The following is a 54,869-nucleotide window of genomic DNA, read 5'->3' as shown; positions in this document are numbered from 1 at the left end:
AGATTGCCACCGATCTGGCATGAACCTTCGGCACCCAGCGACAGCGGAAACAGACGACCGGCTTTTTCAGCAGCTTCCTGAAGGTTCTTCAGGATGACACCGGCTTCAAGCGTTACCAGATTGCCGACCGTATCGAGGTTACGGATACGGTTCATACGGCCGAGCGACAGAATGATGGCTGCGCCGCTTTCATCGGGCTGCTGGCCGCCGACGAGGCCCGTATTGCCACCCTGCGGCACCACCGGTGTTTTCGTCTCGCTGGCAAGCTTCATGATGGCCGCGACTTCTTCCGTCGAACCCGGACGCAGGACCAGCGGCGTGCGACCGTGATAGAGATCGCGTTGCTCGACGAGATAAGCGGCGAGATCTTCCGGCGCGGTGAGCGCATTCTTTTCGCCCACGATGGCGGAAAAACGTTCGATCAGAGCGGTGTCCAGCATAGTCTGTCTCTTACATAGGAGGATGTTAACGCGGGGCCGCCGCGCGTTTCAAACGGTCGTTGATGGCCTCGCCGAGACCTTCAAAGGGGATAGGCTCGACGGCGATGGTGGTGGCACCTGTCGCATCCAGCCTGCGCATGAAATCGAACAGATTGGCCGCGGCTTCGCGCAAATTGCCATCAGCGCTCAAGTTCATGATTGCCTTTGCCGTATCGGCCCCGGCTACGCGCTGCGGGCCAAAGGCAAGCAGGGTTTCGCCCGGCTGCACCGAGCCGACACCGAGCCGCATCGCAGCATCAGGCGCATAATGCGAGGCCATCATGCCCGGCGCCTGAATTGCCGATGTGTGGTCGGCGCGCACGAGCTTCTCACCAATCACGGCTTCGATTTCTTCCGCAGCCAGTCCGCCCGGCCGGAGCAGATGCACTTTATTACCGCCAACCTTGACGATAGTGGATTCAACCCCAACGCCGCAGGGACCGGCATCGAGGATCAGATCAAGCTTGTTGCCGAGATCGTCGGCAACAGCACGAGCGCTTGTTGGGCTGATGCGGCCTGACGTGTTGGCGCTTGGCGCTGCAACCGGACTATCAAGCTCCTCGATGATATCGCGCACACGGCCAAGCGGCATGCGGATGGCAAGGGTCGAAAGCCCGGCGGTTACAAGCGGATGGATCGGGCGATCCGTATCCTGCCTGTCCTTCAGCGGCAGCACGATGGTCAGCGGGCCGGGCCAGAACATCTCGGCAAGCTTGCGCGAAAGAGCGTCGAAAGTGACATAGCGCTCGGCCATCGCAATGCCGCTCACATGCGCGATCAGCGGATTGAACTGAGGCCGCCCCTTGGCCGCGAAAATACCCGCCACACCCTCGCCGTTCGCAGCGTCGGCGGCAAGGCCATAAACGGTTTCGGTCGGAATGGCGACGAGACCGCCGCGCCGCAGCACTTCTACCGCGCGCTGGACTGCCTCATCATCGAATTTGACTATATCGGACACTGGTTTTCCGCCTCTCGAGCGTCCCAAGTTGGAGCGCATCCCGAAAAGTGTGAAACGGTTTTCGGATAAGATGCGCGTCAAAACAGACAGTTAGAGCGCCGATCTGACTCTATCAGATCGAAATGCGCTCTAAGCCCGTTCTGCCTACACAAGCACAGGCTCCTGTGCAAGTGATGTACAAGCGATGTACAAGCAAGCTCGGACTCTATCCGGGCACAATCACGGGAAGACGATCATGATTGCGCATGAAAAATTGCGTTTTGTTAGGTTTTTCAGGGTATGATGATATTATTCATGCGTGAGGTGAATAATGTTATCGCGATTTATCGCTATTTCGCTGACGGCCATCGGACTGCCCGCGATTGCTTCCGCAAACGGAGGTGAGCGCGCGGCATTGACCTATCAGGTCGGCTCCATCGATTATATCGGCTATGACAAGATCGGTGCCAACGGCCTGCCGGTTTGCGGCACCTGTGCGCAAAAGCAGGCAGCCGAACTGGACGCACAGAAGGAAATCGAGGCCCGCCGCAAGCGCGCCCGTGCCTATATGGCGCGCATGCAGGGCCAGCCCGTTCCGGACGATCTGCTTGAGCCAGCCGCCGCACCAGCAGAAGACTTTGACCCCGCCAAGCCGGTGCGCGTCGTTGGCGATCCCTGGGCCGGGGCATCCGACGAAATCGATCTCAGTTCGCTCGAACTCAGACCCAGCCTGAAATAAACAAAAATGGCGCCCGAAAGCGCCATATTTTTTATCGTACTGCCAATAGTCAGCCCGCGATTTTCGAGAAATCCGCCACTTTTCCGGTAGCTGCACGAATCTGGTCGAGCAAGGCCAGACGATTGGCGCGGACATTCTCGTCCTCGTCGTTCACCAGCACCTTTTCGAAGAACGTATCGACCGGACCACGCAGCTTGGCGAGCGCCAGCATCGCACCGTTGAAATCTTCACGGGCAATGGCAGCCTCGGCATCTTGCGAAGCCAGAGCGACGGCTTCGAACAGCGCCTTTTCTTCCGCTTCGTGGAGAAGAGACGCGCTTACGCTGTCTGCAACCTTCGTACCCTTCTTCTCTTCGGCAGCGAGAATGTTGGCGGCGCGCTTGGTGCCAGCCAGAAGGTTCTTGCCGTCTTCTTCGTTGATGAAGACGATCAGCGCTTCCAGTCGACGCGCGACCAGCAGCAGATTGTCGGCTTCCGGCGACAACACGGCATCAATGGCGTCGTAGCGTGCACCTTCTTCTTTCAGATGCACCTTGAAACGGTCATGGAGGAAGGACAAGAGATCAGCCAGCACCGGCTCGGACGATGCTTCCGCCTCGGCGCGAACCTGCTTTTCATAGCTGGCCAATGCGTTGTCAGCGTCCTGTTCGCCGTCGATATCACCGGAGTTTTCCCCAGCAAGCTTGGTTTCAAACTCGCGCAACTTGCGCTGGACCTGACCTTCTTTCAGCGCGGCAAAGGCCGAGCGGAAGAGCGGCAGCAGCGGGAACTTCCATTCCTGCGACAGCAGGAGACGGATCACACCCAATGCCGCACGACGCAGAGCAAACGGGTCCTTCGAGCCGGTCGGCTTTTCATCGATCGCCCAGAATCCGACCAACGTGTCGAGCTTGTCGGCAAGCGCGACGGCAACCGAAACCGGGTTCTTCGGCACAACATCGGACGGGCCTTGCGGCTTGTAGTGTTCTTCAATCGCAGCAGCGACGGCTTCATCTTCGCCCTGAAGCAACGCATATTTGCGACCCATTGCGCCCTGAAGTTCAGGGAATTCGCCGACAACTTCCGTGGTGAGGTCAGCCTTTGCCAGAACTGCCGCGCGCGCAGCAAGCTTCGGATCGGCACCCACCAGCGGCGCAATCTGCGCAGCCAGTTCGCGAATGCGTTCAACGCGTGCGCCTTGCGTGCCAAGCTTGGCATGGAAGGTCACATTCAATGCATCCAGACGCGCCATGCGCTGATCGAGTGGCTTCTTCAGATCAAGACCGAACTTTTCCGCCGAAGCGACGAGCTTGTCGAGGTCGGGCAGATCATGCTGATCTGTGTGCCAGAAATAGAGTGCATCCGACAGGCGTGCGCGCACGACCTTGCCGTTACCGTAAGCGATTTCCGTGCCGCCGTCCCGGGCTGCAATGTTCGACACCAGAATGAACCGGTTGGAAAGCGCTTCGGCTTCGCCCTGCTTGCGGGTGACAAAGCACTTCTGGTTGGCGCGGATGGTGAGGCGAATGACTTCCGGCGGGATGGCCAGAAACTCTTCCTCGAATTCGCCCATCAGCACGACCGGCCATTCGACCAGACCGGACACTTCTTCCAGAAGCCCATCGTCTTCCACCAGTTCGAGGCCGGAAGCGAAGGCGAGATTATGCGCGTCCTGCGAAATGATTTCCTTGCGGCGCTCGGCGTCGAGAACCACGAAAGCCTTTTCGAGTTTTTCGACATAATCCTCGAAGCGACGTACCTTGATTGCCTGACCGTCGCTCAGGAAACGATGGCCATAGGTGACATTACCCGACTTGATGCCATCAACATCGAAATCGATGACCACGGTTTCCTCGGTTTCGGGACCGAAGGTGCAGAGGATCGACTGCAGCGGACGCACCCAACGAAGCGAACCCGGCCTGGCCGAAGCCGCACCCCAGCGCATGGATTTCGGCCATGGGAAATTGCGGATCGTCTGCGGCACCAGTTCGGCGACGATTTCTTCCGCTGCGCGGCCCGGCTTCGTCAGATGGGCGACATAGAAATCACCCTTCTTCGGATCGGAGTGGACATGGGCTTGGGCGACATCCGTCAGACCGGCCTTGCGCAGAAAACCCTGAATGGCCTGTTCCGGTGCTGTAACCGACGGGCCCTTAATGTCTTCGTGCACGTCCTTGGAACGCACGGTGAGGCCGCGAATATCGAGCGTCAGACGACGTGGCGTCCAATAAGGGGTCGCAGCTTCATAGGTAAGACCGGCTTCCACCAGACCATCGGTAATCATCTTTTTCAGATCACCGGCAGCCTTGCGCTGCATGCGAGCGGGGATTTCTTCGGAAAAGAGTTCGAGCAACAAATCAGGCATGTTCTTTACTCGCCCTCACGCTTGAAATTGAAACCACCGGCATCCGTCAAAAGGAATGCCTCGCCGCACTGACGCGCAAGATTGCGCACGCGCAGAATATAGCTCTGACGCTCGGTAACCGAGATCACGCCGCGCGCATCCATCAGATTGAACACGTGGGATGCCTTGATGCACTGGTCATAGGCCGGGAAGACACTCTTATGCATTTGATGATTGGCGTTCGGACCAGGCGCACCAGCCTTCAGAATGGCCTCGCACTCGCGCTCGGCATCGATGAAATGCTGATGCAAAGCCTCGGTATTGGCCATTTCAAAGTTGTAGCGGGAATATTCCTGCTCAGCCTGCAGGAACACCTCGCCATAGGTGACCTTTTCATCGCCTTCGAGACCGTTGAAGTTGAGGTCGTAAACATTGTCCACACCCTGCACATACATGGCGAGGCGTTCGAGACCATAGGTCAGCTCACCGGAAACCGGTGAGCATTCGATGCCACAGACCTGCTGGAAATAGGTGAACTGCGACACTTCCATGCCGTCGCACCAGCATTCCCAGCCGAGACCCCATGCGCCGAGCGTCGGGCTTTCCCAGTCATCTTCCACGAAGCGCACGTCATGCAGCGTCGGATCGAGACCGATGGCGCGCAGCGACCCGAGATAGAGATCCTGAAGGTTCGGCGGCGATGGCTTGATGATCACCTGATACTGGTAATAGTGCTGGAGACGGTTCGGGTTTTCACCGTAACGGCCATCCTTCGGACGACGCGATGGCTGCACATAGGCAGCCTTCCACGGCTTCGGCCCCAGCGAACGCAGCGTCGTTGCCGGGTGGAACGTACCCGCACCCACTTCCATGTCATAGGGCTGCAAGATAGCGCAACCGTGCTCCGCCCAATAGTTATGGAGCGTCAGGATCAGACCCTGAAAGGAACGGGTGGGATGCATATGTGCTGGCAACGTACTGGACACGGGGTCGGGCCTTGTAATTGAAATGATGGCCCGGTCTAATTTGTCCGTAACGCAGGGTCAAGCACAGGCTGCCAGTTTCGGTGTCACACCATCTTGAAACCGGCAGCCTGAAGCTCTTAGTCAGTTGCCGGTTTTTCTGGAGCCTTGCCGGACGGTGCGGCAGGCGCAGGCGATTGCGCAGGAACTTCCGGCTTCTGCTCGACAGGCTTTTTCTCATCGGGCTTTGCAGCATCGGCAGAAGATTGCCCCGGAATATCCGGCAAACCCTTCTTCAGCTTCGCCTCGATCTTCACCAGATCTTCCGGCTCGGGCTTGCCTGCAATGGCATGGTTCCACTGAAATGTCGCTTCCAGAAGACGCCCGACACGCCAGTAGGCATCGCCCATATGATCGTTGATCGTCGGGTCTTCCGGACGAAGCTTGACCGCCTTTTCCAGTTCGACCACCGCCTCGTCATACCGGCCCAGCATGTAATAAGCCCAGCCCAGCGAGTCGACGATATAACCGTCCTGCGGACGCAGCTCGACCGCCTTCTTGATCATGCCCAGCGCTTCATCGAGATTTTCACCCCGGTCAACCCAGGAATAGCCAAGATAGTTCAGCACCTGCGGCTGGTCGGGATAAAGCTCCAGCGCCTTGCGGAAATTGGGCTCCGCCTTGTCCCATTGCTTCAGGCGTTCATAGGCAATGCCGCGCTGGTAGAAGACCGGCCAGTCCTTGCGTTCCGGCGTCTTGATCTGTTCCACCGCAGCATCATAAATCTTCGCCGCATCGGCGAAATTCTTGTCCTGTGCATAGACACCACCGAGCGCCAGATAAGTGCGCATGTCGGTCTTGTCACGGTCGAGCAGAACTCTCAGCTGCTTGACAGCGTCGGCAGACTGGTCGTTTTCCGCCAGATTGAGTGCTCGCTGCATTTCCGCATCACGACGATAAGGCGACTTCTCCGGCACGCGACCATAGTAGTCGATGGCCTTTTCCGGCTGGCGCAACTTGGCGGAAATATCGCCCAGCTGATAAAGCGTTGCGTCATTGTCCGGACGCAGCGGCAACGACATCTGCAGATAAAGCTTTGCAAAGGCCTCCGCGCCGCTGCGATTGATCGCAGTGCCAAGCGTATAGAGCGCTTCGGCAGTCCCTTCCTGAGCGGTTTTGATAAGGCGGCCATATTTCTCGCCAGCCTCGATCTTTTCACGCATTTCGGTGATTGTCATGCGACCGTTCAAAAGCTCGGCTGCATCATTCAACGTCTTAATGGCACCTTCCTTGTCGCCCTGACGAAGCTTGAAGGAGGCATAGGCCATCACGATGCGTTCGTAAGTGTCAGGGGCAGCGCTCCCGCCCGGCCGGTCGTCGATGGCCTGCTGGTAGAAATCACGCGCTTCCTGCTTCTGGCCGGCGAGATCGGCTATCAGTGCGGAATTATAGGTGCGGAACAGACCATACCATTCCGGTCCCTGCATTTTCTGAATGTCGGCGAGCGCCTGTTTGGGGTTGCCCTGCCCGACCTTCACCCACGCGCTCATGAAGCCTGTCGCAAGGCGATCCATATCGGATTGCAGCGACAGCATCAGAAGCGGCCCGACCTTGCGATATTGCTTGCGGTCAATGGCGTCGATGGCCAGCGCCACGCGCGAAAAACGCTCAATATCAGGGATGTTCTTCAGTTCTTCCGCCAGAGGCAGCGCATCCTTGAAGCGGCCTTCGGTCAGCAGAACCAGCAGCAAATCCTGCTTGATCTGCGCATTGCCCGGATCGAACGCCATGGCCTGACGATAGAAATCGACGGCGGTAGCGAGATTATTGTCGGATTCGGCAGTGCGTCCGGCAAGATAGGCTCCGGCAAACGAACCGGCACGGACGGGAGGCGATGTGGGATCGGCTGTCGTCTTGGCCAAAGCGCCGCTTGTCGGGATCGCTATCCCCGCCAGAAGCGAGAGCAGCAAACCATAAAGCGGGCGGTATTTCGATCCTTGCCGCATAAAGCCCTATCCTCTTCTCAAATCCCTGTGACAGATACCGGCAAGCAAACCCCAACTGGCTCAAAAGCCGGGCACGCTGTCTCTTTGCCGGAAAAGGCACCCCAAGCATGGCCTTTTTGGGATGGCGGGGCAAGAAAAGCATCCGTGATGGGATGCTTTTCCCGTGTATCGCTGGCCCGCAAGAAATGCTGGCCGGAGTTTGTGGCTATTGCCGGTCAGTTCACGCGGCTGATGCAGAAATCGATGACTTCGATCAGCGCGTCCTTCTGAGGCGTCGCTTTCAAAGGTGCCAAAGCATCGCGGGCAATTTCGCCGAAATGCCGCGCGCGCTGCACCGTGTCGGCAATCGCGCCGTGCTTCGTCATCAGGCCGATGGCCTTTTCAAGCGAGGCGTCATCGCTCGCACCGTCCTCAATCGCGTGCTTCCAGAAAGCGCGTTCATCATCAGTGCCGCGACGATAGCTCAGAATCACCGGAAGCGTGATCTTGCCTTCGCGGAAATCGTCACCGGTATTCTTGCCGAGATCGGCTGCCGAGCCGCCATAATCAAGCGCATCATCGACAAGCTGGAAGGCAAGGCCGAGATTGAGGCCGTAATCGCGCAGCGCCGCACGATCCGAACGCTGTGCACCGGCAATGATCGGGCCGACTTCACCGGCAGCCGAGAACAGCGCCGCAGTCTTGGCCTTGATGACCGCCAGATATTCGTCTTCGGTGGTTTCCATGTTCTTGGCAGCGGCAAGCTGCATCACTTCGCCTTCGGCGATCACCGACGCCGAGGTCGCGAGAACGTCGAGCGCGTCGAGCGAACCGACATCGACCATCATCTTGAAGGCCTGCCCCAGAAGGAAGTCGCCGACGAGAACGCTGGCCTGATTGCCCCAGATCATGCGCGCCGTGCTTTTTCCGCGCCGCAGATCGCTTTCATCAACCACATCGTCATGCAGAAGCGTTGCAGTGTGCATGAACTCGACGGCCGTCGCCAGACGCACATGACCGTCGCCTTCGTAACCGAACATACGGGCTGCTGCGAGCGTCATCATGGGACGCAGGCGCTTGCCGCCTGAGGAAATCAGATGATTGGCGACTTCCGGTATCATTTCAACATCGGACCCGGCCCGGGAAAGGATCATCTCGTTCACCCGCGCCATATCGGCCTTTGTCAGATCGACAAGCGGTTGAACCGATCCTTCCTGTTTCTTTTTACCGTCCAGATTTAGAACCACACCCAATGCCATTTCTCCTAGCTGCCCGGCCACATTATTGAAACGGACCGGATTGCTCAAGACGCAACTGCCCCCAAAGCGCCCTCAAAGCGATACTATTCCAACGCCTGTTCACCATTGAAGGAAGCTGTTGTCAATGCGGTGCATTCGCTACAAACTGTTCAAATGATCGAACTTATCCGTACGAATGATTCCGTTCTGCTGTCCTTTGCCGAGGCCTTGATGAAAGAGGCCGGGATCGCCTATTTCATTGCCGACACGAATATGAGCATCATCGAAGGCTCTTTAGGTGTATTGCCGCGCCGCCTTCTGGTCAGCGAAGAGCAGCTTGAAGAAGCACGGCAGATTCTGATCGATGCCGAGATTGAACACGAACTGCGCGATCGATGACTTCGGAAGCAAGTTTTGAAACTGAAGATGAGGCTGGAGAAACGCTCGATGTGTTTCATCGTGGGGCGTTTCACCTCATCCAGCCCGCATTGAAAGGCCATCGTTCCGGTGTGGATGCGATGATTCTGGCAAGCTCCGTTCCAAACGGCTTTGCCGGGCGCGTTGCCGATCTTGGCAGCGGTGCGGGCGCGGCAGGGCTTGCTGTTGCGTCGCGCTGTCCTGACGCCAATATCACCCTCGTCGAACGTTCCGCTTTCATGGCGGGCTTTGCCCGCAGAAGTGTTGCACATCCGCTGAACGCCGCTCTGGCAGGCCGTATCAGTGTGATCGAAGCCGACGTCGGCCTGAGAGGCAAGGCGCGCATCGCCGCAGGACTTGTCGACAACAGTTTCAACTTCGTCATCATGAATCCGCCCTTCAACGAAGCGCGCGATCGCAGCACACCCGATCCGCTGAAGGCGGAAGCGCATGTCATGCCCGAAGGCATGTTCGAGCAATGGGTGCGCACTGCGGCAGCCATTGTGAAGCCTGGTGGAGGTATTGCCATTATTGCCCGACCCGGTTCGATTTCTTCCATCCTCGAAGCACTGTCGGGACGATTTGGCGGGCTGAAGATCATTCCCGTTCAGCCCCGCCCCGAAGCGGCGGCGATCCGTATTGTCGTGACAGGCACACGCGGGAGCCGCGCCGGTCTTTCGCTGATGCCAGCGCTTGTTCTCCACGGCAGCGACGGCCACGGCTTCACCCCACGCGCCAACGGCATCAACAATGGGCTCGACGCTCTCATTTAGAATCTAACTTCGGGGTTGTGCCAGCACGACCAGATTGCGGTCCGGGTCGTGCAATCTCAGAATCGTCGTATAGTCAGCTATCTCGACATTTCCGGGGCGAATCCCGTCGAATGAAAGACGCGCATGTTCGGCTCGTACGTCGCGGACGATGAGTGTCAGCGTGCCGTGCCCTGCTTCCGCCGGGTTCTGGTAAAGCTGGAAGCCCGCGCTCAAACCGTGATGCCATTCAGCCAGTCCCTGCATCGGTCGCGCATCGGGATTGCGATCGAAGATCGTGGCAAACCATTCCGTGCTGCGTTCGAGGTCGGAGCAATTGAGCTGGGCAAAAATAGCAGTGAGCACCATCGTGGTGTCCTCCCGGATCGGATAACACGGTAGCATTCCGGAAGTTCCGGTAGTCCAGACCTGTCGATTTCGGTCCGAGCGGGTGATTTTGGTTGAAACCCTATATTCGAGCCAATATTCCTAAAACCGCAATTTTCGTTCTGCGGCTCCCCGCCGCCCTTTTCCGAAAAAGCGCAAACAGCAAAACGACAAGAACAGGCAACGGGAACCAATGAACCATAGCCCAAATCAAAGCCGCCCCGTATCCATCATGCGGCGCTTTCTGGATAGCGAATCTGCAGGGGGTGTAAGCCTGATGGCGGCGGCAGCGCTCGCGCTGATCGTGGCGAATTCTCCGTTCTCGCAGGCCTATTTCGATATACTGCACACTCATATCGGTCCGCTGAGTCTGACGGACTGGATCAACGATGCCTTGATGGCGGTGTTCTTCCTGCTTGTGGGGCTGGAGATCAAACGCGAATTTCTCGACGGTCAACTGGCAAGCTGGCCAAACCGAATGCTGCCCGGTATCGCCGCTGCAGGCGGCGTCATCCTGCCAGCCATCATCTTCACCGCGTTGAACTGGCACGACCCTGCCAAGGTGCGCGGCTGGGCTGTGCCATCTGCCACCGACATCGCCTTCGCGCTCGGCGTTCTGTCGCTTCTGGGTTCACGGGTTCCTTCCAGCCTCAAGGTGTTTCTGGCGACACTTGCTATCCTGGACGATCTCGCAGCCGTCGTCATCATCGCCATTTTCTATACAGCTGAAATCTCCATGCCTTATCTCGGCGGGGCCGTCGCTGCCGCTATCGTTCTGTTCGTCATGAACCGGATGGGCGTGATGAAGCTCCTGCCCTACCTGATTGGCGGAGCCGCCCTCTGGTTCTTCGTCCTGAATTCCGGCGTTCATGCAACGGTTGCAGGCGTGGTGACAGCACTTATGATTCCGCTGAAGGCCGCGCCCGGCAGGCCTGACGACATGACCTCGCCGCTGCATGCGCTGGAACATGCGCTGGCCAAGCCTGTTGCCTTCATCATCGTGCCGATTTTCGGCTTCGCCAATGCGGGCATATCGTTTGCCGGTCTCGATGCCTCGGTGATGCGGGATACACTCACGCTTGGCATTATGCTTGGCCTCTTCATCGGCAAACAGCTCGGCGTTTTCGGAGCCGCCTGGCTCGCGATCAAGACAGGCCTCGCACAAAAGCCGCTCGGGGCCACGTGGATACAGCTCTACGGCGTGGCGGTCCTGTGCGGGATCGGCTTTACGATGAGCATCTTCATCGGCCTTCTCTCCTTCCCGTCCGATCTCATGCAGGCGGAAACGAAGATCGGCGTGCTGGCCGGTTCGGGCCTGTCGGCCATTTGCGGCTATATCCTGCTGCGGCTGGTCACAAAGCCGAAAAACACCTGACAGAAACGACATCACCGCCCGGAAAACAAAATTTCCGGGCGGTTTTCTTTGTGTTTCCCAAATGGCTTCCTACATTCCGGCTGAGAGCCTGAATGATTTCAGTTAGCAGGAGTTTGCCTTGCCCGGTTTATTGACGCGCCTTGTTCCACGCCGCTTCCGCCCGGTTTCCATCGAGATACCTGTCGTGCGGCTGCATGGTGCCATCATGTCCGGTGGATCTGCATTCCGTCCGATGCTTTCACTGGCGTCAACAGCAGCAGTCCTTGAAAAGGCGTTCACCGACAAGGAGACGCCCGCCGTCGCCATTTCGCTCAACTCGCCCGGCGGATCACCGGTTCAGTCCCGACTGATCTACCGGCGTATCCGCGACCTTGCCGCCGAACACCAGAAGAAGGTTTTTATCTTCGTCGAAGATGTTGCCGCCTCGGGTGGCTACATGATCGCGCTGGCTGGTGACGAAATCATCGCCGATCCGTCATCCATCGTGGGTTCTATCGGCGTGGTGTCGGCCTCGTTCGGCTTCCCCGAACTTCTGAAAAAGATCGGTGTGGAGCGCCGCGTCTATACGGCAGGCTCCAACAAGGTGACGCTCGACCCGTTCCAGCCGGAAAAGAAAGCCGACATCGAGCGGTTGAAATCACTGCAGCTCGAAATCCATGAGACCTTCATCGACATGGTGAAGGAACGGCGCGGTACGAAACTTGCAGAAGACAAGGACCTGTTTACCGGGCTGTTCTGGACCGGCATCAAGGGGCATGAGCTTGGCCTGATTGACGGGCTTGGCGATATGCGCAGCTTCCTGCGCAAAACCTACGGCGACAAGGTTAAGCTCAAGCTCGTGGAACAGAAACGCGGCCTTCTGGGGCGCAAGATGCCCGGCGTTGATATGGCCGTTGATATGGCACTCGGCAATCTTGAACCGGCTTCCATTGCCGCGCATCTCGGCGACGGGCTGCTTTCAGTAGCCGAAGAAAAAGCACTTTGGGGCCGTTATGGCCTGTAAAAACAAAGCGAAGTCGAAAATCGGCGTCGATTTTCGAACCAAAGCTTTGAATTCCCTCGTTTCACCATGATATGGTGTCAGAAAGCGGGGTGGGCCGCTTCCCGCCCCTTCATGAACATCCGGCATTTCGGCGTTGCGATCCAGCAATCCGAAATGCGACCCTTAAGGACTTGAGGCCATGCCCCAGCTCATCTTTCTGCTGCTGATCATCGCCGCCGCCTGGTACGGCTATCGCTCGTTCAAGCGTGAAGCCTCGCGCGTGTCCCAGCGTGTGCGTCAGGCAGAAAAGGAAGCGCAGAACCGGGCTCAAGGCACGTTGGTGCAGGACCCTAAAACCGGCGAATATTACGTCAAGAAGGACTGACCTGTCTTGTAAGAGAGGTTGCCAACGAAGTGGTGCGGTTGCCGCCGCAACCGGATGCCATGTTTTCTCAAGAGCGGTTCCAATTTTAACAATATCGTCGGAGCCGCTCCAACTATTTGTTTCATAGCATTTGCCTCACGCAAAACCGTTTCACACTTTTGCTGGAAATGCGCTATTCTCGGTCCGTAGCCAGAAATGACCCTTTTTCCGACAACCGAAACGCCCGCGAATGCCGGGTCCGCACATGCGGTGACGCGTCTGGCCCCGGCCAAGATCAATCTCGCACTGCATGTTACAGGGCGTCGTGACGATGGCTATCATCTACTCGATATGCTGGTGGTCTTTGCGCGCTATGGCGACATCATCCGCATCGAGCACGCCGAAAAGGATAGCTTCACGGTCAGCGGTCCTTTCGCAAAAGGCATACCGCTCGATGGTGGCAATCTGGTTCTCAAGGCACGCGAGGCCTTGCGTGATCATACGCAAAGGGCATTGCCGCCCGTCGCCGTTCATTTGGAAAAGAACCTTCCGATTGCGTCGGGTATAGGCGGCGGATCGAGCGATGCCGCGGCAACGCTGCTCGCACTTGATGAATTGTGGGGGCTTGATCTCGGTTTAGAGCAACTCACCGCGATGGGGCTTACCCTTGGCGCAGATCTGCCCATGTGCCTGCATGGCGCATCCAAGGGCACACCGCTTGCCGCGCGCGGCATCGGTGAAGACCTGAGCCCGGTTGTCGGATTTCCAGCCCTGCCGATGCTCCTCGTCAATGATGGAACCGCTGTTGCAACGCCGGATGTCTTTCGCGCACTCGACAAACGCGACCATCCAGCGCTGAACCTTGGCTCCCATGCAGATATCGCCCCCCTTTGCGCCTATCTGCAGACAACCCGCAATGATCTTCTGCCTCCGGCCCTAAAACTTGCCCCCCAGATCGGTGACAAACTTGACCTGCTTCGCGCAAGCGGATCGCTTTACGCACAGATGTCAGGCTCAGGTGCAACCTGTTACGCGATCTACGAAGATATGGCCGCCACAGAGCGGGCAGCAGCACTTCTCTTGGCCGAACGACCCGACTGGTTCGTCATCGCAACCCAAACGGCTCCCTCCCAAAAGTAGTTTCTGAGCGGCCTCCCAACCGAAAGTCTGAAAAATCGCCCTATTGTTCACTCTCATTGGACAATATATTGGGACAGACTGTTCGCTCTTTTGAACAAAATGCCTTTTACAACAGTTTCGTGAATACTGATATATAATATAACTTATTGATTATATTTAGTTATTTCTTATAAATTATCTACATTCCATAAAATTGGCTGCACGAATGCGTGATTAAGAAAACATTTTCGTGACTGGAACTTTTACCCACTGTCACCCATTTCAGCTGCATCGGAACGACGAACAAAACGCCGCTCCACTTTCCAAGGAGATAGGAAAATGAAAAAGATTGTTCTTGCTGCCGCTGCCCTCGCTCTTAGCGCCGGTGCTGCCTTTGCTGAAAACCCACGCGTTGGCGAACCTGCCGATCTTTATGCAAACGACCGCACCCCGGTTGCTTCCCAGAAGGTCGACTACACTGCTCCCGCTTCGATCAGCCAGTCCTCATTCCAGGACGGTTCGGCTCATCGCTTCGGTGACGCATCGCCTTCGAGCTACCAGAACTAAGTTTCTGAAAACTTAGGCGCAGGGCGTCGTCAAAAGCCTCCCAGCGGATGACGCCCCGATGAATTCCCAAGCTGGATATTCCTCCCAGTCATTCAGCTTCCCCAGTTATCTCCCCGATGGATGGCATAGTGCCACCCGGGAGCCCCGGAAAGGCTTCTATGCCATCCGAAGGGGCGATTTTAAGGATTACGAAAATGAAAAAGTTTGCTCTTGCTGCTGTTGCCGTTGCCCTTAGCGCCGGTGCTGCTTTCGCTGAAAACCCGCATGTCGGCGAGCCTGCCGATCTCTATGCAAACGACCGTACGCCGGTTGCAACGCAGAGCCAGAAGCTCGACTACACGGCTCCTGCTTCGATCAAGGCTCCGGTCTATCAGGACGGTTCGGCTCATCGCTTTGGCGATGCTTCACCTTCCTCTTACCAGAACTAATCCGGTCAGCATGTCTGACGAAAAAGGCGAAGCTTCCAGCTTCGCCTTTTTGTTTTGTTCAGTCTTCGTCGGGCGGCAGAATGGGGTGTTTGAGACGGACCGGCCGCAAGCGCTGTGGAAGCAGATCAAACGCCACGCCGTCGAGCAACAGCGGCTTCAAAATATCCAACCGAACCAGAAGCCCGGCATCGAGCGTCGCCTTGTGGCCGAAGATTCTACGGACCGTGCCGAAGCCGCTATCTTCCGGCAGTGAAAAGCGCGCGGTACCCCCCCCATCATTATCCATGTGGCGGCGGAGGACTTCCTCCCACCCTTCCTGCGGAATAGCACCCGGTTTCAGCAACAGTACCCACGGCGTGCGGATTTCTGCGAGCGCCGCCTCAATATCCATTTCGGCATAAAAGCTACAGCCGGCACCGAGCGCGACGAGAGCGGTTTCGTCCGATGACCCCCGGTCGACGACCGTAACACGGCGCAGCAACCCCTCCACAACAGCCGGCACCAAAGCCGAAAGCGTGTGGGCCAGCGCTCTTTCTGAATTCAGGGTTTCGATGACGACGGACAACATGCGCGCTTCATATATCAAGAACGCGTGAACGGAAAGCTGCTGCACATATGTTCTTGCTTTGTTCTAAATCTTGCGATAGGAATAGATTCATCAGAACAGAGTCGCATGGCAGCAAGGCACGCGCAACAGAACAGTTCTCAGCCCTGAAGGGGTGTCCTGTTCCCGGTTTGCTTTCGCCGTGGCTGCACAACGCCAGATGTTTCCATTCAGGGAGACGAAAATGGAAGTGATCCAGCAGGCAGATATCATCAAGCAGGCCGACATGGCTGCCTTCGGTAGTGGACGCGCGGATCACGCCAATGCGATGATCGGTGAGGCAGGCCTGCGCATCGATCATGCTCGCAGGCGCGGACGCGGCGCGGGCATCAACCCGACCGGACGCTTCGAGCCGACGACGCGGCATGATTTCGATGACGGCTGGACCACGCTTGAGGAACTGCCGCCGTTCAAGACCGACGTGCAGATCGAAAAGCCGCGCACGATCATCACCCGCAATGATTCACCCGACATCAATTTCGACCGCTCGATCAATCCCTATCGCGGTTGCGAGCACGGTTGCATCTATTGCTTTGCCCGTCCGACCCATAGTTACATGGGGCTTTCTGCCGGTCTCGATTTCGAATCCCGCCTGTTCGCGAAGCCGGATGCAGCGCGCCTTCTGGAGCGCGAGCTCGCCAAGCCCAATTATCAGCCGAGGACCATCGCCATCGGCACCAATACAGATCCCTATCAGCCAGTCGAGAAGAAATGGCGCATCATGCGCGAAATTCTCGAAGTGCTGGAGGCTGCCAATCATCCGGTCGGCATCGTGACGAAATCCGCCCTGGTGGTGCGTGACATCGATATTCTAAGCCGCATGGCCGAGAAGGGGCTGGCCAAGGTCGCCTTGTCAGTCACGACGCTCGATGCTCATCTGTCTCGCACGATGGAGCCGCGCGCCTCGACGCCGACACTGCGGCTTCAGGCCATCCGTAAGCTGGCCGATGCGGGTATTCCAGCGTCCGTCATGATGGGGCCGGTCATTCCGGGTATCAACGATCACGAGATCGAGCGCATTCTGGATGCAGCCTATGCGCAGGGCGCGCGCGAGGCGGGTTATGTTCTGCTGCGCCTGCCGCTCGAAGTAGCCCCTTTGTTCAAGGACTGGCTGTTGCGCAATTACCCGGATCGCTATCGTCATGTCATGTCGCTGGTGCGCTCCATGCGCGACGGCAAGGATTACGATGCCGAATGGGGCAAGCGCATGCGCGGCACAGGTCCCTATGCATGGCAGATCGGACGCCGTTTCGAGATCACCGCACGCAAGCTCGGTTTCAATGCGCGTCGCCTTCAGTTGCGCACTGATCTGTTCGAACCGGTCGAAAAGGGAGGCAAACAGCTTTCGCTGTTTTAGACGAGGCACACAAAGGGGCTCCAAAAGGCGAACTTCACCTTGGGCTGGCGCCGCTTTTCAAACTGCATATCCTATCAGTCGTCAGTTCAATTCCCGTCTGATCTCTTTTCGGACGGAGGGGCTACCTGCTTTCACGCCACCATCCTCGAGCAGGGCCCTTGCGGAGAATCGGAAGCAATGCGAGCATCGCCGCCAAATGAAACGCTCGGCTTCTGATTCTCCGCTTCTCTTTGATATCCCACTCGCGCCTGACTTTTCTGAAGAGAAAAGATTGCTTGCGCGCGGACTGAAACACATCGTCGGCATAGATGAAGCAGGACGTGGACCTTTGGCCGGTCCTGTCGTGGCTGCTGCCGTGGTGCTCGATATCGACAACCTCCCAAACGGTCTGGACGATTCCAAGCGTCTCACGGCTGTAAAGCGCGAAGCGCTCTACGAAACCATTCTGGAAAAAGCCATCACCGTTTCGGTGGCAAGCCTCAGCGCGCGCAGCATCGATGCAAGCGATATCAGGAAAGCCGCGCTTGAAGCCATGCGTCGCGCTTCTGCCGGCCTGACCTTGCAGCCATGCCATGCGCTGATTGACGGACGCGATGTTCCGCCCGGACTACCCTGCCCCGGATCTGCTCTGGTCAAAGGCGATCAGCGTTCCGTCTCCATCGCCGCGGCCTCCATCGTCGCCAAGGTAACGCGCGACCGTATGATGATCCGTGCCGGAGCGGCGCATCCACCTTACGGACTGGAAATCCATGCGGGCTACGCGACTGTGAAACATCGTGCCGCCATCGAAACGACTGGCCCCGTTCCCGGTATCCACCGCTATACTTTCGCGCCCATCAAAGGCCGTTACAGCGTTTAAACAGTTGCAAGCTTGGCCGCGAAGCCGAAAAGCAGCGCTGCAAAGCCCCAGCGCTGTACCGACTGTATGGCAGGATAACGTTTAAACAGGCTTCCGAGCGACGAACCTGTAAAGGCGTAGATTGTGTCGAACGACAATCCCACGATCGTCATCACGGTCCCCAGCAACGCGAACTGGAGCGTAATGCTGCCATTTTCGGGATGAACGAAGTGCGGCAGCAGGACCGAACAGAAAAGCAACGCTTTCGGGTTGAGCAGATTGGTGAGGAGACCCTTGCGCGCCGAAGCCAGATAGGACCGGCGTTCGCGCACGCCGCCAGATGCATCCACTGTCGGCAAGGGGTTGCGCAGAATGCCGATGGCAATCCAGACCAGATAGCAGGCACCGATGATCCGGACGAACTGAAACGCGACAGGAAAAGCATGAAGAAGTGCAGCCAGACCAAGTGCGGCAAGGGCGACGTGACAAGCGCGCGCGATTGCAAGCCCTGCTGCCGCTGCAAGCGCATGTGTCCTGCCCTGTGCTGCACCAGTCTGGAGGAGCAGAAGCATATCCGGTCCCGGAATAAGAAATGCAGCAGCCAGTGCACCTGCATATAACCACATCTCGCTCATCGATATCGTCCACCAGAGCATTTCCAGCAAAAGCGCGAAGCAGTTTTGCGTAGGCTAATGCGAAAAAAGAGAGTGCCAGCCGGTCCGCTATGCGAAGCAGCTGCATGGTCGAAACTATGCGGAGATAGATGCGCATGTCCTTGCGATTTGTGGCGAAATGTTACGGCTTTGTGGTACATTCTGCCAACATAACAACTATGATTGTCGGATTATGCCAACACTGAAACTGGACGCTATCGACCGCAAAATACTGACCGCACTCCAGGACGATGCGCGGCTCTCCAATGTGCAATTGGCGGAGAAAATTGGTCTGTCGCCCTCTCCGTGCCTGCGGCGCGTCAAGATGCTCGAAAAGGCAGGCGTCATTCAAGGCTATCATGCAGCGCTGGATCGAAACGCAGTCGGGCTTGGATTGACTGTTTTCGTGGGCATCCGGGTGGAGCGCCATCACGAGGAAACCGCGACGGCGTTTCGCACCTCCGTGCAGAATCTGCCGGAGGTCTTTTCATGCCATCTCGTGTCGGGAGCATCCGACTTTCTGCTGCAGGTGGTGGTGCCTGATCTCGCAGCCTATGAGCGCTTTCTAACCGGCACGCTGCTGCGGCTTCCCGGCGTGATCGACATTCGGAGCAACTTCGCCATCCAGACGGTCAAGTCACAGGGAGAGCTGCCGCTCGCCCATCTCACGGGCCTCAAGGACTGACCTCACCTCGCACCATCGAAGGACCATCATGCCGGATATTGTCAGTGCAGTTCTTGTCGGCTCTCAGGGCGTTCTTCTGGGCCGTCGCAGTCCGGATCGCCGCGCCTATCCAAACCGTTGGAGCTTTCCGGGCGGTCACGTTGAAGCAGGAGAGAGTTTTGAACGCGCACTCCAACGGGAAATCCAAGAGGAGATCGGACTAACGCTTCACTCGTTTTCGTTCCTCACCACTATAGAGACCGCAAGTCCGGCAGCGTCATTCCACCTCTTTACCGTCACCGCCTGGGGCGGCCGCCCTGCCATTCGCGACCAGGAACATACGGAACTGCGGTGGTTCATGCCAGAGGAAGCCTGCGCACTGGATGACCTTGCTTTGGAGGAATATCGACCGTTGTTTCACAAATTGGGTGGCATGGCAGCCAGCCGCTGATCAGACTGAGTCGAAATTGATTTCTCAATCCGGAAAACAAAAACGCCGCCCTTTCGAGGCGGCGTTTTCTAGAAAACTGTATAAGCCGGGATTAGTTCAGGTTCGACTTGACCTGCGACAGAGCATCCTTGAACAGGTTGCCTGCGACCTTCGTGTCGACCTTGTCGGCAACGATCTTGCCAGCTGCAGCAACCGCCAGATCGACCGCCGAAGCGCGAACTGCGTTGATGGCATCGACTTCAGCCGTTGCGATCTTCTGCTCGGCAAGCTTGTTGCGGCGTGCAACATATTCTTCCGTCGCGCGCTTGGCGTCTTCGAGAAGTGCCTTGGCTTCACGCTCGGCGGAAGCAACGATGTCGCCTGCTTCCTTTTCGGCTTCCTTGCGCTTGCGATGATATTCGGCCAGCAGCTGCTGGGCCTCTTCACGAAGCGTGCGGGCCTCTTCCAGTTCGTTCTTGATGCGGTCAGCGCGCTCATCGAGCGAACGACCGACCATGCCCGGAACCTTCAGGTAAGCCAGGATTGCCAGAAAGATAATGAGGCCAATCAGTGCCCAAAATGTAGCGTCCATTGTCCTCTCCTCAGGCGTTCGAAGCCTTGACGGCTGCTGTTACCGAAGCCTTGTCGGCCTTGGTGCCCAGAAGCTGTTCGACGATCTCTGCCGTGGTTTCCTCGGCAATGTTGCCGACGTCGTTCATGGCCTTGGCCTTGATCGCGGCGATACGTTCTTCAGCTTCCTTGAGCTTGCCTTCAAGTGCTGCTTCGGCCGTAGCGCGTTCTGCGTCGGCTTCGCCCTTGCCCTTTTCACGAGCAGCTTCGGCGATCGAAGCAGCCTTGGTGCGGGCCTGGGTCAGTTCCTGCTCGTAAGCAGCAATAGCATTGTCGGCATCCTGCTTGAGGCGGGCTGCCTGCTCGAGATCCTGAGCGATACGGTCGCGACGGGTTTCGATCACGCCGCCGATGCGCGGCAGAACCACGCGCGACATGAACAGATAGAAAAGCCCGAAGGTGATCGCGAGCCAAAGGATCTGCGATGCGTAATGGGTGGAATCAAACGGCGGGAATACGCCGCTGCCGTGTCCGGCATCGTTGGCGACCCCGGTTTCGGTGTGCACAGCATCGGCTGCGCCGTGCTCGCCAGCAGCAGGTGCCGGTTGCGATTCGGTGGCGGTTTGGGCAAACGCCGTGGACACGAACATCCAGATTTCCCCTTTAATCCAGCACGATCTGATCCAGATGGAGAGGGATCATGCCTTACTCAGACGTCATATGCAAAGGCCAGCCGCGCTGCATTTCAAGATACAGATCGCGGCCAGCCAGTTCCTTGCAACCGTTGATTAGACGGCGAAGAGGAGCAGAAGCGCGATGAGCAGCGAGAAGATGCCCAGAGCTTCCGTAACGGCGAAACCGAACACCAGACGGCCGAACTGGCTGTCAGCAGCGGACGGGTTGCGCAGAGCGCCGGAGAGGTATTGGCCAAAGATATTGCCGAGGCCGAGAGCCGTACCGGCCATACCGAAACAGGCGAGACCGGCGCCGATGTACTTTGCTGCTTCCGCTTCCATGTTAAGCTCCTTCTGGATTGAATATAAGCGCGGATTTCAGTTCTGGCGGTCGCCCGCCGGCTTGAACTCAGTGTCCCGGATGTACTGCGTCGTTGATGTACATGCAGGTGAGAACGGTAAACACGTAGGCCTGCAGGAAGGCTACGAGGAATTCGAGTGCGGTGATCGCCACCGTCATGATCAGCGGCAGGACAGCGCCGCCGATGCCGATGGGCCCAAGTGCGGCCAGCGAGACGACAAAGCCCGCAAAAACCTTGAGCGTGATATGGCCAGCAAGCATGTTCGCAAAGAGACGAACCGAGAGGCTGATCGGACGCGACAGGAACGAGATGATTTCGATGGCGACAACCAGCGGCACGATGATGCCGGGAACACCGCTCGGCACGAACAGCTTGAGGAAGCCGAGACCGTGCTTAAAGAAACCGTAGACAATGACCGTACCGATGACCAGAACCGCAAGCGCGAAGGTCACGATGATCTGGCTCGTAACCGTATAGAAATACGGGAAGAGACCGAGGAAATTTGCGACCAGAACGAACATGAAGAGCGAGAAGACGAAGGGGAAGAACTTCATGCCCTTCGACCCTGCTGAATCCCGCAGGCTGGTGGCCACAAATTCGTAAGCCATTTCCGACACCGACTGAAGACGGGTCGGGATCAGGCCGCGGCCCGAAGACGTCAGATAAAGGAAGCCCGAAGCGACCACGACGGTTGCGACCATGAAGGCCGAAACGTTCGTGAACGAAAGGTCCACACCGCCTACATCGATGGGAATCCACCGGGAAACCTGAAACTGATGGATCGGATCGTTCGCCACCTTAACCTCGTCTGTCTTCCCTGCCCGAAGGCAATTTGGCCTGCCCGAAGGCGATTTGGTCTGCCCGAAGGCGTTTCAGTCTCGGACCAGAAGGCCCACTTGTTCACTTACACTTGAACGAACTTTACCGTGAAGCCCGTCAAGTCCTATTTCTTGTCGTTCTTTTCCGCGCTAGATTTAATGTTAGCCTGTTCGGCAACATATCCAGCGGAACGAAGCACGTTGAGGACGCCCGCACCGAAGCCCAGAAGGAGAAATACGATCAATCCCCAGGGCGACGTGCCAGCGACACGATCGATGAACCAGCCAATCAGCGCACCGACCAGAACCCCTGCGATAAACTCGCTGGAAATCTTCATGGCCTGCGCGACCGAGCTTGCAGTCGCCGATCGCTCATCCTCGGAAGCCGGCTGCTTGAGCACACCCTTCTTGGCCAGTTCGGCCTCCAGGCGGTTCAAACGCTGATCCAGCCCCCCGGAACCGGGTTCGTTCTTCGCATTCTTGATCGCACCGGATGGCTTTCCGGGTTCAGTCCCGCGCGCCATTGGCAGCTCCTTTTTTCAAGAAATACGAGAATTTCAATCCCATTTCCAAGTTGCGCGCAACATATTGACACGCCGCCCGCTAGTCAAGGCGGTGCAGGCATTGCTCCAAAAGGTTTTTTATCAAGCAATCTCAATTACTTAGATATTAGTGCGACTCATTTTCCGACCAAAGGATCAGATTGGCCACATTATTGGCTAAAAAAACGGAATCGATTTCGGATGATCATGCCGCATTCAAGGCAGGAGGAAAGTCGGCCTTATGCGCCTGTTCGACCTTTTAGTCCGCTAACAAAAACGTGACTTGAAATCGGCCGATCCCTTTATTGCCGCGAGAAGGAGCAATCAGCTCCATCCGCCGCCATAGGTGCGATAGAAGATGTGGAGACCGATCTTGGCGACCTTCTTCATGGTCGGGGCCCAGAACGGACGAACATAGGTCGCATGATAATGGGTGGCGGAGCCAACTTCCGGCAGCCATATCTGACCGGCAGAGACGGTCTTTGCCACCTGCTGCGCCATGCGCCATTGCGGCATTTCGGTCACGCGGTGCTTCTGGCCGTCGCAGGCGAAGGAAAACTGGCAGGCATTGAGCCAGTCGCGATTCTGGTAGACCACACCGCAGATCGATCCCGGATAGGCGGGATTGCGCACGCGGTTGAGGACGACCTGGGCGACGGCAACCTGCCCCTTCACCGTTTCGCCGCGCGCTTCATAATAGACAGCCTCGGCAAGGCACTTCTGTTCGCCCTTGCTGAAAGCGGAAGGCGGCAGTGGCGTAGCCGCCCATTCGTGGTCCTTCTCACCGATCGGTGGCACGAAGCGGCCTTCGTCCGGCTGGGGCTTCAAAATGCTTTCAAAGGGCGATGTCTTGCCATAGTCCGGCGTCGCAGGCGCATAACCAAGGGCCAGCGCATCCGGCTGGTCATTGGTAATGAGCTTGGCGAGCTGGGTCGGCATTTCGGAGCGCGGCTTCGGCGGTTTGACCGCATGGAACGCCATGGTGATGGCGACTTCCTTGCCCTCCAATTTGTTAGAGAAGGCCATTTTCGCGTCCGTCTTTTCCGGCGGACGCGTGATCATGCTGATCTTGTCGAACATGCTGCCGGCAGTGAAGGCCTTGGCGGGCGCCTTGGGCTTCACCGAGACGAGGCGGCCCGTCTTGTCGGAGCGATTGATGCGGTTTTCGTCCGGGTTCGGATCGTCCGGGCCGAGCTTGGCTGTCTTTTTACCCCCGGACAGCGCAACACGACCGATGCCCGGCACTTCGATGCCGTTGGTTGCGATGCTGCCCGTTACCGTCGTTGCATCCACGAACGGCATTTCGGCCTGATGTACGGAGCCGACCGGTGCCTTGGCAACAAAGGCAGTCCAGCGATGCGATCCCAGATCGGCCGACGGCACCAGGCTCGCCATATCCTGAAAGGCAATCGCATTGGAATTAAAAAGATAAGTCATGGCCGCCAGAACCAGCGGCACCAGACGGTGCGGTTTATGAACTGTCTGGCGTGGCTTTGCCCTTACGGCGTAATAGCGTCCCTCTTCCGGGCAATAGCCCGTGACAGGGTAATGCCACACCGGCTCGGCAACGGCCTTCCTTCGACCAAACAGCGCTCGTAAAGATACAAGACGCACCGCACACTCCACTCACACTGACTAAACTGATGCGGTGATAACGAAGTATTAACCTTGCCCACTGGGTGCAGGACACGCTTGCAGCTCTGGCGAATACAGTCATTATCAGCAGCGCGTTAACCATGAACGAATATGGTTAATGCGGGGTTTAAGCAGTTTCAGCTTTGCGAAAACCGAATTGCTGTAGTGAGGAGGTGCATCATGGACAAGGTTACGGGTGGATGCCTGTGCGGCACTGTCCGCTTTGAAGCAACGGGACAACCATATCGGGTCGGTATCTGTCACTGCCTCGACTGTCGCAAGCACCATGGAGCCCTGTTTCACGCTTCAGCGATATTTCCCGAAGCTGCGGTTACGGTCGAGGGAGAGACCCGTGACTATGCGGGACGATTTTTCTGTCCGCGTTGCGGGTCGCCTGTTTTCGGGCGCAGCGCGGATGAAGTCGAAATCAATCTCGGTTCACTCGACGCACCGGACCAGTTCAAGCCGACCTATGAACTCTGGACCATTCGCCGCGAATCCTGGCTGCCGCCATTCCCGGACATGAAGGGTTATGAGCGCGACCGCGATGGGTCGAGCCGCTTCGAGGATTAGAGTGCATCCCGAAAAATGTGAAACGCTTGGCTGCACAGGGAAATCAGTCCAGTGGATTGATTTCTGATCCTGCTTCGACCAGACCAAGATGCGTGAAAAAACAAATACAATATAGCACTCCCGACACTTCCATTTTATTTAAAGTGGAAATGCTCCTGGCGTCATCTTTTCTTTAATGACAAACGTTCTATTTGTGATGAAGATAGTATCGTCAAAGTTTCGGGGAGGAATTTATGCAGGTTTTGAAAATCGGGGTTATCGGGGTGGCGTTCAGTGCTTTTGCAATCATTGCCACAGCGCAAGCCGACGACTGCCAGAACGCCAGTTCGCAGTCCGCACTCAATGAATGCTATGGCAAAGCCTACAAGAAATCGGATGCCGAGCTGAACAAGATCTTCAAGACCTTGCAGCGCCGCGCCGACGATGCGGACCTGAAGAAAAAGCTGGTTCAGTCGCAACGGACATGGATCGCCTTTCGCGACGCCGAATGCGACATGCAGACAGTTGGTGGCGGCAGTATTTCCGGCATGGCCTATTCGATCTGCCTGTCCGACCTGACGGCGGAGCGCGTCAGCGACCTCAAGAAATATCTCAAATGCGAGGAAGGCGACAGCAACTGCCCCTTCCCCACCGCCAGCAACTGATCAGTTCCGGCTCTCATAGGCGGCATCGAAGAATGCCTTTTCCAGTTCGACTGCTCGCCGGAAGAACTGCTGGCATTGTTCTGCCGCTGCCGGGCCGACCCTATCGAGTTCCGAGCGCAGGAAACCGACAAATTCCACGAAGTATGGATTGTCATGCAGCACGATCCATTCGGCGAAAATAAAATCGTCAGGCAGAGGCTTTGGCGCTTTTTCAGCCCAGTCGAGATAAAGCCATTCGGCAACGGTCAGCACCGACAGGCAGACCGCATAGGAGCCTGAACGCGCAGCTTCCAGCATCAGTTCCTTGAATGCAGCGGTTGGCGTCGCATCAGGTGTATCGAAACGCTCGGCGTCAGCGACTGCGAGTTTCGCAAAGGAGCGTTCGAAATAGGAGTTCTCATCGCTGCTGATCATGCCGATGAAACGGCCCAATGTCAGCTTGGCTTCCATCCTGTCGCAATTGACCAGCGTTCCACCCAGCAGTGACAGAAAGCAGTCGATAAAGCGATGATCCTGTACCAGATAGCGCGTCATGACATCAGGTGCGACCGTGCCCGTATAGATTTCACCGACGAGGCGATGGCCGACGGCTTGCGACCAGAATGGTTCGGCGTCCTGACGAAGATTGTCGGTAAAACGACCGGCTTTGACATCACTTGGCATGGAAAGACCGACTCCTTGCTATTTTCACGGCCGGACCTTATCGGCGCCATCCGGCATCGGCAATGAGCATGTCAAAATCCCCTATGCATCGCCCGCAGATTGGTTATGCTGCTGAAATGAAGTGGACATTTTTCTGAGGGGAACGATGAACACGTACTTTTCGCCTGCCCGTGCGGCACTTCTGCTTGCTGTTGCGATAGCTCTTCCGGCAGGAAGCGCATTCGCCAAATCCGCTTGCGATGGTGTGACGACAACGCTCACCAAACAGCAGAAAACAGACTACAGGTCTTTCATCGCGCAAAGTCTCGGCAAGAAAGTCAAACCGGCTTCCGTCAGCATCGAGAGCTTCATGCAATATGGCAACTGGTCCGTCGTCTATGCGGATGTTCCGGTGGCCGATCCCGGCTATTTCTTTTTCGACCTTTCCAGTAAACCGCCGAAACTGAAAGACATCTGGGGCGGGATGGCTGAAAGAAACGAGATACCCGATCTTGTCAAATGGGCGGAAAAGCTGGGCGCCAACAAGGAAATTGCCGCCTGCTTTGCCGATACGGCAACCGCTTCGTAAGTTCGAGAAACCTACACTCAACTTTCACTGACCCAATTGACGCCAGTGCCCGTAAGATGATTGACGGAGCAACGCAAACTTGCCACCTACTCATCACGCAATTTTTGAATCCAAGGTATAATTATAATACAGTTTACCAAGGCATTTATAGCTGGCTTTGCCGGTGTCATCAGCAGCCTCCTTACATGCAATACCGCCACAGCAGAACTCATGAATCTGCGCGTGAGTAGCACATCCATGATGCCCGTCTTTGGGCCAGGCGATGTCGTCGCTGCAACCAGCTATAGACCACAGGAAAAGATCGAGCGCGGCGATCTCGTCGTCTATACTGTTGACTACGTTTCGAAGGAATTGTCGGGCGATGTACCGATCAAAGCTGAATTCCTCGGGCGAGTGATCGGGCTGCCCGGTGAAACGGTCAAAATCGAGAACGGCATACCGCTTATCAACGGAAAAGCACTCGCAACAACGAAGATCACATCAACAATTGATGATGGATGCCCTGAAGAAACCGTGTCGAACTCTTATTATCAGTGCCGTTTCGTGCGTGAGACAATACCGGAAGGTAAGAGCTATGTTCTTCTGAATACGGTCGATCATGGCTTTATTGACAACGTCAAGGAGAAGGCACTCGCTCGCGGCCAATATTATATCATGGGAGACAATCGCGATAACGCCAACGATAGCCGAGGAAAGTATGTTGGCCTCGTATCGAAAGACCGGATCAAGGGCAAGATTCGTATGGTGTCTGCATCAGTCCGCAAGCCAGACCGGGAGTGGCGATTGGAAGGTTTTCCAGGCCTGAAGTGAACCATCCTCCAACCACACTTAATCGTGCTTCACTGACCAGCGTTCGATATCCGCGCTCTGCCCGATCAATGCGAGGCCGTTGGCGATGGAATCGAACTGGTTCGAGCTCGTCACCACGGCGTCGGGAAAGCGGTTTTCAAACACCGTGCGGATGACCGGCACGAAAGATGTGCCGCCGGTCAGGAAAACACGGTCGATAGACGAGGTTTCCAGCTCCGCTTTATCCACCGCCTGCTGCACCGACTGTTCAATCTGGCGCACATCGTCAGCGATCCAGTTTTCGAAATCGTTGCGCGTGATGTCGGAGCGGATTTCGAAATCGTCGGCTTTAAAGTGCAGTTCCGACATGCGCTGCGATGAAAGCCTTACCTTCAGGTCTGAAACGGCGCGGTATATCTCGTAACCGTAATCGTTCTCGATCAGGTTGATGAAATGTTCGAGCGGTTTCGGATCAACCGCTTGCCGGGCCAGTTCGTCCAGATCGCGAATGGTCGCTGGAGAGTTCATCAGGAACAGCGTGTTCCAGCGCGCAAAATTTGCATAATAATGGTTCGGTATGGTCAGCCTTTTGCCGAAGGACTGGTATTCCGTACCCTTTCCAAGCAGCGGCGAAACGGCATTGTCGATGATGCGATAGTCGAATGTATCGCCTGCAATGCCCAGACCTGTCTGGCTGAGCGGCGTAAAGCTGAGGCCATTCTTGCCCACTTCGAAGCGCACGATGGAAAAGTCGCTCGTACCGCCGCCGAAGTCGGCCACCAGAACGGTGGATGCTGCATTCAGTTCCTGCGCATAGAAATAAGCCGCGGCAACCGGCTCATAGACGTAGTGAATATCGGTAAAGCCGAACGCCCGGAACGCCTTCTCATAGCGCTGCATGGCCAGCGCTTCATCCGGCGAAGCGCCCGCAAAGATCACCGGCCTGCCGATAACCACGCGATTGCCCTTTGGTGGCAGGCGGTCGCCCAGCCGCGCGGCGACCGTTTCGAGGAAGGTCGCCAGAATATCCTCGAACTTGAACCGCTTGCCGAAAACCGGCGTATCGGTGAAGGATTTCGATGCCGCGAATGTCTTGAACGATTGCAGCATACGCGTGGAATGCGGCGCGTTGACGAACGCGTCCATCGCCCAAGGTCCGCTTTCAACGGTGCGCTCGCCGGTTTCGCGATCTTGCCAGAAGCAAAGGATCGAGCGGTAGCCGGTAATATCCACGCCATCCTTCGGCACGCTCAGGACGACCGTGGTTCCATCGGGTGCAGCCACGGACAGAACGGTGTTCGTCGTGCCGAAGTCGATGCCCAATGTCACGCCGTCAAAACGGCTCTGGTCAGCCTTCGTCATCACTACACCTTCTTTGGAGAAAACCGGAGAGCGGGCGAATTAGCAGCCGCGCAAGCCAAGCTCAACCTGAAATTACCAAATTAAATGCCGGTTATGATCACGATCGCGATCATCGCGGTCCAGATGAGAAAAATTTCCGGTCGCGCAAATGTTAATGCGTGTTTCCAAAGTTTACATGACCTCCTTCTTCTGCCTGTTAGGTTTCACCGCCGCATCTGGAGTGGTTCGTCTTTCACTCATATCCCCTGAACTGCTCCGCTTATTTGTTTTCACCGCCTTCGCAATGTCCGGATGTTTTCGATCCGGCTTCGCTATGCTCAAGGTTACCCAACAAATGAAAGCGATACTCATGGCGTTTCTCTCACGTACGGTTCTTGCCACTGTCCTCCTTTCGGCCAGTGCGCTTTCCCACGCTGCAAATGCTCAGGAGACAGCCAATCAGCCGATAGCAAGTGGCTATCACAGCAGCGGTCAGGCCACCGCAGAGGTGAGCGGCGTCGTGGCAGATGGCGACAAGCTGACCGTCAAGGTCCGTTTCATCAATGCCAAGGAAGGCGGAAGCGTTTCGACAACGCTTTATACCGCGCTGTCGGACAAGGATTACGAGAATGACTATTATCTTCTCGCAGGCGACAAGAAATATCTTCTGCTGAAAGATTCCGAAGGCAAACCGCTGGCTCCGGCATCGGTTTCCCTTTTCGGTAATGGCCATGTTGTGGGCGTCTGGCATGGCGTCTTTCCCGCGCCACCGAAGGGCCAGAAGGTGACGCTCTATATCAAGGGGGTCGAGCCGCTCGGGCCTTTCGCTGTTCCCGCCGAATAGGGGCTGGCCATGACCAATCAGATCAAAGGTTGCATCGCTCTTGGCCTCGCCCTGCTTTGCCTGCCATCCGTCGCGACCGCGCAGAATACAAGCGCAGACAACAGCGCTTATATTCGCGACCTCGTGCCCGAAATCCGTGATCTGGTTTCGGCATCGGGCAGTACCGATGGCAAGGCGCGTGGCCTGTCCGGTGCGGCACAGGAGATTGTCGAGAAGAGCGGCAATATCACCATGCGCGAAACCGATGACAGCATCGTCCTTTCCGTGACGAGCGATATTCTGTTCGATTTCGATAGCGCCAAACTGACCGGCAAAGCCAAGGCAACGCTGACCGATATTGCCAGAATATTGGAAAGCATGCCGGATTCCGCCGTCCGTGTGGTGGGCCATACGGATTCCAAGGGGTCTGACAGCTATAACGACAAGCTGTCGAAAAACCGCGCCGATGCGGTTACCAAATTTCTCGTCGGCAATGGTGTCCCATCTGCACGGTTGAAGCCGGAAGGACATGGCGAAAGCGAACCTGTCGCGCCCAACGAGATCAAGGGCAAGGACAATCCCGATGGTCGGGCGCAGAACCGGCGTGTCGAATTTGTGCTGCCCAAGGCGTGAAGTCGCTCCCCCTTTCAAACAAAAAAGCCCGGAGCAATCCGGGCTTCTCTCTCTACGGCGTTTATTTCTTTTTCTTCGCGCGGCCTGCGAACGGATTATCCGAAGTGCGCAATGACAGCCTTATCGGCACACCCGGCATATCGAAAGTTTCACGCAGACCGTTGATGAGATAGCGCACATAGGATTGCGGCATCGCATCGGGGCGCGAGCAGGACACAACGAAGCCCGGCGGACGGGTTTTCACCTGCGTCATATATTTTACCTTCAGGCGGCGGCCAGAAACTGCCGGTGGCGGCTGATGCGCGATGACGCCAGCCAGCCAGCGGTTGAGACGTCCGGTCGAAACGCGGCGGTTCCAGATTTCGTGGGTCTTGACGACATTCTCCATGAGCTTGTCGATACCCTGTCCGCGCTCGCCGGAAATCGGCACGGCGCGAAGCCCGCGCACCTGCGGCAGCAGGCGGGCCGTCTTTTCGTAAAGATCGGCCAGAACCATCTGGCGGTCCTCGATCAGATCCCATTTGTTGAATGCGATGATCGGTGCCCGGCCTTCACGGATGATGAGATCGGCAATCTGCAGATCCTGCTTTTCAAACGGGATCGTCGCATCGAGCACGATGATGACGACTTCCGCAAAACGGATCGCACGCAGGCCGTCAGCAACCGAAAGCTTTTCGAGCTTTTCCTGCACGCGCGACTTGCGGCGCAAACCGGCCGTGTCAAACAGCTTGATCTTGCGGCCACGCCATTCCCAATCTACCGAGATCGAGTCACGGGTGATGCCTGCTTCCGGTCCGGTCAGCAGGCGGTCTTCACCGAGCATCGTGTTAATGAGCGTCGACTTGCCAGCGTTGGGTCGGCCGACAATGGCGATCCGCAGCGGCTTGGTCGCATCATAGGCCGGGATTTCTTCTTCATCCGGGTCTTCGATGTCATCGCCGATCAGTTCACCGACAGCCTTCGGCGTGAAAACCTCGTCGGCAACTTCCTCTTCCTTCTCGTCGGCGAAGACGCGCTCTTCGCCCAGAAGCTCGACAATGGCGTCACGCAGGTCTGGCATGCCTTGACCGTGTTCGGCAGAGATCGGGCACGGTTCGCCAAGGCCAAGCTGGAAAGCGTCATACATGCCGGATTGCGCGCCGCGCGCTTCCGCCTTGTTGGCGACCAGCACGACCGGCTTGCCGGAACGGCGCACCACTTCGGCAAAGGTGCTGTCGGTCGGCGTCAGGCCGTTCTTGGCGTCAACGACGAACAGGATCACGTCGGCTTCCTGGATGGCAGCCTCGGTCTGGGCGCGCATGCGCGCTTCCAGGCTGTCATTGGCAGCTTCTTCAAGACCTGCCGTATCGATGACCTGAAACTTCAGATCGTAGAGCTTGGCATCGTGGATGCGCCGGTCGCGCGTGACGCCCGGCAGGTCATCGACCAGCGCCAGCTTGCGGCCGACGAGGCGATTGAACAGCGTGGACTTGCCGACATTGGGACGCCCGACGATGGCGACTGTGAAACCCATGGGAGAAGATAACTCCAGAAACCAGAGCGGTTCCGCTTTCAACCGAAACGTGGAACCGCTCTATTTATTTATCTTGACGCGCATCTTGTCCGAAAACCGCTTCGCACTTTTCGGGATGCGCTTGTTTTATTATGTGCTTTGCGCGTCAGGCACGTTGACACCAGCGCTGCGCATCAGATCGAGCATCGTATTGGAACGCTGGCGGATATTGGCCGGAGCAAGGCTGTCATTGGCAATTTGCTGGAACAGTTTGACCGCATCATCGAAACGTTCAGCCTTCCAGGCAGCCAGACCCAACGCTTCCCGTGCGCTCGAACGCATAGGATTGCCGTCTGCGGAAAGCGTCTCGACGTGCTTGGCGACGTCGTCGTAGGAACCGCTGTCGACCAGCAGATAACCGGCACGCAGGCGCGCGACATCGCGAAGCGGTGCAGGCACGGCGTTATCGGCAGCAACCTCATCGAACGCCTTCACGGCACCGGCTGCATCGCCCTTGTCAGCGATAACCGACGCGGCGCGAAGACGCGCCAGCACCGGATAGGAGCCGTAGCCGGTCTTTTCCAGATCGTCGAGCGCAGTCAGCGCTTCGTCGTTTTTGCCTTCCGAGGCGAGGTCCAGTGCGGCGAGGAACTTGTCACCGGAAGCGGAAGCCTTGCTGTCGACCCAGTGCTGATAGCCGACCCAGCCAGCTGTTCCCAGAACAATGGCCACAGCGCCGCCGATCAACAGCGGACCGAAATTCCGCCAGATCTGCTTTGCCCGTTCCGAACGGATTTCCTCGTTTACCTCGCGAATGAAACTGTCGTCTGCCATGGACCTGCCACTAAAGCCAAATTGATGTTCGTATTTGTTCGTTCTGGCGCTTTTAGTCGCATTTCGCGCCATATGTAAGACCCGTCAGCGAAATAAGCCGAAACACGTGTCACAAAGTGCATTTCGGTCCGACAATAGCCTTATTCAAGAACTAGCAACGGAATTTCTGGAACTATTCCTCTTCCCCCTCGTTTCGTGGTCCATGCGCATCCTGTCCCCCCGCCCTGTTCTTTTGTCCGCCCTGGTTCTGGCTACCTGTGCCGCACAGGCGGAACCGGTATCCACAAAGCCGCAATATGTGCTGATTTCCTTCGATGGCGCACATGACAATGCACTATGGACCCGCTCGCGCGAGCTGGCGAAGAAAAACAACGCCCATTTCACCTATTTCCTTTCCTGCGTCTTCCTGATGACCAAACAGGACCGGCGCGATTACAAGCCGCCCCATAAGCGGGCCGGTTCGTCCAATGTCGGCTTTGCGCTCGGCCGCGACGAAGTTGTCGCCCGCCTTGGCAATATCTGGCAGGCCCATCTGGAAGGCAACGAGATCGCCAGCCATGGCTGCGGTCATTTTGACGGCACTGACTGGTCGGCCGCCGACTGGGACAAGGAAATCAAAGAGTTCCGCCGCATTACCGCTGACGCCTACAAGAATAATGGCATCAGTGGCGAGCCGGAAGGCTGGCGTGATCTTGCGCTGAAGGGCATCGACGGGTTTCGCGCGCCCTATCTCGCCGCATCGAAGCCGGTGCAGGATGCGCTCAAGGCAAACGGTTTTCGCTATCAGGCATCGTCCATCACGCGTGGCCCAGAAGAGCCAACCCTTGCCGGTCAGTTTGCTTCATTTGGATTGCCGCTTGTTCCGGAAGGCCCGTCGCAACGCCCTATCGTGGCAATGGACTATAATCTTTATGTCCGTCACTCGAAGGGCAAGGAAGCGCCACAGCAATCGGCAGCTTTCGAAGAACGGGCATACAAGGCTTTCCGCACGGCATTCGACAAGCAATATACCGGCGAGCGCATTCCGCTCCAGCTCGGCTTCCATTTCGTGCTGATGAATGATGGCGCCTATTGGCGCGCCATGGAGCGGCTCGTAACGGAAGTCTGCACCAAGCCCGACGTCAAATGCACAACCTACAGCGATTATCTGGACAGTCTCGACAAGGATGCCGTCCATGCAAGCCAGAACAGGTCGTAATCGTCCCCTTAAGCTGAAGGCGTTGCATCAAGATTTGCCTGATCGAGCGACGGCAGCGGCTCGTCGCGGATAACCGCCTCGAAAGCTCTCAGACGCTTGTAGATCGACAGCAATTCGATGATCGTCGTCCATGAGTTGACGAGATACTGGAACGATCCCTGCACCTGCGAAAAGACATTCGTGATCTGGTTCATGAGGCCAAGCGTCAGCTTGCCAGCCACAATCGACGGAACAAGGATCAGCGTCGGGAAAATATTATCGGCCTGAATATAGAAAATACGGGCGACGTTGAAATAGACATAGTGGAAATAGAGCCGGAAATAATTGTGCCGGACATTGCGGAACAGCTCGCCCAGCGTGACCGGTTGGGCACGATCCGCATGGTCTTCACCATAGACCAGTTCCTTGCGGTAGGCCGCTTCGACGCGCTGATTGTTGAACTCCAGCCCCGGCAGCTTGATACCAACCAGCGCCAGAAAACCGGTGCCGAAAGCAGCCCAGAAAATCGCTGCCACGACCAGCGCATGCGGCACCATGCCAACCACCGGCAGCTCACTGACCTTTTCCGAAAAACTGAACAGGACCGGCAGAAAGGCGATCAGCGTCATCACCGATTTAACGAGGCTGACACCAAGCTGTTCCAGCGTCGTGGAAAAGCGCATCGTGTCTTCCTGCACGCGCTGTGCCGCACCTTCGATGGAACGCAGTTTCGGCCAATGACTGACGTAGTATTCATTCATCGCCGAACGCCAGCGGAAGATATAGTGGCTGACGAAAAACAGGCTCAGAACACCGACAGTCACACCGATAAAGGCTATTTCGGCAAATGTGACCATGCCCCAGTAAAAGTCGGAGGCGCTGACGGCTCCGGGCGATGTGAGTGCCTTTTGAACCAGATCGTAGAACGGCCCATACCAGGCATTGACCGCAACGCTGACCTGCACGCCGAAATAGGTAGTGAACAGGATCAGTGCCGATCCAAGTATGGACCAGCGCTGCCACGGGTGCGGTGAAAACCAAGCCCAGAAAAGATAGAAGGCGAATGTCGCCACCGCGAAATATATATAGAACCAGAGAAACGGCGCCGACCAGAACAGGCTCGCACCGATAATCGGCGCTGCGTCTTGCGCCAGGGGTGGCAGGCCGAATATGGCACCCAGCCTTTCCCCTCCTTCATACCAGCCAAGCACCGCAAGCAGGCTCCAGACGAGCGCGGACCAGAAGAACAATTTCGGGCGGGGAAAGAACGACACAAACACTGAATTTCAGTCCAACTTCGTGAGGAATTTTCCGCATATGAAGCCGGTTCTCGCGCCTTTACCAGTTAAATTCCTGTAAGGTTTCAGCCCGATGTTCTGGCGGCGCGTCCCGCCATGATGCCAAGCACCGCGACGACCACCAGCGAGAACGCTGCGGCCAGACTTGCCGAAGTAAACGAACCGGAACGCTGCGCCATGAAGCCAGCCACCAGCGGGCCGATGATCTGGCCAATGCTGAAGCAGACCGTCATCCGCGCCAAAGCGCGTTTTGGCGAAGCCGGTGCGAGTGTACGGGCGATCTGCAATCCGAACGCCGTCAATGCCATGAAAGTGATGCCCAGAAGTGCGCCGCCCACCAGAGGCCCGAGCGGCGGAGCCAGAACCACGCTCGCGGCAACGCCGACAGCTTCCAGAATGGCTGTCAGGGCAAATGCATTGAAAAGGCCGAATTTCCTGGCAGCCGGCGCCCACAGCCAGATCGAGGGCGCAGCCGTCAGGCCGGTCACAACCCACACAGCCGCTTCCATCAGCGGGCCGCCATCGGTCGCGCGCACGATTGCAATCAGGAACGTTGCCGTGATCACGTAGCCAAAGCCGAAAATGCCATAGGCCAGCGCCAGTGCGTTGAAGGCGAAGCTCTTGGGGAGCGGCGGTTCACGCGTGCCACTGTTTCCGCCAACCGGCCCTTCCCTGACGAAAGCGCCAACCAGAACAACCATGACGATGGTCAGAACCGCAGCGCCGATCCAGTCGGCACGCCAGTCAAGCCCCGCAAAACGGATCAGCGCCACAAGAACGGCAGAGAGTGCAATACCACTGCCGACACCGCCGAAATGCAGGGCTCCAAGCCCCGCTCTTTCCGCCGCCGTGACATGGCTCAGCACGATTGCCGTGCAGAGAATCATCGTCACCGCACTGATGAAACCAGCGGCAAAGCGGATGATGGAGAACAGCCAGACACCGTCAAAAAGCGCCATGGCAGCACATAGCAATCCGCTGATGATCAGGCCAGCGATCACGCTTTTCCGTTCGATGCCCGCAGACCATCCATAACCGGCAACGACTGCCCCCAGCAGATAGCCGATATAGTTTGCGGATGCGATGAAACCCGCATCGGCAGCCGTGAAACCGATATCGGCCATCATTCCCGGCAGGATCGGCGTATAGATGAAACGCCCGATCCCCATGGCTGCGGCCATAGCCAGAAAGCCGCCGAAAGCATAGCGGACGGCAGTGCAATGTTGTGGGAATGCGGGCTTGGTCATCTCTAGGGAGGTCTCGGTCATTGGCGGGAAAATAAACCTCAATCATCCAAGGACAATTGAATTTTTCTGATCGCATCGATCACGGGGATTGAGGCTGCAACCACAGAGTTGGATTTGAACTCTATCGAAGCAGACCTACAATAGACTGAATACACTCTTGATGGAGGATCAGGATGAAAAGATCGGGACTATCCGTTTGCCTGTTGGCCGCCGTTACAATCACCGCCACGGGTACCGTTCAGGCGCAGGAACTGAAGACGATGGACGATGTCGGCGGCGCTCTGAACGCCTGCTGGTCGCCGCCTTCAGACAGCAAAAACTCCGCCGTTACCCTCAGCTTCAGCTTCAAGCGTGACGGAAGCCTGATAGGACCTCCCCGCGCCAGCGCGATCAACGTTCAAGGTGATGACAAGGCGAAAAAGGCATTCGTGGACGCTGCGATTGAGGCGGTTGAAAAATGCACGCCGCTGGAACTTGCGCCATCACTCGCGCAAGGTATCGGCGGAAATGTCTTCACCATGCAGTTTCATTCGTCTGATTAATCAAGACGTCCGTTTTCAAATAAGGTCTTGCGAATCACATAAGTGTGCGCTTATGTGATTGCATGACTGAGAACGATACATTCAACGACATATTCAGGGCGCTTGCCGACCCGACCCGCCGGATGATTTTCGAAAAGCTGGCATCGGGCAGCATGAATGCCAGTGCGCTGCGGGAGGGCATGGAGATCAGCCAGCCCGCCATATCGCAGCATCTGGCCGTGTTGCGCGGTGCTGGACTGGTGCGGGAGGAACGCGAGGGGCGCTTCGTCAATTACCAAGTCGATCCGAATGGACTGACGCTCATCGCAAACTGGCTTGCAAAGTATCGCGCCTACTGGCCGAAACGTATCGACGCTCTCAAAACCTTGCTGAAGGATATGGACCAATGACCGACCGGCAGGAAGAACCACGCGAGAAAGGCATCGAGCTTGAATATGAGCTGGATGCTGCGCCGCAGAAAGTGTGGCGTGCGATCAGCATTCCGGAGTTTCGCGAAAACTGGCTTCCATCCGAGGCGTTGGCCGATTCGGAGCCAGCATCCTGCAAGCCCGGCAAGGAGATCAGCTACCGGATGCGGGAAAGCGAACCGCCTTTTCTGGAAAGCATCGTCACGTTCCGCATTGTGCCGGGCGTTTCCGGTGGCACCTATCTGCGCGTCATCCATGAACTAAACGACGCACGGCTGAAACGCACCGTGGCAGTTGCCGCCAACAGCAACTGGGCCACCATGATGCGCGCCGCCTAAACCATCTATCCCGGAATTTATGGCAGAGAGGAGTTCGCCGATGCGCGAAACGATGCAACTCGTCCCTATGGTCGTGGAACAGTCGAGCCGTGGCGAACGGTCATTCGATATCTATTCGCGCCTGCTGCGCGAACGGATCATCTTTCTTAACGGCGAAGTGAATGACACCGTATCCGCACTCATCTGCGCGCAATTGCTGTTTCTGGAAGCGGAAAACTCCAAACAGCCAATCAATCTCTATATCAACTCGCCGGGCGGCGTTGTGACCAGTGGCCTCGCGATCTACGATACGATGCGTTATGTCCGTGCGCCTGTGCACACGCTTTGCATGGGGACGGCCCGCTCGATGGGCTCCTTCCTGCTGATGGCAGGGGAACCCGGTCATAGGGCAGCACTTCCCAACGCAAACCTGCTTGTCCACCAGCCCTCCGGTGGCTTTCAGGGACAGGCATCGGACATCTTCATCCATGCCGAGGAAGCGCAACGAACCAAGAGGCTGATGACGCGTCTTTATGCCGAGCATTGCGGGCGCACCTATGAAGAGGTGGAGCGCGCCCTCGACCGCGATAATTTCATGACTGCGGAAGAGGGTCTCGAATGGGGATTGATCGATCGCATTCTGGAACGGCGAGAAGTTTCAACGGTGTGAGAACGACAGGACATTCTACCTTCAGCCATTGTTGTGAATGTCCACCAAGGACAGTATCAACGAATGATGAACGGGAATCACGTAACAATACCGGACGAGGCGACAAAGGCTCTGACCATTTTGCGGGATTGTCTGGGGCAATCGTTGCAGGCCGTGTATCTGCATGGCTCTGCCGTAAATGGCGGACTTCGCCCCAATAGCGATGTCGATCTGCTGGTGGTCAGCAACCAGCCTGTCACGCTGGAAGCCAGCGCGCGTCTCGTCGACAAGCTCATGCAGATATCGGGTCGGTATCCGGTCAGACCCGGAACACCCAGATGTCTGGAAGTGATGGTTTTTCTGCAGCAGGATCTCGCCGCACTCAGCTATCCTGCGCGTTGCGCATTCATCTATGGAGAATGGTTGCGCGACGAATTCGAGGCGGGAACAGTGCGGCAGCCGCATCCAGATCCCGAATACACATTGGTGCTCGCGCAAGCCGGTCAGGAAGCGGCGAGTCTCATCGGCCCCACACGGGAACATTTTCTACCAGCAATACCGCGTGAAGATGTGCGCAAGGCGATTACCGATGCGTTGCCCGATCTGACCGACAATCTTCAGGGTGACGAGCGCAATGTGCTGCTGACGCTTGCGCGCATGTGGTACACACTCGAAACTGGAAAATTTACCCCGAAAGATGCGGCTGCCGAATGGGCACTGCCGCTGGTTTCGTCCGAAACCGCCTCTGCCCTTGCGCTTGGGCAGGCAGCCTATCGCGGGGTTGCCTTCGACGACTGGCGGAACCGCCCCAAGCTCGCACGACAAGCGGCGGATGAGCTGGCGCAACATGTGCGGTCGCTTCTCTGAAAAATCTTCAAGCTGTGACTTCGTCCTGCTTTGGCTACCGTTTGGGCAAGGGAATACTGTCTGGAATATCGGAATGCAGGAAATGCAGAAGCGTGTCTTGAACCGATGACAGCCGGTGTGCGCTATCGCGCCAGCCGAAAGGAATGTCCTTTGGCATGGGCGGAATCCGGCGCGGCTCCCGCCCTTCCTCCAGTTCACAATTGGCGATGACAATCTGCAAGGCTTCGGCAAGCCAAGGCGGTGGCGGCGCCTCCTTCTTTCGCAGCGCATTGCCAAGCGCTTCACCGAACAGTAGCGCCGAGGCATAAAGACGAATGCCGCGCCTGTCGTAGCGGCCCGCCATTTCCGTAACCTCGCGCGCCACCAGCCGTCCGCGCAGCGACCAGCGTGCATTGCTGCGCGCAAGTGCAATGCCGTCGCCGAGGGCGATCACCGCCCGATGCGCCGATGTAAACTGGTTGATCGCACTCTGGGCGCGCACGAGATCCTGTTTTTCGAGCGCGACAGCCGATTGCTTGAGCCCGTTCGCCAGTCGATCGAGCAAGCCACGAACGGCCTTGTCGATCAGCAGCACCGGGCTTGGCGTCATCAATATCTGGCTGAACAGCAAGCCCACACCGGCGCCGACCAGAACATCGATCAACCGTGTGACACCTGCAACCTGCGGACCCATGGCGAGAACCAAGATAGCCGACACGCCCGACTGGATGGCAATTGCCGGTGCCATGCCGAAAGAGGTCGCAAGAACCATGGCAACAAAGGTCACTATGCTTGTGTGGAAGACCGGAACCGTTTCCGGCAGGAGCAGAGAAAGCTCGCCCACCAGCACGCCAGTCGTGACGCCGACCATCACCCCTATCGCCTGCTTGCCGTGGTTGGGCAGGTTGGGCGCCAGACAGATCACGGCCGTGACCATGGCAAAGACGGGTTTCGGCTGCCCCAGCGCCAACTGGCAGATCAGCCAGGCGACACCACCCGCAAAGGACGCGATCAGGGAATCACGCCAACTTACCGACCATTGCTGAACGACCTTATTCGCGCGCTGCCGCATCGATTTCTCCACCTGCTTATCGGCAGCTATTTATGGCAACGCTCCTCCACCTCAAGACTTGAAGAAGTTTTCGTACTGGTCCGGCTTGAAACCGACCGTCAGCTTTCCGCCCTTGTCGAGAACCGGACGCTTGACCATGGATGGCTGTGCCAGCATCAGCGCCCGCGCCTTGGCGGCATCGACGTTCTGGCGTTCTTCCTCGGGCAGTTTGCGAAACGTCGTTCCGGCCCGGTTGAGCAATTGTTCCCACGGAACGCTTTTCAGAAAGCGGTCGAGCGTTTCGCCGTCGAGCCCTTCCTTCTTGTAGTCGTGAAATCCGTAGTCGATGCCATGGTCCTCAAGCCAGGTGCGCGCCTTCTTCATGGTGTCGCAGTTCTTGATACCGTAGATGGTCACGCTCATATCCGACTCCTTTGATCGACTAGAGCGGGATGTTTTCAAGTTGAACCATTATCCCGCTCTAAACTTTCGTTTGAGCATGATTTTATCCGAAAACCGGTTCCCACTTTTCGGAATTATGCTCTGGCCGCGATCAAAGGCGATCGAAACCTCGGTTTCAACCTCTAAAGCGTGTCGCATTTTATCATACTCACACAACACGCTTTAAGCTTTTGTTTTCGTGCATGTATTTATCCCATCTTAGCGGAACCAGAAATCAGTCCAGTGGACTGATTTCCCCGCGAAGGCGGTTCCCACTTTTGGGAGACATGCTTTATCTGGAATCGTGAAAGATTATGCCCAACGTATGCCGCTGGCCGGACCGGATGCGGCTGACACCGTGACGCATCTTGATGCGATAATCGCCGCGTGTGCCCTGCATCGGACGGTCATTGACCGCAAAAACCACACCATCCCCCTGACGGAGCGGCACGACCTCCGCACGGCTCTGCATCCGGGGGCGCTGTTCGGTCAGCACGAATTCCCCGCCCGTAAAATCCTTCTCCGGTTCGGAAAGCAAAATCGCAACCTGCAACGGAAATGCGATATCGCCGTAAATATCCTGATGCAGGCAATTATAGTCACCCTCTACATACTGCAGGATCAGCGGTGTCGGACGGGTTTGCCCTGCCGCGTGGCACCGGTTCAGAAATTCGTCATGGGTCGGAGGAAAACGGACATCCGATCCCAGTCTCTCACTCCATCGATTAGCGATGGGCGCAAGCTGCGGATAGAGCGTCTGGCGCAGATTCCAAATTAAGGCAGGAATGGGATTTGCGTAGTATTTGTATTCTCCGCGCCCAAAACCGTGTTTTCGCATCGAAATAACGGTTCGAAATGCGGCCAGATTGTAGTAGCCGACGGCTAAATCGCGGCAATCCTGTGGCGAAATTATGTTTTTAAGGATAGCGGCGCCGAACTCGTCCAGTTCGGCGCCGATTTTTTGCCAGTCATAGGCAGGGATATTATCCGCCTGAATGGGTTCATTTCTGTTCATGCCTGGCTCTCCCGCTTCAGGAGATCGCGCTTGCGCTCGACGCCCCAGCGATAGCCGGAGAGACCGCCATCGTTACGCACGACCCGATGACATGGAACCGCAACAGCAATCTTGTTGGCCGCGCAGGCCTGTGCCACGGCCCGCACCGATTTCGGCGCGCCGATGCGCTCGGCAATCTCAGTGTAACTCACTGTTTTTCCTACAGGAATTTCGCGCAAGGCCTGCCAGACGCGCTGCTGGAACGCGGTTCCCTGCAGATCGAGCGGAAGGTCGAGGCCGATACGTGGCGCTTCGACAAAACCGACCACTCGCGCCACCATATCCTCGAACTCACGGTCCGCACCAATGAGATTGGCCTGCGGAAAGCGCTTCTCCAGATCGCGGATCAGTTCCTCGGGATCATCGCCCATCAGAATAGCGCAGACACCCTTGCCGCTTGCGGCCACCAGAACGGCCCCGAGTGCCGACTGACCGATGGCGAAACGAATATCCGCATTCTTGCCACCTTGCTTGTAAGCCTTTGGAGTCATTCCCAAAATCCCGTCCGAAGCCTCATAAAATCGGCTGCTGGAATTGTAACCGGCATCATAGATGGCGTCGGTTACACGGATTTCCGGTGCATCGAGCGCCGCCCGCATCTTCTTTGCACGATGCGCATCCGCATAGGCTTTCGGGGTGAGTCCCGTGAACTCTTTGAAAACACGATGGAAATGGGCAGGGCTAGCCTTCACGGAAGCCGCTATTTCTTCAAGGGAGGGCACTTCTTCCGCCGTCTCGATGAAGCGGCAGGCGGCAGCTACCATATCGGCGTAACGGGTGCTGTTCTGCGTCGCCAACGTCTCGGAGAGATTCGGCTTGCAACGCATGCATGGCCGGAAGCCAGCGCGTTCTGCATCCTCGCAATCGTCGAAGAACTGCACATTTTCGCGTTTTCCACGCCGCGACGGGCATGATGGACGACAATAGACGCCCGTAGTGCGCACGGCATAGACAAATGCACCGTCCGACGCCTTGTCGCGGTCGAGCACTTTCTGCCAGCGGTTTTCATCAGGGTCGAGGGTCTTCATGGTCATAAGGTTCATGTTGGTGTTCCTTCAATATGAGCATGAAGGAAGGCTAATGCCACCGCGTCGAAGCTACACTCCGCTGCTTGCTTTCAAATTCGAAACAGTGCCGTTGCACAGTCTGTTCACAAATAAGGATCATGCAAGCTCCCGGCTTTTATACCATGATATGAAAGGTAAACAGGGAGAAGACCATGACGACAATCGGCTTCATCATCGATGGTAAGGAAACTGTATCCGCATCGGGCAAGACATTCGACCGCAACGACCCGGTCACCGGAAAAATCGCCACGACCGCACCGGCGGCCAACCTAGCCGATGTCGATGCGGTTGCAAAATCTGCCGCGAAAGCCTTTGAAAGCTGGTCTGAAACCGGCCCGAACGAGCGTCGTTCGTTTCTGAACAAGGCGGCAGACCTGATGGAAAGCCGGGCCCATGAGTTCACCCGTCTCATGCTTGAAGAAACCGGGGCAACTGCCACTTGGTCGGGTTTTAATGTCCATCTTGGAGCCAGTGTGCTGCGCGAGGCTGCCGCGCTCACAACACAGATTACCGGCGAAATCATCCCTTCTGACAAACCCGGCATCGTTTCCATGGCCGTGCGCCAGCCTGTTGGCGTGGTGCTTGGCATGGCGCCGTGGAATGCACCGATCATTCTGGGCGTGCGCGCAATAGCAGCGGCACTTGCCTGCGGCAACACGGTTATTCTGCGTTCGTCCGAATCCTGCCCCGGCGTTCATCACCTGATCGTCAAGACACTCAACGATGCGGGCTTCCCTGCCGGTGTGGTCAATGTCATTTCCAATGCACCCGAGGATGCACCGGAAATCGTCGCAGCCCTTGTTGCCCATCCTTCCATCCGCCGTATCAATTTCACCGGCTCCACCCATGTCGGCAAGATCATCGCCAGACAGGCCGCAGAACATCTGAAGCCGGTGCTGCTGGAACTGGGTGGCAAGGCCCCCTTCATCGTGCTGGAGGATGCCGATCTTGACCAGGCAGTCGATGCCGCGGCTTTTGGCGCTTTCATGAATCAGGGTCAAATCTGCATGTCCACGGAACGTTTCATCGTGCATGAGAAGGTGGCTGATGCCTTCGCGGAGAAGCTTGCCACCAAGGCAAAATCCCTGCCGGCCGGTGATCCGCGCGGCAACGTTGTTCTCGGTTCGCTGGTCGACCTCGAATCGGCTGAGCGCATGGATGCGCTCATCAAGGATGCGGTGGCGAAAGGTGGCAAGGTTCTGGCAGGCGGCAAGCGCGAAGGTTCAATCGTCGAGGCGACGATCATCGATCACGTGACGCCGGATATGAACATCTATGTGCAGGAATCCTTCGGGCCGGTAAAACCCATTATTCGCGTCAAGGACGCCGAAGAGGCGATCCGCGTGGCAAACGACACCGAATATGGTCTGTCATCGGCCATCTTCAGTCAGAATGTGAAGCGCGCAATGGCGCTATCGAAAAAGCTTGAAACCGGTATCTGTCACATCAACGGCCCAACGGTTGCCGACGAAGCGCAAATGCCTTTCGGCGGTGTAAAGTCTTCCGGTTATGGCCGTTTCGGCGGAAAGGCCGTCATCAACGAGTTTACCGATCTGCGCTGGATCACCATCGAAGGTCCGCAGCATTATCCGTTTTGAAGCAAGAAAGGGCGGCATTTTAACTCCGCCCTTTGACAAATGGTATTGAATTAGGCCTTCCGCGCTTCCTTGATCGCTTCGATCAGTTCCGGCTCTTTCATGACCCCGCCATAAAGCTTGGTGCCGATAACGAAGGAAGGCGTACCGCCGAAATTGAAGGCTTCGCCCTGATCCATGTTGCGCTCAAGAATGGCGTTGATGCGCTTGGAATCGGCTTTATAGGCTGCATTGAGCTTTGCCGGATCAAGCCCACCCTTCTTCAGTGCAGCATTCACCTGTTCCGGCGTAAGACGACCGGGCGTTGCCATCAAGGCTTCCATGGCCTTTACATAGTTGCCTGACTTTTCCGCAGCCAGAACGAGACGTGCGGCATAAGCCGACGTGTCGCCGAAGATGATCCAGTCCTTCATGACAAGGCGTACATTGCCGTCATTCTTGATCACGCGCATCAGCTCGCCATGCCCCTTCTTGCAATAGGGGCATTGGTAGTCGAAATATTCCACGATGGTCACGTTGCCGTTCGGATTGCCCAGAACCGGAATTTCCTTGTCATAGAGCACTTCCGCAACCGTCGGCACGCGCTGCGCAAGGCTTTCGCCGCCTGAAATCGCAATCGTTGCGGCACCGGCTGCCGTTGCGGCCAATATCTGACGACGGTTCATCATGAGCTTGCTCCTTTGCCCGATTGGGATTTATCCAACACGACGACACGCGCACCGGCGGTGGCGCGCTTGTAGAGATCGAGAATGTCCTGATTGTAGAGACGGATGCAGCCGGATGACGCAGCCTTGCCGACGGACCAGGGCTCGTTGGTGCCGTGGATGCGGTACAGCGTGTCCTTGCCATCACGATAAAGATAAAGCGCACGGGCACCGAGCGGGTTGCGGATGCCACCCTCAAGGCCATTCGCATATTTTGCGTAATGCTCCGGATTGCGCTTGATCATGTTGGCTGTCGGCGTCCAGCGCGGCCACTGCGACTTGTATGCAAGCTTGGCATCGCCCTTGAAAGTCAGACCAGCGCGACCGACACCCACAGAATAACGGATCGCCTTGCCGCCCGGCTGCACGAGATAGAGATAGCGCGCATAGGGATCGACCACGATAGTGCCAACCGGCTCCGTCGTGGCATAATCGACTTCCCGGCGCAGATTGCGATCCGCAATCTTGCTGAGATCAAGTGCCGGAATGAGATTGCCGCGGTCGTTCACCGCGCCATACATGGTCTCATATTCGCTCTTGGCCGTTTGTACTTCCGGTGCCGGTTCGCTGACCAGTTCAACGGCAACAGGCTCCGGCGTGAAAGCAACAGTCTGCGGCATGGTAACGGCAATCGGTCGATCTGCGGATGCGGTCGTACATGCTGCGGCAGCAAAAGGCAGACAGGCAACCACAGCCATCCGTAGCAGCGATCTCCGTGCATCCGGCTTTTCATTCAGTACCATCAATTTCCTTGCCCCCGGGCCATCTCGAAATCCTTTATTCTAGAGCATTTCCTGTTTTTCCTGAGCCATCGGAAATGCTCTATCTCTTTGTTTTTTCGCATTATCCGACGCAAAACCGCTTCGCAGTTTTGCTGGAAATGCTCTAGTCAGCGCTCACAAGGCCTACCGAACGTTCGATAGAGGCGGTCGTGACATCGCCCACCAATCTGGTCCCCTCCGGTTCCTTGCTGATGCGATCGAAGAAGATCATCGTCGGCGGGCCGGCGACACCAAGCTTTGCCATAAGATCGGCATTGCCGCTGGTAAGCTGCGAAATATCCGCCTTGATGAGCTGATAGTCGCCCAGCGCCTTCTTCACGCTCGCGTCGGGCAAAACCCGGCGCTCCACGGTGGAGCAGCTTACGCACCAGTCCGCCGTGAAATAGACAAGCGTCGGCTTGTCGCCGCGCGCTTCAACAAGTTTCTCCTGAAGGGAAGAAACAGTCTCGACCGGCGCAAATTGCAGCGCGGCCAGATTCTGGTTGCCGCCACGGTTACCGAATGCGGCCAGCGGTTGCAACGGGTCTTTTCCGCCCGAAGCCACGCCGAGCATCAAAATGACGCCGTAAACGAAGGCTGCGGTGCCTATTGTGCGCGCCACAACGCTGCGCCCCGGAATCCTCAGAAACGCGAAACTTGCAGCCCCGAAAAGCAGGAGCGCCCACAGCACCATGTCCACGCCGGGCGGTAGAAGCGGGGCGGCCATGAAGATTGCGGTTGCCAGAAAACCGAAGCCGAAAATCTGCTTCACCGTTTCCATCCATGCGCCTGCGCGCGGAAGCGTGCCAGCGCCAAGCGTGGCGAAAGCAATGAGCGGCAGTCCCTTGCCAATACCGAGCGCAAAGAGCGCGGAAGCGCCCAGAGCCACATTGGCCGTCTGCGCAATATAGAGCAGCGCGCCTGCAAGCGGTGCCGTCACGCAGGGGCCGACAATCAGCACGGACGAGAAACCGAGAATGGCAGCGGAACGTTTGGAACCTGTCCGTCGGCCCCCACTCTGTCCAGTACGCGACGAAATTGCGCTGACCCATGAATTTGGAAGCTGTATCTGGAACAGGCCGAACATGGAAAGCGCCAGAAGCGTGAATAGTCCGGCCAGTGCAAGCGCAGTCCATTTCGACTGTAGCACCATCTGCAGATTCTGCCCCGACCAGCCTGCAATTGCACCCACCACGGCAAAGCCCAGTGCGAGACTGACGACGTAGACGGCGGAAAGCACGAAACCACGCTTTGCCGTCAACTTTTCACCTTCGCGGGCCAGCGTTCCGGCAAGGATCGGATAGATGGGAAACACGCAGGGCGTGAAAGCAAGCAGAACACCAAAAGCCAGGAACGCCGCGATCACCAGCCCGGTGCCGCCCTGATCGAGCAGCCCTTCGACCATGCCTTTTTCGGGTGCAAGGGCAAACGCCGTATTCTGCTCAACGGTTGGCATAGCAGCTGGAGCAAATACCGATGCCTGCGTCAGCGCTTTGGCCTTCTGTCCCATTTCGCTGGATATGGCGAGCGTGCCCGGATCGACTGTTCTGGTTTCCGGACGGTAGCAGATGCCGTCTTCCTGACAGCCCTGATAGGTCAGTTCCACCGGCTGTGCATCTGCTTTCACACTTGCTGTGGCATGGGTGTAATAGACTTCAAGCCGTCCGAAATTCGGATCGTCCTTGGGCTGGCCGGGCTGCGTATCGACGGCAAGCGCGTTTCCCTGCCCGTCCTTCGCCTCGATGTGATCGCGATAAAGATAGTAACCGTCCGCGATCTGCCAGTTCAGCACGAGACGGCCATCCGTATCCTTCAGCACACTCAGGCGGAAAGCCTGATCGACCGGCAGCGGGTTCGCTGCCGATGCCGGGCCGAGCGCAAGAAACAAACTGATGAATAAGCCAGCGAGGCCCGTAAAGAAACGCATTACGATTTTCCGCATAAATTCGATTCGGACAAATTGATCATGTTGCAAAAGGCGAATGCTCCGGCCACCTTAAGACAGCCTTAAGCTGGCGCGGTGAAAAGCCCGTGTGCTTCTAATTGTCAATGAAGGCGGAAACAGGAACTCATGCGCATACTCGTGGTAGAAGACGACGCGATCCTCCTCGACGGACTGACCGTAGGGTTGGGGCTTGCCGGTTTCACCGTGGATGCCGTTTCCAATTGCGGCGATGCGGAAGCAGCCCTTGCCGCCCAGAACTATCATGCCGTGGTGCTCGACCTGATGCTGCCCGATGGCTCGGGCCTCGACATCCTCAGAACGATGCGGCGCGGCCGCGACGAGACACCGGTGCTGCTGCTGACTGCCCGCGATCAAGTGCCCGAGCGCATTGCCGGCCTTGATGCAGGTGCCGACGATTATGTCGGCAAGCCCTTCGACCTGCATGAGCTTGCAGCCCGCGTGCGCGCAGTCGCCCGACGTGGTGCCGGACGCGCCAATGCCCTGCTTGAATGGCGCGGCGTGGAACTGGACCCGGCGGAGATGTCGGTGCTTCTCCATGGTGAACCCGTCAGGCTGACCCGACGCGAATTCTCGATCCTGCGCGCCTTGATGGAACGGCCGACCGCAACCTTCTCCAAATCCTCACTGGAAGAAGCGCTTTATGGCTGGCAGGAAGAAGTGGAGAGCAACGCAGTGGAAGTGCATATCCATCATCTGCGCTCGAAACTCGGTTCGGATTATATCGAAACGGTGCGTGGGGTCGGCTACCGTCTGGCAGGGGCAAGCGCATGAATTCCATCCGCAGCCGCCTGACCGGCATCCTGATCGGCGTTACCTGCCTCGTCTGGCTTTTCGCGGTGGTATGGATCCATATCAGCACCCAGTCACAGCTTGAAAAAGTACTCGATGCGCGCCTGATGGAGGCCGCACGCATGGTCAATTCGCTTTTGACCGAGCACCGTGTGGAGGTTGGCCCGGAAGGCGACGGCGGGCAATTGTCGCTGAAGCCAATGCCGGATTTTCCGCTTTATGACCGGCAGCTGTTCTGTCAGATATGGGCGCTTGACGGCAAGCTGGTGGGACGTTCCGAAAGTGCACCCGGCGTGCGGCTCACCAATGTCGCAAACGGCTTTTCCGATACGGAAGTTGCGGGCGATCGCTGGCGTGTATTCGCTGTCGAAAATACCCAGCTCGGCCTGCGTGTCATGGTCGGCGACAGCCTGAGCGTTCGTGAAAGGCTGGTGCAGAACGTCGTGGCGGGCCTCGTGCTGCCAGCCCTGCTGATGCTACCTGTTCTGGCGCTCATGATCTGGCTGTGCGTGCGACGCGGTCTCGACCCGCTGAGCCGCCTTGCATCCGTGCTTTCCAAGCGACAGGCGCAGGATCTGCGCCCACTGCCCGAACAGAACCTGCCCAAGGAGATCGCACCCGCCGTCACCGCGCTGAACGGGCTTTTCCATCGCGTTGAAGAGGCGCGCGAGCGCGAGCGCAACTTTGCGATCTTTGCCGCGCATGAGCTGAAGACGCCGCTCGCCGGACTGAAGACGCAGGCACAGATTGCCGAAGGTGCGAAGGATGAAAAAATGCGCGCCAATGCAGTGCGCCAGATCGCGGCGGGCGTCGACCGCACCAGCCGCCTCACCAACCAGCTTCTGGATCTGGCAGCGCTTGAAACCAGTGATGAGACTGAAGCACCAGCATGCGAACCTGTGTGCCAGCTTCTGGTTGCGGTTTCCACCGACATGCGGATGCTGGCAGTCCAGCGCGGCATTTCCATCGAATTGCCAGACAACATGCCGCTGGTGCAGTTGCCCTCCCCGCATCTCTTCACGCTTGCTGCCCGCAACCTGATCGAAAATGCCGTCAATCACTCGCCCAGGGATGGCGCCGTGCGCTGCCGGATCGAAGCTGAAGCGGGCAAAGTCAGGCTCACTGTCGAGGATAATGGACCTGGCATTCCCGACAGCGAAATGCCACACGTGACCGAGCGTTTCTTCCGCGGCGCGCATCGCAACGAAACCGGCAGCGGCCTTGGCCTCGCAATTGTGAAAATGGCGGCAGAACGGATGGGTGGCGAATTGCAGCTGCAAAACCGCTCACAAGGCGGGTTAAGCGCATCAATCATCGTGCCGGGCACGATTGTCGAATGACATAATACTGCGTCCCGCATCATGATCCGGCTGAAGCGGAATATTGACGAATCCTGAGCAAGGCTCTCTTCCCTATTTTTCGGGCCTTCTGGCAGCTGTCTTTGATTTAGATCAATGACAGCTGCTCTCTAAGCGCTGATAGGAAACCTATCGCTATTGCTGTCTCATCCGAGATGGCTCTTGTCATGCGCTGCGAGGGGATTTCATGAACTACGCCGCTGGAACAGTCCTTTCCGGTCTGGGAGCACTTTTTGCCGTGCTTCTGGCCGGATTTTCCCATGATGAGCTGTTCAGAACCCATATGTGGATTCTGTTCGCTACACTGGCCATCTTCACCATTCTTCTGATGCGAAATGCCGATTACGGCCTGACGCCGAAAAAGGTCGACCAGTCCACCTATATGGACGGCCCGATCCGATACGGTGTCATCGCGACGGTTTTCTGGGGAGTGACCGGTTTTCTGGTCGGTGTGGTTATCGCCGCGCAGCTCGCCTTTCCAGATCTCAATCTGGAACCTTACCTGAACTTTGGCCGCCTGCGTCCGCTGCATACCTCTGCGGTTGTTTTTGCGTTTGGCGGAAACATCCTGATCGCGTCATCGTTCTATGTCGTGCAGCGCACTTGCCGCGCCCGCCTCATCGGCGGTGATCTCGCATGGTTCGTATTCTGGGGCTATCAGCTCTTCATCGTCATGGCTGCGACCGGCTATCTGCTCGGCATCACGCAGAGCCGTGAATATGCAGAACCGGAATGGTATGTCGACATCTGGCTCACCATCGTCTGGGTCGCCTATCTGGTCGTGTTCCTCGGCACGATCCTGAAGCGCAAGGAGCCGCATATCTATGTGGCGAACTGGTTCTACCTGTCCTTCATCATCACCATCGCCATGCTGCACATCATCAACAATCTGGCGATCCCGGTCTCCTTCCTCGGCGTGAAAAGCTATTCGGCTTTCTCCGGCGTTCAGGATGCTGTGACGCAGTGGTGGTATGGCCATAACGCCGTTGCCTTCTTCCTGACCGTGCCATTCCTGGCCATGATGTACTATTTCGTGCCCAAGCAGGCAGAGCGTCCGATCTACTCCTACCGCCTGTCGATCGTGCACTTCTGGTCGATCATCTTCCTCTATATCTGGGCTGGTCCGCACCATCTGCATTACACCGCCGTTCCCGATTGGGCGCAGACGCTGGGCATGGTGTTCTCCATCATGCTGTGGATGCCGTCCTGGGGTGGCATGATCAACGGTCTGATGACGCTTTCCGGCGCATGGGACAAGGTCCGTACCGATCCGATCATCCGCCTGATGGTTGCAGCTATCGCCTTCTACGGCATGGCGACCTTTGAAGGCCCGATGCTTTCGATCAAGGCCGTCAATTCGTTGTCGCACTATACGGACTGGACCATCGGTCACGTTCATGCGGGTGCGCTCGGCTGGAACGGCATGATCACCTTTGCCGCCGTCTATTATCTCGCACCAAAGCTGTGGAACCGCCAGCGGCTCTATTCGATCCGCATGGTCAACTGGCACTTCTGGCTGGCGACGCTCGGCATCGTTCTCTATGCGGCGGCCATGTGGGTTGCCGGTATCCAGCAGGGCTTGATGTGGCGCGAATACGACGATCAGGGCTTCCTCGTCTATTCCTTCGCGGAAACCGTGCTCGCCATGTTCCCATATTACGTCATCCGTACGCTTGGCGGCGTGCTCTACCTCGCCGGTGGCTTCGTGATGGCCTGGAACGTCTATCAGACCATTCGCGGCAATCTGCGCAACGAAGCCCCAATGGGCGGTGCGAAGCCTGCAACTGGCACCACCATGCAGCCTGCCGAATAAGGAGCGTGTGATTTATGTCGATACTAAAGAACCACTCCAAGCTGGAGAAAAACGCAACGCTGCTGCTGATCGCATCGCTCGCCGTGGTCACGGTCGGTGGCATCGTTGAAATCGCGCCGCTCTTCTATCTCGAGAACACAATCGAGAAGGTGGAGGGCATGCGCCCCTACTCGCCGCTGGAACTCGCGGGCCGTGACGTCTATGTGCGTGAAGGCTGCTACCTTTGCCACAGCCAGATGATCCGTCCGTTCCGCGACGAGGTGGAACGCTACGGTCATTACAGCCTTGCTGCGGAATCCATGTACGATCATTCGTTCCAGTGGGGTTCCAAGCGCACGGGGCCTGACCTTGCGCGCGTCGGTGGCCGCTATTCGAACGAATGGCACGTGCAGCACCTTGTCCGTCCGCGTGACGTGGTGCCGGAATCGGTCATGCCAAGCTACGCCTTCCTGAAGAACCGTCCGCTGGACGCCTCCAACATTGCTGGCAATCTGAAGGCTAATGTGGCGGTCGGCGTGCCCTACAGCCAGGAAATGATCGACAGCGCGCTGGACGATCTTAAGGCACAGGCTACGCCCGATGCCGATACTTCCGGTGTAGAGGCCCGCTATCCCAAGGCCAAGCTCGGTGATTTCGACGGCAATCCGCAGATGATCTCGGAGATGGACGCACTCATCGCCTATCTCCAGATGCTCGGCACGCTGGTCGACTTCTCGACCTACGACCAGTCCCCCAAAGCGAGATAAAGCGGAGATTTAGCGATGGATTACAATACCATGCGCACGTTCGCCGATAGCTGGGGTTTGCTCGGCATGGCGCTCTTTTTCCTCTTCGTCGTCTTCTACGCCTTCCGGCCAGGCAGCAAGCAGATAGCCGACCACGCGAAGGACATTCCTTTCAAGGATGACGCAAATGACTGACAAGCAAATTGACGATGTCACCGGCGTAGCGACGACCGGCCACGAATGGGACGGCATCAAGGAACTCGACAATCCAATGCCCCGCTGGTGGCTGTGGACATTCTACGCCACCATTTTCTGGGCGATCGCCTATGTCATCGCCTATCCCGCCTGGCCGCTGATTTCCAGCTCCACCGGCGGCGTGCTCGGCTGGTCGAGTCGTGGCGCCTTCTGGGAAGAAACCGCCAAGATCGACAGCGAGCGCCAAGGCATTATCGACCAGATCAAGGCCAAGGACGTGCACGAGATTCTGGCTGATGAAAACCTGCGCCAATATGCGATTGCCGGTGGCGCTGCTGCCTTCCGCGTCAACTGCGTGCAGTGCCACGGTTCTGGCGCACAGGGCGCACCCGGCTATCCGAACCTCAACGATGACGACTGGCTGTGGGGCGGTTCCATCGACGACGTTCTGACGACCATTCGTCATGGTGTGCGCTCGAAGGACGATGCCGACACCCGCGTTTCCGAAATGCCGGCTTTTGTCGACGTGCTGGAACCACAGCAGATCCGCGATGTCGCTGCCTATGTGGTGAGCCTCTCCGGCACGCCGCACAATCCGGAAATGGTGCCGGAAGGCAAGAAGGTGTTTGCCGAAAACTGTGCTGTCTGCCATGGCGCGGATGCCAAGGGCCTGCGTGAGTTCGGTGCGCCGAACCTGACAGACGCCATCTGGTTCTATGGTTCCGGCGAGGACGCCATCGTGCGTCAGGTATCGCATCCCAAGCATGGCGTCATGCCTGCATGGGAAACACGCCTCGGCGATGCGACCGTCAAGCAGCTTGCCATCTTCGTCCATTCGCTGGGCGGTGGTGAGTAACAATAACTGCCCCCCGCATCGGAACCGATGCGGGGGCCAGATGCTCCCGGCTTAAACGGCAGGTCGGGATACACTTCAAACCACTGCATTGGAACGGACGGCGAATAACCACCCCGCTCTCAATTGTTGCAAGTGCGATCATTCCGGGAAACCAGCTTCTGTCTTTCCGGGATCACGCTTCAGGAGCAAGGCAAATGTCAGACGATGTCGAACGCATTGACGTTCAGGCAGTCAATTCCCCCAAGACCCGGCAGTCGCTTTATGCGGCGCGGGTGAAGATTTTTCCGAAGCGTGTGCAGGGCGAGTTCCGGCGCTTCAAATGGATTGTCATGCTCATTACACTGGGCATCTACTATCTGACGCCCTGGCTGCGCTGGGATCGCGGTCCCTATGCGCCCGATCAGGCGGTGCTGATCGATCTTGCCAATCGCCGCTTCTATTTCTTCTTTGTCGAAATCTGGCCGCAGGAATTCTACTACGTCGCAGGACTGCTTATCATGGCGGGTCTCGGCCTGTTTCTTGTAACCTCCGTCGCGGGCCGCGCCTGGTGTGGATATACATGTCCGCAGACCGTCTGGGTCGATCTCTATCTGGTCGTCGAGCGCGCCATCGAAGGCGACCGCAATGCGCGCATGAAACTCGACAAGGCACCTTGGACCTTCGACAAGGTCTGGAAGCGGGTTGCCAAACACTCCGTCTGGATCGTCATCGGTGTTCTGACCGGCGGCGCATGGATTTTCTATTTCGCCGATGCGCCGAAGCTGCTCATGGATTTCGTGACAGGTCAGGCCGCACCCGTCGCCTATTTCACCGTCGCCATCCTCACCGCCACCACCTATATTTTCGGCGGGCTGATGCGCGAGCAGGTCTGCACCTATATGTGCCCGTGGCCACGCATTCAGGCTGCGATGCTGGACGAAAATTCGCTCACCGTCACCTATAATGACTGGCGCGGCGAGCCACGCTCACGCCATTCCAAGAAGGCGATTGCCGCAGGCGAAACCGTGGGCGACTGCGTGGATTGCAATGCTTGTGTCGCTGCCTGCCCGATGGGTATCGACATTCGCGACGGCCAGCAGCTGGAATGCATCACCTGTGCGCTGTGCATCGATGCCTGCAATTCGGTGATGGACAAGATCGACAAGCCGCGCGGTCTCATCTCCTATGCAACGCTTGCCGATTACGACTTCAACATGGCGCTGGCGACCAATAATGGCAGGGCTCCTATCGATCCGGCACGCGTCTACAAGGCGCCGAACAGCTTCTCGGACAAGGTGCAGAACCTGTCGTGGAAGAAGGTGTTGCGTCCGCGCAGCATGTTCTACTTCGCCGTATGGGCGCTGATCGGCCTTACACTCGTCATCTCGCTTTCGACGCGCCAGCGCATCGGCATCAACGTGTTGCATGATCGCACGCCGCAATATGTGCTTTTGTCGGACGGATCGATCCGCAA

The 54,869-nt window shown here is 57.2% G+C and carries 61 protein-coding genes (2 of these 61 running past the window's edge); 33 read left to right on the top strand and 28 right to left on the bottom strand.

Features of this window, described 5'->3' with window-relative positions:
• Together LJ361_RS02400 and LJ361_RS02395 are read right to left on the bottom strand one after the other, a co-directional pair.
• Positions 1–440 carry the 5' portion of an FAD-binding oxidoreductase gene (locus tag LJ361_RS02400; protein ID WP_029925591.1) on the bottom strand. It extends 973 nt beyond the left edge of the window, so only the first 440 of its 1,413 coding nucleotides appear in the window; the start codon lies at positions 438–440; its stop codon lies beyond the left edge, outside the window.
• Positions 441–465: 25 nt separating this feature from the next.
• The gene (locus LJ361_RS02395; protein WP_376787378.1) at positions 466–1,476 is read right to left on the bottom strand and encodes an L-threonylcarbamoyladenylate synthase; all 1,011 of its coding nucleotides are present in this window, start codon (positions 1,474–1,476) and stop codon (positions 466–468) included.
• 271 nt (positions 1,477–1,747) lie between these two features.
• Here LJ361_RS02395 and LJ361_RS02390 point away from each other — a divergent pair, with 271 nt between their 5' ends.
• Positions 1,748–2,155, top strand: a complete 408-nt coding sequence (locus LJ361_RS02390; RefSeq protein WP_029925596.1) for a hypothetical protein — start codon at positions 1,748–1,750, stop codon at positions 2,153–2,155.
• Positions 2,156–2,204: 49 nt separating this feature from the next.
• Here the strand turns inward: LJ361_RS02390 and glyS are convergent, their stop codons facing one another.
• The 4 genes from glyS to LJ361_RS02370 form a co-directional block, all read right to left on the bottom strand.
• Positions 2,205–4,499, bottom strand: a complete 2,295-nt coding sequence (gene glyS, locus LJ361_RS02385; protein ID WP_191192346.1) for a glycine--tRNA ligase subunit beta — start codon at positions 4,497–4,499, stop codon at positions 2,205–2,207.
• 5 nt (positions 4,500–4,504) lie between these two features.
• Complete coding sequence (locus tag LJ361_RS02380) at positions 4,505–5,440, bottom strand: glycine--tRNA ligase subunit alpha (RefSeq protein ID WP_010658342.1); 936 nt, start codon at positions 5,438–5,440, stop codon at positions 4,505–4,507.
• A 140-nt stretch (positions 5,441–5,580) separates the two neighbouring features.
• Entirely contained in the window at positions 5,581–7,446 is a 1,866-nt protein-coding gene (locus tag LJ361_RS02375; protein WP_191192345.1) for a tetratricopeptide repeat protein, read from the bottom strand.
• Between the two features lie 215 nt (positions 7,447–7,661).
• Positions 7,662–8,678, bottom strand: coding sequence for a polyprenyl synthetase family protein (locus tag LJ361_RS02370; RefSeq protein WP_010658340.1), 1,017 nt, complete (start codon positions 8,676–8,678; stop codon positions 7,662–7,664).
• A gap of 159 nt (positions 8,679–8,837) precedes the next feature.
• Between LJ361_RS02370 and LJ361_RS02365 the strand changes: the two genes are divergently transcribed.
• Together LJ361_RS02365 and LJ361_RS02360 are read left to right on the top strand one after the other, a co-directional pair.
• The gene (locus LJ361_RS02365; RefSeq protein WP_010658339.1) at positions 8,838–9,062 is read left to right on the top strand and encodes a DUF2007 domain-containing protein; all 225 of its coding nucleotides are present in this window, start codon (positions 8,838–8,840) and stop codon (positions 9,060–9,062) included.
• Complete coding sequence (locus LJ361_RS02360; RefSeq protein ID WP_191192344.1) at positions 9,059–9,853, top strand: tRNA1(Val) (adenine(37)-N6)-methyltransferase; 795 nt, start codon at positions 9,059–9,061, stop codon at positions 9,851–9,853. The genes LJ361_RS02365 and LJ361_RS02360 overlap by 4 nt, the downstream gene beginning before the upstream one ends.
• Before the next feature lie 3 nt (positions 9,854–9,856).
• Here the strand turns inward: LJ361_RS02360 and LJ361_RS02355 are convergent, their stop codons facing one another.
• On the bottom strand, positions 9,857–10,198 hold the full coding sequence (locus tag LJ361_RS02355; protein ID WP_125333753.1) for a VOC family protein: 342 nt from the start codon (positions 10,196–10,198) through the stop codon (positions 9,857–9,859).
• A 211-nt stretch (positions 10,199–10,409) separates the two neighbouring features.
• Here LJ361_RS02355 and nhaA point away from each other — a divergent pair, with 211 nt between their 5' ends.
• The 6 genes from nhaA to LJ361_RS02325 all read left to right on the top strand — a co-directional run bounded on the left by nhaA (position 10,410) and on the right by LJ361_RS02325 (position 15,051).
• Positions 10,410–11,591, top strand: a complete 1,182-nt coding sequence (gene nhaA, locus LJ361_RS02350; RefSeq protein WP_191192343.1) for a Na+/H+ antiporter NhaA — start codon at positions 10,410–10,412, stop codon at positions 11,589–11,591.
• A gap of 118 nt (positions 11,592–11,709) precedes the next feature.
• Positions 11,710–12,594, top strand: coding sequence for a S49 family peptidase (locus LJ361_RS02345; protein WP_010658335.1), 885 nt, complete (start codon positions 11,710–11,712; stop codon positions 12,592–12,594).
• Positions 12,595–12,772: 178 nt separating this feature from the next.
• Positions 12,773–12,958, top strand: a complete 186-nt coding sequence (locus tag LJ361_RS02340; protein ID WP_010658334.1) for a membrane protein — start codon at positions 12,773–12,775, stop codon at positions 12,956–12,958.
• Between the two features lie 195 nt (positions 12,959–13,153).
• Complete coding sequence (locus tag LJ361_RS02335; RefSeq protein ID WP_191192342.1) at positions 13,154–14,077, top strand: 4-(cytidine 5'-diphospho)-2-C-methyl-D-erythritol kinase; 924 nt, start codon at positions 13,154–13,156, stop codon at positions 14,075–14,077.
• A 318-nt stretch (positions 14,078–14,395) separates the two neighbouring features.
• The gene (locus tag LJ361_RS02330; RefSeq protein ID WP_012090790.1) at positions 14,396–14,623 is read left to right on the top strand and encodes a hypothetical protein; all 228 of its coding nucleotides are present in this window, start codon (positions 14,396–14,398) and stop codon (positions 14,621–14,623) included.
• A gap of 194 nt (positions 14,624–14,817) precedes the next feature.
• Complete coding sequence (locus LJ361_RS02325; protein WP_010658330.1) at positions 14,818–15,051, top strand: hypothetical protein; 234 nt, start codon at positions 14,818–14,820, stop codon at positions 15,049–15,051.
• A gap of 58 nt (positions 15,052–15,109) precedes the next feature.
• Here the strand turns inward: LJ361_RS02325 and LJ361_RS02320 are convergent, their stop codons facing one another.
• Positions 15,110–15,619 (bottom strand): glycosyl transferase, encoded by a 510-nt coding sequence (locus LJ361_RS02320; protein WP_191192439.1) that lies wholly within the window; start codon positions 15,617–15,619, stop codon positions 15,110–15,112.
• Positions 15,620–15,839: 220 nt separating this feature from the next.
• Here LJ361_RS02320 and LJ361_RS02315 point away from each other — a divergent pair, with 220 nt between their 5' ends.
• Together LJ361_RS02315 and LJ361_RS02310 are read left to right on the top strand one after the other, a co-directional pair.
• On the top strand, positions 15,840–17,012 hold the full coding sequence (locus LJ361_RS02315; RefSeq protein WP_010658328.1) for a PA0069 family radical SAM protein: 1,173 nt from the start codon (positions 15,840–15,842) through the stop codon (positions 17,010–17,012).
• A gap of 196 nt (positions 17,013–17,208) precedes the next feature.
• Positions 17,209–17,871, top strand: coding sequence for a ribonuclease HII (locus LJ361_RS02310; RefSeq protein WP_191192341.1), 663 nt, complete (start codon positions 17,209–17,211; stop codon positions 17,869–17,871).
• Here LJ361_RS02310 and LJ361_RS02305 read toward each other — a convergent pair.
• A complete protein-coding gene (locus tag LJ361_RS02305; RefSeq protein WP_264812555.1) occupies positions 17,868–18,485 on the bottom strand; it encodes a LysE family translocator in 618 nt (205 codons plus the stop codon). The two genes, LJ361_RS02310 and LJ361_RS02305, sit on opposite strands and share 4 nt — an antisense overlap.
• Positions 18,486–18,696: 211 nt before the next feature.
• On the opposite strand from LJ361_RS02305, the gene LJ361_RS02300 reads away from it, so the two are divergent.
• Entirely contained in the window at positions 18,697–19,188 is a 492-nt protein-coding gene (locus tag LJ361_RS02300) for an Lrp/AsnC family transcriptional regulator (RefSeq protein WP_264812554.1), read from the top strand.
• A gap of 28 nt (positions 19,189–19,216) precedes the next feature.
• Positions 19,217–19,618: an NUDIX domain-containing protein gene (locus tag LJ361_RS02295; protein ID WP_191192340.1), complete on the top strand. Its 402-nt coding sequence runs from the start codon at positions 19,217–19,219 to the stop codon at positions 19,616–19,618.
• Positions 19,619–19,709: 91 nt separating this feature from the next.
• On the opposite strand, the gene LJ361_RS02290 is transcribed toward LJ361_RS02295, so the two are convergent.
• The 6 genes from LJ361_RS02290 to LJ361_RS02265 form a co-directional block, all read right to left on the bottom strand.
• Positions 19,710–20,189 carry a F0F1 ATP synthase subunit B gene (locus tag LJ361_RS02290; RefSeq protein ID WP_010658323.1) on the bottom strand — a complete coding sequence of 160 codons (480 nt, stop codon included), beginning with the start codon at positions 20,187–20,189 and terminating at the stop codon, positions 19,710–19,712.
• A gap of 10 nt (positions 20,190–20,199) precedes the next feature.
• Positions 20,200–20,817 (bottom strand): F0F1 ATP synthase subunit B, encoded by a 618-nt coding sequence (locus tag LJ361_RS02285; RefSeq protein ID WP_010658322.1) that lies wholly within the window; start codon positions 20,815–20,817, stop codon positions 20,200–20,202.
• Between the two features lie 138 nt (positions 20,818–20,955).
• The gene (locus tag LJ361_RS02280) at positions 20,956–21,183 is read right to left on the bottom strand and encodes a F0F1 ATP synthase subunit C (protein WP_002963544.1); all 228 of its coding nucleotides are present in this window, start codon (positions 21,181–21,183) and stop codon (positions 20,956–20,958) included.
• 67 nt (positions 21,184–21,250) lie between these two features.
• Entirely contained in the window at positions 21,251–22,000 is a 750-nt protein-coding gene (locus LJ361_RS02275) for a F0F1 ATP synthase subunit A (protein ID WP_010658321.1), read from the bottom strand.
• Positions 22,001–22,146: 146 nt separating this feature from the next.
• Positions 22,147–22,545, bottom strand: a complete 399-nt coding sequence (locus LJ361_RS02270) for an AtpZ/AtpI family protein (RefSeq protein ID WP_264812505.1) — start codon at positions 22,543–22,545, stop codon at positions 22,147–22,149.
• A 342-nt stretch (positions 22,546–22,887) separates the two neighbouring features.
• Complete coding sequence (locus LJ361_RS02265; RefSeq protein ID WP_012090782.1) at positions 22,888–24,177, bottom strand: cell wall hydrolase; 1,290 nt, start codon at positions 24,175–24,177, stop codon at positions 22,888–22,890.
• Between the two features lie 201 nt (positions 24,178–24,378).
• Here LJ361_RS02265 and LJ361_RS02260 point away from each other — a divergent pair, with 201 nt between their 5' ends.
• Positions 24,379–24,771, top strand: a complete 393-nt coding sequence (locus LJ361_RS02260; protein WP_264812504.1) for a GFA family protein — start codon at positions 24,379–24,381, stop codon at positions 24,769–24,771.
• A 233-nt stretch (positions 24,772–25,004) separates the two neighbouring features.
• The gene (locus tag LJ361_RS02255; RefSeq protein ID WP_012090780.1) at positions 25,005–25,415 is read left to right on the top strand and encodes a lysozyme inhibitor LprI family protein; all 411 of its coding nucleotides are present in this window, start codon (positions 25,005–25,007) and stop codon (positions 25,413–25,415) included.
• Here LJ361_RS02255 and LJ361_RS02250 read toward each other — a convergent pair whose 3' ends face one another.
• Positions 25,416–26,078 carry a TenA family protein gene (locus LJ361_RS02250; RefSeq protein WP_012090779.1) on the bottom strand — a complete coding sequence of 221 codons (663 nt, stop codon included), beginning with the start codon at positions 26,076–26,078 and terminating at the stop codon, positions 25,416–25,418.
• 145 nt (positions 26,079–26,223) lie between these two features.
• Here LJ361_RS02250 and LJ361_RS02245 point away from each other — a divergent pair, with 145 nt between their 5' ends.
• Positions 26,224–26,646: a hypothetical protein gene (locus LJ361_RS02245; RefSeq protein ID WP_012090778.1), complete on the top strand. Its 423-nt coding sequence runs from the start codon at positions 26,224–26,226 to the stop codon at positions 26,644–26,646.
• A 210-nt stretch (positions 26,647–26,856) separates the two neighbouring features.
• Positions 26,857–27,456 (top strand): signal peptidase I, encoded by a 600-nt coding sequence (gene lepB / locus LJ361_RS02240; RefSeq protein WP_235823019.1) that lies wholly within the window; start codon positions 26,857–26,859, stop codon positions 27,454–27,456.
• An 18-nt stretch (positions 27,457–27,474) separates the two neighbouring features.
• Here the strand turns inward: lepB and LJ361_RS02235 are convergent, their stop codons facing one another.
• Complete coding sequence (locus LJ361_RS02235; RefSeq protein WP_012090776.1) at positions 27,475–28,797, bottom strand: Hsp70 family protein; 1,323 nt, start codon at positions 28,795–28,797, stop codon at positions 27,475–27,477.
• 334 nt (positions 28,798–29,131) lie between these two features.
• Here LJ361_RS02235 and LJ361_RS02230 point away from each other — a divergent pair, with 334 nt between their 5' ends.
• Both LJ361_RS02230 and LJ361_RS02225 read left to right on the top strand, forming a co-directional pair.
• A complete protein-coding gene (locus LJ361_RS02230; RefSeq protein WP_151688961.1) occupies positions 29,132–29,620 on the top strand; it encodes a hypothetical protein in 489 nt (162 codons plus the stop codon).
• A gap of 9 nt (positions 29,621–29,629) precedes the next feature.
• Complete coding sequence (locus tag LJ361_RS02225) at positions 29,630–30,232, top strand: OmpA family protein (RefSeq protein WP_191192339.1); 603 nt, start codon at positions 29,630–29,632, stop codon at positions 30,230–30,232.
• Positions 30,233–30,293: 61 nt separating this feature from the next.
• On the opposite strand, the gene der is transcribed toward LJ361_RS02225, so the two are convergent.
• Both der and LJ361_RS02215 read right to left on the bottom strand, forming a co-directional pair.
• Positions 30,294–31,745: a ribosome biogenesis GTPase Der gene (gene der, locus LJ361_RS02220; RefSeq protein WP_010658311.1), complete on the bottom strand. Its 1,452-nt coding sequence runs from the start codon at positions 31,743–31,745 to the stop codon at positions 30,294–30,296.
• Positions 31,746–31,874: 129 nt separating this feature from the next.
• Positions 31,875–32,558: a tetratricopeptide repeat protein gene (locus LJ361_RS02215; protein ID WP_010658310.1), complete on the bottom strand. Its 684-nt coding sequence runs from the start codon at positions 32,556–32,558 to the stop codon at positions 31,875–31,877.
• 202 nt (positions 32,559–32,760) lie between these two features.
• Here LJ361_RS02215 and LJ361_RS02210 point away from each other — a divergent pair, with 202 nt between their 5' ends.
• Positions 32,761–33,756 (top strand): polysaccharide deacetylase family protein, encoded by a 996-nt coding sequence (locus LJ361_RS02210; protein WP_166943039.1) that lies wholly within the window; start codon positions 32,761–32,763, stop codon positions 33,754–33,756.
• 8 nt (positions 33,757–33,764) lie between these two features.
• Here the strand turns inward: LJ361_RS02210 and sbmA are convergent, their stop codons facing one another.
• Both sbmA and LJ361_RS02200 read right to left on the bottom strand, forming a co-directional pair.
• The gene (sbmA, locus tag LJ361_RS02205; protein ID WP_029925644.1) at positions 33,765–35,015 is read right to left on the bottom strand and encodes a peptide antibiotic transporter SbmA; all 1,251 of its coding nucleotides are present in this window, start codon (positions 35,013–35,015) and stop codon (positions 33,765–33,767) included.
• A gap of 83 nt (positions 35,016–35,098) precedes the next feature.
• The gene (locus tag LJ361_RS02200) at positions 35,099–36,280 is read right to left on the bottom strand and encodes an MFS transporter (RefSeq protein WP_264812502.1); all 1,182 of its coding nucleotides are present in this window, start codon (positions 36,278–36,280) and stop codon (positions 35,099–35,101) included.
• A 173-nt stretch (positions 36,281–36,453) separates the two neighbouring features.
• Here LJ361_RS02200 and LJ361_RS02195 point away from each other — a divergent pair, with 173 nt between their 5' ends.
• The 5 genes from LJ361_RS02195 to ant(9)-Ic all read left to right on the top strand — a co-directional run bounded on the left by LJ361_RS02195 (position 36,454) and on the right by ant(9)-Ic (position 39,062).
• The gene (locus LJ361_RS02195; protein ID WP_151576871.1) at positions 36,454–36,822 is read left to right on the top strand and encodes a hypothetical protein; all 369 of its coding nucleotides are present in this window, start codon (positions 36,454–36,456) and stop codon (positions 36,820–36,822) included.
• 62 nt (positions 36,823–36,884) lie between these two features.
• Entirely contained in the window at positions 36,885–37,211 is a 327-nt protein-coding gene (locus tag LJ361_RS02190; protein WP_029925650.1) for an ArsR/SmtB family transcription factor, read from the top strand.
• On the top strand, positions 37,208–37,567 hold the full coding sequence (locus LJ361_RS02185) for an SRPBCC family protein (protein WP_029925653.1): 360 nt from the start codon (positions 37,208–37,210) through the stop codon (positions 37,565–37,567). Before LJ361_RS02190 ends, LJ361_RS02185 begins: the two co-directional genes overlap by 4 nt.
• Positions 37,568–37,607: 40 nt before the next feature.
• Positions 37,608–38,216, top strand: coding sequence for an ATP-dependent Clp protease proteolytic subunit (locus LJ361_RS02180; RefSeq protein ID WP_029925654.1), 609 nt, complete (start codon positions 37,608–37,610; stop codon positions 38,214–38,216).
• 66 nt (positions 38,217–38,282) lie between these two features.
• Positions 38,283–39,062 carry an aminoglycoside nucleotidyltransferase ANT(9)-Ic gene (gene ant(9)-Ic, locus LJ361_RS02175; RefSeq protein ID WP_376787380.1) on the top strand — a complete coding sequence of 260 codons (780 nt, stop codon included), beginning with the start codon at positions 38,283–38,285 and terminating at the stop codon, positions 39,060–39,062.
• A gap of 34 nt (positions 39,063–39,096) precedes the next feature.
• Here ant(9)-Ic and LJ361_RS02170 read toward each other — a convergent pair whose 3' ends face one another.
• From LJ361_RS02170 to ada, 4 genes are all read right to left on the bottom strand, one after another.
• Entirely contained in the window at positions 39,097–40,113 is a 1,017-nt protein-coding gene (locus LJ361_RS02170; protein WP_029925659.1) for an FUSC family protein, read from the bottom strand.
• 51 nt (positions 40,114–40,164) lie between these two features.
• The gene (locus LJ361_RS02165; RefSeq protein WP_029925661.1) at positions 40,165–40,515 is read right to left on the bottom strand and encodes an ArsC family reductase; all 351 of its coding nucleotides are present in this window, start codon (positions 40,513–40,515) and stop codon (positions 40,165–40,167) included.
• 310 nt (positions 40,516–40,825) lie between these two features.
• On the bottom strand, positions 40,826–41,548 hold the full coding sequence (locus LJ361_RS02160) for a 2OG-Fe(II) oxygenase (protein ID WP_264812499.1): 723 nt from the start codon (positions 41,546–41,548) through the stop codon (positions 40,826–40,828).
• Positions 41,545–42,630, bottom strand: coding sequence for a bifunctional DNA-binding transcriptional regulator/O6-methylguanine-DNA methyltransferase Ada (gene ada / locus LJ361_RS02155; protein ID WP_029925665.1), 1,086 nt, complete (start codon positions 42,628–42,630; stop codon positions 41,545–41,547). The genes LJ361_RS02160 and ada overlap by 4 nt, the downstream gene beginning before the upstream one ends.
• Before the next feature lie 176 nt (positions 42,631–42,806).
• On the opposite strand from ada, the gene LJ361_RS02150 reads away from it, so the two are divergent.
• Positions 42,807–44,252 carry an aldehyde dehydrogenase gene (locus LJ361_RS02150; RefSeq protein ID WP_264812496.1) on the top strand — a complete coding sequence of 482 codons (1,446 nt, stop codon included), beginning with the start codon at positions 42,807–42,809 and terminating at the stop codon, positions 44,250–44,252.
• A gap of 50 nt (positions 44,253–44,302) precedes the next feature.
• On the opposite strand, the gene LJ361_RS02145 is transcribed toward LJ361_RS02150, so the two are convergent.
• The 3 genes from LJ361_RS02145 to dsbD all read right to left on the bottom strand — a co-directional run bounded on the left by LJ361_RS02145 (position 44,303) and on the right by dsbD (position 47,641).
• Positions 44,303–44,917: a DsbA family protein gene (locus tag LJ361_RS02145; protein WP_029925669.1), complete on the bottom strand. Its 615-nt coding sequence runs from the start codon at positions 44,915–44,917 to the stop codon at positions 44,303–44,305.
• On the bottom strand, positions 44,914–45,696 hold the full coding sequence (locus tag LJ361_RS02140; RefSeq protein ID WP_029925672.1) for a L,D-transpeptidase: 783 nt from the start codon (positions 45,694–45,696) through the stop codon (positions 44,914–44,916). The genes LJ361_RS02145 and LJ361_RS02140 overlap by 4 nt, the downstream gene beginning before the upstream one ends.
• A gap of 142 nt (positions 45,697–45,838) precedes the next feature.
• Positions 45,839–47,641: a protein-disulfide reductase DsbD gene (dsbD, locus tag LJ361_RS02135; protein ID WP_264812493.1), complete on the bottom strand. Its 1,803-nt coding sequence runs from the start codon at positions 47,639–47,641 to the stop codon at positions 45,839–45,841.
• A gap of 144 nt (positions 47,642–47,785) precedes the next feature.
• On the opposite strand from dsbD, the gene LJ361_RS02130 reads away from it, so the two are divergent.
• From LJ361_RS02130 to ccoG, 7 genes are all read left to right on the top strand, one after another.
• A complete protein-coding gene (locus LJ361_RS02130) occupies positions 47,786–48,451 on the top strand; it encodes a response regulator (protein ID WP_012090755.1) in 666 nt (221 codons plus the stop codon).
• The gene (locus LJ361_RS02125; RefSeq protein ID WP_010658293.1) at positions 48,448–49,809 is read left to right on the top strand and encodes an ATP-binding protein; all 1,362 of its coding nucleotides are present in this window, start codon (positions 48,448–48,450) and stop codon (positions 49,807–49,809) included. Before LJ361_RS02130 ends, LJ361_RS02125 begins: the two co-directional genes overlap by 4 nt.
• Before the next feature lie 205 nt (positions 49,810–50,014).
• On the top strand, positions 50,015–51,640 hold the full coding sequence (ccoN, locus tag LJ361_RS02120) for a cytochrome-c oxidase, cbb3-type subunit I (RefSeq protein ID WP_010658292.1): 1,626 nt from the start codon (positions 50,015–50,017) through the stop codon (positions 51,638–51,640).
• 14 nt (positions 51,641–51,654) lie between these two features.
• Positions 51,655–52,386, top strand: coding sequence for a cytochrome-c oxidase, cbb3-type subunit II (ccoO, locus tag LJ361_RS02115; RefSeq protein ID WP_010658291.1), 732 nt, complete (start codon positions 51,655–51,657; stop codon positions 52,384–52,386).
• Positions 52,387–52,401: 15 nt separating this feature from the next.
• Positions 52,402–52,560, top strand: coding sequence for a CcoQ/FixQ family Cbb3-type cytochrome c oxidase assembly chaperone (locus LJ361_RS02110; protein ID WP_010658290.1), 159 nt, complete (start codon positions 52,402–52,404; stop codon positions 52,558–52,560).
• Positions 52,553–53,416, top strand: a complete 864-nt coding sequence (gene ccoP / locus LJ361_RS02105; RefSeq protein WP_010658289.1) for a cytochrome-c oxidase, cbb3-type subunit III — start codon at positions 52,553–52,555, stop codon at positions 53,414–53,416. The genes LJ361_RS02110 and ccoP overlap by 8 nt, the downstream gene beginning before the upstream one ends.
• A 194-nt stretch (positions 53,417–53,610) precedes the next feature.
• Positions 53,611–54,869, top strand: partial view of a cytochrome c oxidase accessory protein CcoG gene (gene ccoG, locus LJ361_RS02100; RefSeq protein WP_166943056.1) — the 5' portion only. 292 nt of this gene lie beyond the right edge of the window; 1,259 of the gene's 1,551 nt are visible here — the first part of the coding sequence; it begins with the start codon at positions 53,611–53,613; the stop codon falls past the right edge of the window.

This window comes from Brucella sp. JSBI001 (assembly GCF_026014005.1).
In the GTDB taxonomy this organism is placed as follows: Bacteria; Pseudomonadota; Alphaproteobacteria; order Rhizobiales; family Rhizobiaceae; genus Brucella; species Brucella anthropi.
The sequence above is the reverse complement of the archived record's forward strand: the minus strand, read 5'-3'. Positions and strand labels throughout refer to the sequence as shown.

What these genes read in the sequence shown, in the direction of transcription:
- LJ361_RS02325 (WP_010658330.1), top strand. Translation starts at nt 14,818, where the DNA reads ATGAAAAAGTTTGCTCTTGCTGCTGTTGCCGTTGCCCTTAGCGCCGGT.
- ccoO (WP_010658291.1), top strand. Translation starts at nt 51,655, where the DNA reads ATGTCGATACTAAAGAACCACTCCAAGCTGGAGAAAAACGCAACGCTG.
- LJ361_RS02290 (WP_010658323.1), bottom strand. Translation starts at nt 20,189, where the DNA reads ATGGACGCTACATTTTGGGCACTGATTGGCCTCATTATCTTTCTGGCA.
- LJ361_RS02110 (WP_010658290.1), top strand. Translation starts at nt 52,402, where the DNA reads ATGGATTACAATACCATGCGCACGTTCGCCGATAGCTGGGGTTTGCTC.
- LJ361_RS02335 (WP_191192342.1), top strand. Translation starts at nt 13,154, where the DNA reads ATGACCCTTTTTCCGACAACCGAAACGCCCGCGAATGCCGGGTCCGCA.
- LJ361_RS02305 (WP_264812555.1), bottom strand. Translation starts at nt 18,485, where the DNA reads ATGAGCGAGATGTGGTTATATGCAGGTGCACTGGCTGCTGCATTTCTT.
- LJ361_RS02185 (WP_029925653.1), top strand. Translation starts at nt 37,208, where the DNA reads ATGACCGACCGGCAGGAAGAACCACGCGAGAAAGGCATCGAGCTTGAA.
- glyS (WP_191192346.1), bottom strand. Translation starts at nt 4,499, where the DNA reads ATGCCTGATTTGTTGCTCGAACTCTTTTCCGAAGAAATCCCCGCTCGC.
- LJ361_RS02170 (WP_029925659.1), bottom strand. Translation starts at nt 40,113, where the DNA reads ATGCGGCAGCGCGCGAATAAGGTCGTTCAGCAATGGTCGGTAAGTTGG.
- LJ361_RS02320 (WP_191192439.1), bottom strand. Translation starts at nt 15,619, where the DNA reads ATGTTGTCCGTCGTCATCGAAACCCTGAATTCAGAAAGAGCGCTGGCC.
- LJ361_RS02165 (WP_029925661.1), bottom strand. Translation starts at nt 40,515, where the DNA reads ATGAGCGTGACCATCTACGGTATCAAGAACTGCGACACCATGAAGAAG.
- LJ361_RS02310 (WP_191192341.1), top strand. Translation starts at nt 17,209, where the DNA reads ATGAAACGCTCGGCTTCTGATTCTCCGCTTCTCTTTGATATCCCACTC.
- LJ361_RS02145 (WP_029925669.1), bottom strand. Translation starts at nt 44,917, where the DNA reads ATGATGAACCGTCGTCAGATATTGGCCGCAACGGCAGCCGGTGCCGCA.
- LJ361_RS02195 (WP_151576871.1), top strand. Translation starts at nt 36,454, where the DNA reads ATGAAAAGATCGGGACTATCCGTTTGCCTGTTGGCCGCCGTTACAATC.
- LJ361_RS02280 (WP_002963544.1), bottom strand. Translation starts at nt 21,183, where the DNA reads ATGGAAGCGGAAGCAGCAAAGTACATCGGCGCCGGTCTCGCCTGTTTC.
- LJ361_RS02260 (WP_264812504.1), top strand. Translation starts at nt 24,379, where the DNA reads ATGGACAAGGTTACGGGTGGATGCCTGTGCGGCACTGTCCGCTTTGAA.
- ada (WP_029925665.1), bottom strand. Translation starts at nt 42,630, where the DNA reads ATGAACCTTATGACCATGAAGACCCTCGACCCTGATGAAAACCGCTGG.
- LJ361_RS02395 (WP_376787378.1), bottom strand. Translation starts at nt 1,476, where the DNA reads ATGCGCTCCAACTTGGGACGCTCGAGAGGCGGAAAACCAGTGTCCGAT.
- LJ361_RS02125 (WP_010658293.1), top strand. Translation starts at nt 48,448, where the DNA reads ATGAATTCCATCCGCAGCCGCCTGACCGGCATCCTGATCGGCGTTACC.
- LJ361_RS02150 (WP_264812496.1), top strand. Translation starts at nt 42,807, where the DNA reads ATGACGACAATCGGCTTCATCATCGATGGTAAGGAAACTGTATCCGCA.
- LJ361_RS02245 (WP_012090778.1), top strand. Translation starts at nt 26,224, where the DNA reads ATGAACACGTACTTTTCGCCTGCCCGTGCGGCACTTCTGCTTGCTGTT.
- LJ361_RS02130 (WP_012090755.1), top strand. Translation starts at nt 47,786, where the DNA reads ATGCGCATACTCGTGGTAGAAGACGACGCGATCCTCCTCGACGGACTG.
- LJ361_RS02230 (WP_151688961.1), top strand. Translation starts at nt 29,132, where the DNA reads ATGAAAGCGATACTCATGGCGTTTCTCTCACGTACGGTTCTTGCCACT.
- LJ361_RS02190 (WP_029925650.1), top strand. Translation starts at nt 36,885, where the DNA reads ATGACTGAGAACGATACATTCAACGACATATTCAGGGCGCTTGCCGAC.
- LJ361_RS02215 (WP_010658310.1), bottom strand. Translation starts at nt 32,558, where the DNA reads ATGGCAGACGACAGTTTCATTCGCGAGGTAAACGAGGAAATCCGTTCG.
- LJ361_RS02315 (WP_010658328.1), top strand. Translation starts at nt 15,840, where the DNA reads ATGGAAGTGATCCAGCAGGCAGATATCATCAAGCAGGCCGACATGGCT.
- ccoP (WP_010658289.1), top strand. Translation starts at nt 52,553, where the DNA reads ATGACTGACAAGCAAATTGACGATGTCACCGGCGTAGCGACGACCGGC.
- LJ361_RS02210 (WP_166943039.1), top strand. Translation starts at nt 32,761, where the DNA reads ATGCGCATCCTGTCCCCCCGCCCTGTTCTTTTGTCCGCCCTGGTTCTG.
- LJ361_RS02235 (WP_012090776.1), bottom strand. Translation starts at nt 28,797, where the DNA reads ATGACGAAGGCTGACCAGAGCCGTTTTGACGGCGTGACATTGGGCATC.
- LJ361_RS02330 (WP_012090790.1), top strand. Translation starts at nt 14,396, where the DNA reads ATGAAAAAGATTGTTCTTGCTGCCGCTGCCCTCGCTCTTAGCGCCGGT.
- LJ361_RS02340 (WP_010658334.1), top strand. Translation starts at nt 12,773, where the DNA reads ATGCCCCAGCTCATCTTTCTGCTGCTGATCATCGCCGCCGCCTGGTAC.
- LJ361_RS02270 (WP_264812505.1), bottom strand. Translation starts at nt 22,545, where the DNA reads ATGGCGCGCGGGACTGAACCCGGAAAGCCATCCGGTGCGATCAAGAAT.
- LJ361_RS02390 (WP_029925596.1), top strand. Translation starts at nt 1,748, where the DNA reads ATGTTATCGCGATTTATCGCTATTTCGCTGACGGCCATCGGACTGCCC.
- lepB (WP_235823019.1), top strand. Translation starts at nt 26,857, where the DNA reads ATGAATCTGCGCGTGAGTAGCACATCCATGATGCCCGTCTTTGGGCCA.
- nhaA (WP_191192343.1), top strand. Translation starts at nt 10,410, where the DNA reads ATGAACCATAGCCCAAATCAAAGCCGCCCCGTATCCATCATGCGGCGC.
- LJ361_RS02360 (WP_191192344.1), top strand. Translation starts at nt 9,059, where the DNA reads ATGACTTCGGAAGCAAGTTTTGAAACTGAAGATGAGGCTGGAGAAACG.
- LJ361_RS02180 (WP_029925654.1), top strand. Translation starts at nt 37,608, where the DNA reads ATGCGCGAAACGATGCAACTCGTCCCTATGGTCGTGGAACAGTCGAGC.
- LJ361_RS02200 (WP_264812502.1), bottom strand. Translation starts at nt 36,280, where the DNA reads ATGACCAAGCCCGCATTCCCACAACATTGCACTGCCGTCCGCTATGCT.
- LJ361_RS02300 (WP_264812554.1), top strand. Translation starts at nt 18,697, where the DNA reads ATGCCAACACTGAAACTGGACGCTATCGACCGCAAAATACTGACCGCA.
- LJ361_RS02285 (WP_010658322.1), bottom strand. Translation starts at nt 20,817, where the DNA reads ATGTTCGTGTCCACGGCGTTTGCCCAAACCGCCACCGAATCGCAACCG.
- LJ361_RS02250 (WP_012090779.1), bottom strand. Translation starts at nt 26,078, where the DNA reads ATGCCAAGTGATGTCAAAGCCGGTCGTTTTACCGACAATCTTCGTCAG.
- LJ361_RS02255 (WP_012090780.1), top strand. Translation starts at nt 25,005, where the DNA reads ATGCAGGTTTTGAAAATCGGGGTTATCGGGGTGGCGTTCAGTGCTTTT.
- LJ361_RS02160 (WP_264812499.1), bottom strand. Translation starts at nt 41,548, where the DNA reads ATGAACAGAAATGAACCCATTCAGGCGGATAATATCCCTGCCTATGAC.
- LJ361_RS02365 (WP_010658339.1), top strand. Translation starts at nt 8,838, where the DNA reads ATGATCGAACTTATCCGTACGAATGATTCCGTTCTGCTGTCCTTTGCC.
- LJ361_RS02380 (WP_010658342.1), bottom strand. Translation starts at nt 5,440, where the DNA reads ATGCATCCCACCCGTTCCTTTCAGGGTCTGATCCTGACGCTCCATAAC.
- der (WP_010658311.1), bottom strand. Translation starts at nt 31,745, where the DNA reads ATGGGTTTCACAGTCGCCATCGTCGGGCGTCCCAATGTCGGCAAGTCC.
- LJ361_RS02375 (WP_191192345.1), bottom strand. Translation starts at nt 7,446, where the DNA reads ATGCGGCAAGGATCGAAATACCGCCCGCTTTATGGTTTGCTGCTCTCG.
- LJ361_RS02355 (WP_125333753.1), bottom strand. Translation starts at nt 10,198, where the DNA reads ATGGTGCTCACTGCTATTTTTGCCCAGCTCAATTGCTCCGACCTCGAA.
- ccoN (WP_010658292.1), top strand. Translation starts at nt 50,015, where the DNA reads ATGAACTACGCCGCTGGAACAGTCCTTTCCGGTCTGGGAGCACTTTTT.
- LJ361_RS02225 (WP_191192339.1), top strand. Translation starts at nt 29,630, where the DNA reads ATGACCAATCAGATCAAAGGTTGCATCGCTCTTGGCCTCGCCCTGCTT.
- dsbD (WP_264812493.1), bottom strand. Translation starts at nt 47,641, where the DNA reads ATGCGTTTCTTTACGGGCCTCGCTGGCTTATTCATCAGTTTGTTTCTT.
- LJ361_RS02295 (WP_191192340.1), top strand. Translation starts at nt 19,217, where the DNA reads ATGCCGGATATTGTCAGTGCAGTTCTTGTCGGCTCTCAGGGCGTTCTT.
- LJ361_RS02140 (WP_029925672.1), bottom strand. Translation starts at nt 45,696, where the DNA reads ATGGTACTGAATGAAAAGCCGGATGCACGGAGATCGCTGCTACGGATG.